At 38.6% G+C, this 57,671-nt stretch carries 58 protein-coding genes (2 of these 58 running past the window's edge); 30 read left to right on the top strand and 28 right to left on the bottom strand.

The annotated features are described in order from the left end of the window. Both BM107_RS01730 and BM107_RS01735 read left to right on the top strand, forming a co-directional pair. Positions 1-431 carry the 3' portion of an N-acetylmuramoyl-L-alanine amidase family protein gene (locus BM107_RS01730; RefSeq protein ID WP_090979616.1) on the top strand. 346 nt of this gene lie to the left of the window's left edge, so 431 of the gene's 777 nt are visible here — the last part of the coding sequence; its start codon lies beyond the left edge, outside the window; it ends in the stop codon at positions 429-431. Between the two features lie 167 nt (positions 432-598). Then, positions 599-1,552: an MlaD family protein gene (locus BM107_RS01735; RefSeq protein ID WP_090979618.1), complete on the top strand. Its 954-nt coding sequence runs from the start codon at positions 599-601 to the stop codon at positions 1,550-1,552. 464 nt (positions 1,553-2,016) lie between these two features. Here the strand turns inward: BM107_RS01735 and BM107_RS01740 are convergent, their stop codons facing one another. From BM107_RS01740 to BM107_RS01755, 4 genes are all read right to left on the bottom strand, one after another. Further along, positions 2,017-2,922, bottom strand: a complete 906-nt coding sequence (locus BM107_RS01740) for a ribonuclease Z (protein ID WP_090979620.1) — start codon at positions 2,920-2,922, stop codon at positions 2,017-2,019. Positions 2,923-2,991: 69 nt separating this feature from the next. Beyond that, a complete protein-coding gene (locus BM107_RS01745) occupies positions 2,992-3,369 on the bottom strand; it encodes an STAS domain-containing protein (protein ID WP_090979622.1) in 378 nt (125 codons plus the stop codon). Between the two features lie 45 nt (positions 3,370-3,414). Further along, positions 3,415-4,359, bottom strand: coding sequence for a phosphoribosylaminoimidazolesuccinocarboxamide synthase (locus BM107_RS01750; RefSeq protein ID WP_090979624.1), 945 nt, complete (start codon positions 4,357-4,359; stop codon positions 3,415-3,417). A gap of 149 nt (positions 4,360-4,508) precedes the next feature. Beyond that, on the bottom strand, positions 4,509-5,468 hold the full coding sequence (locus BM107_RS01755) for a PhoH family protein (protein ID WP_090979626.1): 960 nt from the start codon (positions 5,466-5,468) through the stop codon (positions 4,509-4,511). A 103-nt stretch (positions 5,469-5,571) separates the two neighbouring features. On the opposite strand from BM107_RS01755, the gene BM107_RS01760 reads away from it, so the two are divergent. From BM107_RS01760 to BM107_RS24845, 3 genes are all read left to right on the top strand, one after another. Further along, on the top strand, positions 5,572-6,351 hold the full coding sequence (locus tag BM107_RS01760) for an SAM hydrolase/SAM-dependent halogenase family protein (protein WP_090979628.1): 780 nt from the start codon (positions 5,572-5,574) through the stop codon (positions 6,349-6,351). 298 nt (positions 6,352-6,649) lie between these two features. Further along, positions 6,650-7,177: a hypothetical protein gene (locus BM107_RS01765; protein ID WP_090979629.1), complete on the top strand. Its 528-nt coding sequence runs from the start codon at positions 6,650-6,652 to the stop codon at positions 7,175-7,177. Continuing rightward, a complete protein-coding gene (locus BM107_RS24845; protein ID WP_166672295.1) occupies positions 7,158-7,304 on the top strand; it encodes a hypothetical protein in 147 nt (48 codons plus the stop codon). The genes BM107_RS01765 and BM107_RS24845 overlap by 20 nt, the downstream gene beginning before the upstream one ends. A gap of 124 nt (positions 7,305-7,428) precedes the next feature. Here BM107_RS24845 and BM107_RS01770 read toward each other — a convergent pair whose 3' ends face one another. From BM107_RS01770 to rpsO, 8 genes are all read right to left on the bottom strand, one after another. Continuing rightward, positions 7,429-8,379, bottom strand: coding sequence for a D-2-hydroxyacid dehydrogenase (locus BM107_RS01770; RefSeq protein WP_186462395.1), 951 nt, complete (start codon positions 8,377-8,379; stop codon positions 7,429-7,431). 77 nt (positions 8,380-8,456) lie between these two features. Next, positions 8,457-9,530: a 3-phosphoserine/phosphohydroxythreonine transaminase gene (gene serC, locus BM107_RS01775; RefSeq protein ID WP_090979631.1), complete on the bottom strand. Its 1,074-nt coding sequence runs from the start codon at positions 9,528-9,530 to the stop codon at positions 8,457-8,459. A 225-nt stretch (positions 9,531-9,755) separates the two neighbouring features. Beyond that, positions 9,756-12,176 carry a TonB-dependent receptor gene (locus tag BM107_RS01785; protein ID WP_090979635.1) on the bottom strand — a complete coding sequence of 807 codons (2,421 nt, stop codon included), beginning with the start codon at positions 12,174-12,176 and terminating at the stop codon, positions 9,756-9,758. Between the two features lie 163 nt (positions 12,177-12,339). Continuing rightward, positions 12,340-13,011 (bottom strand): ribulose-phosphate 3-epimerase, encoded by a 672-nt coding sequence (gene rpe / locus BM107_RS01790; protein WP_090979637.1) that lies wholly within the window; start codon positions 13,009-13,011, stop codon positions 12,340-12,342. Continuing rightward, the gene (locus BM107_RS24895) at positions 13,012-13,209 is read right to left on the bottom strand and encodes a hypothetical protein (protein ID WP_208864311.1); all 198 of its coding nucleotides are present in this window, start codon (positions 13,207-13,209) and stop codon (positions 13,012-13,014) included. A gap of 280 nt (positions 13,210-13,489) precedes the next feature. After that, positions 13,490-13,669: a hypothetical protein gene (locus tag BM107_RS01800; RefSeq protein ID WP_090979639.1), complete on the bottom strand. Its 180-nt coding sequence runs from the start codon at positions 13,667-13,669 to the stop codon at positions 13,490-13,492. Positions 13,670-13,789: 120 nt separating this feature from the next. Continuing rightward, positions 13,790-15,925: a polyribonucleotide nucleotidyltransferase gene (pnp, locus tag BM107_RS01805; protein ID WP_090979641.1), complete on the bottom strand. Its 2,136-nt coding sequence runs from the start codon at positions 15,923-15,925 to the stop codon at positions 13,790-13,792. A gap of 175 nt (positions 15,926-16,100) precedes the next feature. After that, on the bottom strand, positions 16,101-16,385 hold the full coding sequence (rpsO, locus tag BM107_RS01810; RefSeq protein ID WP_090979643.1) for a 30S ribosomal protein S15: 285 nt from the start codon (positions 16,383-16,385) through the stop codon (positions 16,101-16,103). 149 nt (positions 16,386-16,534) lie between these two features. Between rpsO and BM107_RS01815 the strand changes: the two genes are divergently transcribed. The 7 genes from BM107_RS01815 to BM107_RS01850 all read left to right on the top strand — a co-directional run bounded on the left by BM107_RS01815 (position 16,535) and on the right by BM107_RS01850 (position 23,561). Beyond that, entirely contained in the window at positions 16,535-17,089 is a 555-nt protein-coding gene (locus BM107_RS01815) for a hypothetical protein (RefSeq protein ID WP_090979645.1), read from the top strand. 286 nt (positions 17,090-17,375) lie between these two features. Next, complete coding sequence (locus tag BM107_RS01820; protein WP_090979647.1) at positions 17,376-17,795, top strand: acyl-CoA thioesterase; 420 nt, start codon at positions 17,376-17,378, stop codon at positions 17,793-17,795. Between the two features lie 298 nt (positions 17,796-18,093). Then, the gene (locus BM107_RS01825; protein ID WP_090979649.1) at positions 18,094-19,518 is read left to right on the top strand and encodes an MATE family efflux transporter; all 1,425 of its coding nucleotides are present in this window, start codon (positions 18,094-18,096) and stop codon (positions 19,516-19,518) included. A gap of 304 nt (positions 19,519-19,822) precedes the next feature. After that, entirely contained in the window at positions 19,823-21,610 is a 1,788-nt protein-coding gene (lepA, locus tag BM107_RS01835; protein ID WP_090979653.1) for a translation elongation factor 4, read from the top strand. A gap of 83 nt (positions 21,611-21,693) precedes the next feature. Further along, on the top strand, positions 21,694-22,575 hold the full coding sequence (locus BM107_RS01840) for a bifunctional 5,10-methylenetetrahydrofolate dehydrogenase/5,10-methenyltetrahydrofolate cyclohydrolase (protein ID WP_090979656.1): 882 nt from the start codon (positions 21,694-21,696) through the stop codon (positions 22,573-22,575). Positions 22,576-22,877: 302 nt separating this feature from the next. After that, a complete protein-coding gene (locus tag BM107_RS01845) occupies positions 22,878-23,138 on the top strand; it encodes a DUF6364 family protein (protein ID WP_090979658.1) in 261 nt (86 codons plus the stop codon). A 3-nt stretch (positions 23,139-23,141) separates the two neighbouring features. Then, the gene (locus BM107_RS01850; RefSeq protein ID WP_090979660.1) at positions 23,142-23,561 is read left to right on the top strand and encodes a PIN domain-containing protein; all 420 of its coding nucleotides are present in this window, start codon (positions 23,142-23,144) and stop codon (positions 23,559-23,561) included. A 216-nt stretch (positions 23,562-23,777) separates the two neighbouring features. Here BM107_RS01850 and BM107_RS01855 read toward each other — a convergent pair whose 3' ends face one another. After that, on the bottom strand, positions 23,778-24,113 hold the full coding sequence (locus BM107_RS01855; protein ID WP_090979662.1) for a Rieske (2Fe-2S) protein: 336 nt from the start codon (positions 24,111-24,113) through the stop codon (positions 23,778-23,780). Between the two features lie 106 nt (positions 24,114-24,219). Between BM107_RS01855 and BM107_RS01860 the strand changes: the two genes are divergently transcribed. From BM107_RS01860 to BM107_RS01875, 4 genes are all read left to right on the top strand, one after another. Continuing rightward, positions 24,220-24,843, top strand: a complete 624-nt coding sequence (locus BM107_RS01860; protein WP_090979664.1) for a 7-carboxy-7-deazaguanine synthase QueE — start codon at positions 24,220-24,222, stop codon at positions 24,841-24,843. Between the two features lie 37 nt (positions 24,844-24,880). Beyond that, positions 24,881-26,767 (top strand): OmpA family protein, encoded by a 1,887-nt coding sequence (locus tag BM107_RS01865; protein ID WP_090979666.1) that lies wholly within the window; start codon positions 24,881-24,883, stop codon positions 26,765-26,767. A gap of 147 nt (positions 26,768-26,914) precedes the next feature. Next, the gene (locus BM107_RS01870) at positions 26,915-27,331 is read left to right on the top strand and encodes a DUF6526 family protein (protein WP_090979668.1); all 417 of its coding nucleotides are present in this window, start codon (positions 26,915-26,917) and stop codon (positions 27,329-27,331) included. A gap of 208 nt (positions 27,332-27,539) precedes the next feature. Then, positions 27,540-28,184, top strand: coding sequence for a YceH family protein (locus tag BM107_RS01875; protein WP_090979670.1), 645 nt, complete (start codon positions 27,540-27,542; stop codon positions 28,182-28,184). A 179-nt stretch (positions 28,185-28,363) separates the two neighbouring features. On the opposite strand, the gene fabF is transcribed toward BM107_RS01875, so the two are convergent. The 3 genes from fabF to BM107_RS01890 all read right to left on the bottom strand — a co-directional run bounded on the left by fabF (position 28,364) and on the right by BM107_RS01890 (position 31,273). Further along, a complete protein-coding gene (gene fabF, locus BM107_RS01880; protein ID WP_090979672.1) occupies positions 28,364-29,614 on the bottom strand; it encodes a beta-ketoacyl-ACP synthase II in 1,251 nt (416 codons plus the stop codon). 217 nt (positions 29,615-29,831) lie between these two features. After that, on the bottom strand, positions 29,832-30,602 hold the full coding sequence (locus BM107_RS01885) for an SDR family oxidoreductase (protein ID WP_090979674.1): 771 nt from the start codon (positions 30,600-30,602) through the stop codon (positions 29,832-29,834). A gap of 83 nt (positions 30,603-30,685) precedes the next feature. Continuing rightward, the gene (locus BM107_RS01890) at positions 30,686-31,273 is read right to left on the bottom strand and encodes a TetR/AcrR family transcriptional regulator (protein WP_090979676.1); all 588 of its coding nucleotides are present in this window, start codon (positions 31,271-31,273) and stop codon (positions 30,686-30,688) included. Between the two features lie 146 nt (positions 31,274-31,419). Between BM107_RS01890 and BM107_RS01895 the strand changes: the two genes are divergently transcribed. The 3 genes from BM107_RS01895 (at position 31,420) to BM107_RS01905 (ending at position 34,593) form a co-directional block, all read left to right on the top strand. Next, positions 31,420-32,331: a helix-turn-helix domain-containing protein gene (locus BM107_RS01895; RefSeq protein WP_090979678.1), complete on the top strand. Its 912-nt coding sequence runs from the start codon at positions 31,420-31,422 to the stop codon at positions 32,329-32,331. 88 nt (positions 32,332-32,419) lie between these two features. Next, complete coding sequence (locus BM107_RS01900; RefSeq protein WP_317614789.1) at positions 32,420-33,253, top strand: SDR family NAD(P)-dependent oxidoreductase; 834 nt, start codon at positions 32,420-32,422, stop codon at positions 33,251-33,253. A 494-nt stretch (positions 33,254-33,747) separates the two neighbouring features. Next, positions 33,748-34,593 carry an SDR family oxidoreductase gene (locus BM107_RS01905; RefSeq protein WP_090979682.1) on the top strand — a complete coding sequence of 282 codons (846 nt, stop codon included), beginning with the start codon at positions 33,748-33,750 and terminating at the stop codon, positions 34,591-34,593. 167 nt (positions 34,594-34,760) lie between these two features. Here BM107_RS01905 and BM107_RS01915 read toward each other — a convergent pair whose 3' ends face one another. Then, the gene (locus tag BM107_RS01915) at positions 34,761-37,046 is read right to left on the bottom strand and encodes a GH92 family glycosyl hydrolase (RefSeq protein WP_090979686.1); all 2,286 of its coding nucleotides are present in this window, start codon (positions 37,044-37,046) and stop codon (positions 34,761-34,763) included. 318 nt (positions 37,047-37,364) lie between these two features. Here BM107_RS01915 and mnmA point away from each other — a divergent pair, with 318 nt between their 5' ends. Next, positions 37,365-38,456 (top strand): tRNA 2-thiouridine(34) synthase MnmA, encoded by a 1,092-nt coding sequence (gene mnmA / locus BM107_RS01920; RefSeq protein ID WP_090979688.1) that lies wholly within the window; start codon positions 37,365-37,367, stop codon positions 38,454-38,456. Positions 38,457-38,648: 192 nt separating this feature from the next. Here the strand turns inward: mnmA and BM107_RS01925 are convergent, their stop codons facing one another. The 3 genes from BM107_RS01925 to BM107_RS01935 all read right to left on the bottom strand — a co-directional run bounded on the left by BM107_RS01925 (position 38,649) and on the right by BM107_RS01935 (position 41,075). Beyond that, the gene (locus BM107_RS01925) at positions 38,649-38,963 is read right to left on the bottom strand and encodes a hypothetical protein (RefSeq protein ID WP_090979689.1); all 315 of its coding nucleotides are present in this window, start codon (positions 38,961-38,963) and stop codon (positions 38,649-38,651) included. 704 nt (positions 38,964-39,667) lie between these two features. Further along, positions 39,668-40,264 (bottom strand): FMN-dependent NADH-azoreductase, encoded by a 597-nt coding sequence (locus tag BM107_RS01930; protein WP_090979691.1) that lies wholly within the window; start codon positions 40,262-40,264, stop codon positions 39,668-39,670. A 121-nt stretch (positions 40,265-40,385) separates the two neighbouring features. Continuing rightward, positions 40,386-41,075 carry a DUF4142 domain-containing protein gene (locus BM107_RS01935; protein ID WP_090979693.1) on the bottom strand — a complete coding sequence of 230 codons (690 nt, stop codon included), beginning with the start codon at positions 41,073-41,075 and terminating at the stop codon, positions 40,386-40,388. Positions 41,076-41,236: 161 nt separating this feature from the next. On the opposite strand from BM107_RS01935, the gene BM107_RS01940 reads away from it, so the two are divergent. Continuing rightward, a complete protein-coding gene (locus tag BM107_RS01940; RefSeq protein WP_090979695.1) occupies positions 41,237-41,539 on the top strand; it encodes a hypothetical protein in 303 nt (100 codons plus the stop codon). A 118-nt stretch (positions 41,540-41,657) separates the two neighbouring features. Here the strand turns inward: BM107_RS01940 and BM107_RS01945 are convergent, their stop codons facing one another. After that, positions 41,658-42,509: an SDR family oxidoreductase gene (locus tag BM107_RS01945; protein ID WP_090979697.1), complete on the bottom strand. Its 852-nt coding sequence runs from the start codon at positions 42,507-42,509 to the stop codon at positions 41,658-41,660. A 182-nt stretch (positions 42,510-42,691) separates the two neighbouring features. Between BM107_RS01945 and BM107_RS01950 the strand changes: the two genes are divergently transcribed. From BM107_RS01950 to BM107_RS01960, 4 genes are all read left to right on the top strand, one after another. After that, positions 42,692-44,041, top strand: a complete 1,350-nt coding sequence (locus tag BM107_RS01950; RefSeq protein ID WP_090979699.1) for an alpha-L-fucosidase — start codon at positions 42,692-42,694, stop codon at positions 44,039-44,041. 128 nt (positions 44,042-44,169) lie between these two features. Continuing rightward, positions 44,170-44,472 carry a hypothetical protein gene (locus tag BM107_RS25000; RefSeq protein WP_244278697.1) on the top strand — a complete coding sequence of 101 codons (303 nt, stop codon included), beginning with the start codon at positions 44,170-44,172 and terminating at the stop codon, positions 44,470-44,472. A 6-nt stretch (positions 44,473-44,478) separates the two neighbouring features. Continuing rightward, positions 44,479-44,889: a DUF481 domain-containing protein gene (locus tag BM107_RS25005; RefSeq protein ID WP_244278698.1), complete on the top strand. Its 411-nt coding sequence runs from the start codon at positions 44,479-44,481 to the stop codon at positions 44,887-44,889. 335 nt (positions 44,890-45,224) lie between these two features. Further along, the gene (locus BM107_RS01960; RefSeq protein ID WP_090979701.1) at positions 45,225-45,425 is read left to right on the top strand and encodes a hypothetical protein; all 201 of its coding nucleotides are present in this window, start codon (positions 45,225-45,227) and stop codon (positions 45,423-45,425) included. Between the two features lie 209 nt (positions 45,426-45,634). Here the strand turns inward: BM107_RS01960 and BM107_RS01965 are convergent, their stop codons facing one another. Next, positions 45,635-45,850, bottom strand: a complete 216-nt coding sequence (locus tag BM107_RS01965; RefSeq protein WP_090979703.1) for a hypothetical protein — start codon at positions 45,848-45,850, stop codon at positions 45,635-45,637. Between the two features lie 248 nt (positions 45,851-46,098). Here BM107_RS01965 and BM107_RS01970 point away from each other — a divergent pair, with 248 nt between their 5' ends. Continuing rightward, entirely contained in the window at positions 46,099-46,680 is a 582-nt protein-coding gene (locus BM107_RS01970; protein WP_090979982.1) for a DUF4142 domain-containing protein, read from the top strand. A 498-nt stretch (positions 46,681-47,178) separates the two neighbouring features. Here the strand turns inward: BM107_RS01970 and BM107_RS01975 are convergent, their stop codons facing one another. After that, positions 47,179-47,853, bottom strand: coding sequence for a competence protein (locus tag BM107_RS01975; protein WP_244278699.1), 675 nt, complete (start codon positions 47,851-47,853; stop codon positions 47,179-47,181). A gap of 601 nt (positions 47,854-48,454) precedes the next feature. Here BM107_RS01975 and BM107_RS01980 point away from each other — a divergent pair. The 3 genes from BM107_RS01980 to BM107_RS01990 all read left to right on the top strand — a co-directional run bounded on the left by BM107_RS01980 (position 48,455) and on the right by BM107_RS01990 (position 52,147). Continuing rightward, positions 48,455-48,673, top strand: coding sequence for a DUF6965 family protein (locus tag BM107_RS01980; protein ID WP_090979705.1), 219 nt, complete (start codon positions 48,455-48,457; stop codon positions 48,671-48,673). A gap of 187 nt (positions 48,674-48,860) precedes the next feature. Next, positions 48,861-50,948: a phosphate acetyltransferase gene (gene pta, locus BM107_RS01985; protein WP_090979707.1), complete on the top strand. Its 2,088-nt coding sequence runs from the start codon at positions 48,861-48,863 to the stop codon at positions 50,946-50,948. 2 nt (positions 50,949-50,950) lie between these two features. Next, positions 50,951-52,147, top strand: a complete 1,197-nt coding sequence (locus tag BM107_RS01990) for an acetate/propionate family kinase (RefSeq protein ID WP_090979709.1) — start codon at positions 50,951-50,953, stop codon at positions 52,145-52,147. A gap of 65 nt (positions 52,148-52,212) precedes the next feature. Here BM107_RS01990 and BM107_RS01995 read toward each other — a convergent pair whose 3' ends face one another. Together BM107_RS01995 and BM107_RS02000 are read right to left on the bottom strand one after the other, a co-directional pair. Further along, a complete protein-coding gene (locus tag BM107_RS01995) occupies positions 52,213-52,596 on the bottom strand; it encodes a VOC family protein (RefSeq protein WP_090979711.1) in 384 nt (127 codons plus the stop codon). 91 nt (positions 52,597-52,687) lie between these two features. Continuing rightward, positions 52,688-53,200, bottom strand: a complete 513-nt coding sequence (locus BM107_RS02000) for a DinB family protein (protein WP_244278700.1) — start codon at positions 53,198-53,200, stop codon at positions 52,688-52,690. A gap of 76 nt (positions 53,201-53,276) precedes the next feature. Here BM107_RS02000 and BM107_RS02005 point away from each other — a divergent pair, with 76 nt between their 5' ends. Beyond that, on the top strand, positions 53,277-54,350 hold the full coding sequence (locus BM107_RS02005) for an aminotransferase class V-fold PLP-dependent enzyme (RefSeq protein WP_090979715.1): 1,074 nt from the start codon (positions 53,277-53,279) through the stop codon (positions 54,348-54,350). On the opposite strand, the gene BM107_RS02010 is transcribed toward BM107_RS02005, so the two are convergent. The 3 genes in view from BM107_RS02010 to BM107_RS02020 are tightly spaced (at most 7 nt apart) and all read right to left on the bottom strand, a layout consistent with a single transcriptional unit that may run on beyond the window. Further along, entirely contained in the window at positions 54,347-55,321 is a 975-nt protein-coding gene (locus BM107_RS02010) for an L-histidine N(alpha)-methyltransferase (protein WP_090979717.1), read from the bottom strand. The two genes, BM107_RS02005 and BM107_RS02010, sit on opposite strands and share 4 nt — an antisense overlap. A gap of 7 nt (positions 55,322-55,328) precedes the next feature. Next, the gene (egtB, locus tag BM107_RS02015) at positions 55,329-56,477 is read right to left on the bottom strand and encodes an ergothioneine biosynthesis protein EgtB (protein WP_090979719.1); all 1,149 of its coding nucleotides are present in this window, start codon (positions 56,475-56,477) and stop codon (positions 55,329-55,331) included. Further along, positions 56,477-57,671, bottom strand: the 3' portion of a protein-coding gene (locus BM107_RS02020; protein ID WP_090979721.1) for an ABC transporter permease/substrate-binding protein. Its footprint extends 377 nt past the window's final position; only the last 1,195 of its 1,572 coding nucleotides appear in the window; its start codon lies beyond the right edge, outside the window — the gene reads right to left on this strand; its stop codon occupies positions 56,477-56,479. The genes egtB and BM107_RS02020 overlap by 1 nt, the downstream gene beginning before the upstream one ends.

A 57,671-nucleotide genomic window follows, 5' to 3' on the forward strand; every position in this document is an offset into this window, starting at 1 on the left:
TCAAAGGGGTAGAAACACTTGTGGCGGGCTCTCACCGGTTAAAGGAACAAGATGCAGCCATCAGGGAAAATGCCGATATTAAATTGGAGAAGAATTACAAAAGTAAGTACGATGGTTATGATCCCAGTAACCCCAGCAGTTTTATTCTTTTTTCGCTTTTAAAAAATACCTTTAGAGACAAAAGCATTAAATTTGCAAAATTAATACAGAACAGTTACATCAAAAGGGATGAACGAATGAGTCGTGGGGTTAAAGAACAGGGAGTTTTAGTATTGCAACGCTGTGGCATGCCTGCCGTTTTAACAGAAGTAGGCTTTATTTCAAATACAGAGGAAGAAAAATACATTAACTCACAAAACGGGCAGAATGAGATTGCCAGTTCTATTTTGGAAGCCATAAAAACATACAAAAAAAATATTGAGGTTAAATAACTGGCATTATAAGTGATAGTTATCTTAACTTTGGAAAAATATAAAACAGATACCAAACAAATAGTGCCACCTTTGTGTATTTATAGGGTTTGGTACAATAAAACATTTACGCTCTTGCAAGTGAAGAAGTGATACTTCAACACTTGTAACCATTAAATAAAACACTCATGAAGATTAAGAACGAAACCAAAGTAGGTATTTTAGCTGCATTTGCCATTGCTTTATTGATAATTGGATATAACTTTTTAAAAGGAAATTCAATTTTCTCAAATGAAACCACATTATTTGCAAAATACACAAGGGTTGATGGTTTAACGGTATCAAAACCCGTACTTATTAATGGTTATCAGATTGGCCGGGTAGCTAAACTGGAACTACAGGGAGATGGTAGCATTATTGCCACCTTAAGCATCAATAGCAAGTATGAAATTCCTGAAAATAGTATTGCCCGTTTAGAAGGTACGGATTTGTTGGGAAGCAAAGCTATTGTAATGTCGTTAGGTGACTCGAAAAAAATGGCCGAAGACGGATACACTTTAAATGCCAATGTTGAAAAAGGCCTGATGGAACAGGTTCAACCGGTTCAAAAGAAAGCGGAGTTAATTATTGGTAAGATGGACTCTATCTTAAGTAGTGTGAATTCTATCCTAAATCCTAACTTCCAAAAAAATGTTGATAGAAGCTTTAATAGCATAGCAGGTACATTAGCATCTTTAGAAACAACTTCTAAAAAAGTTGATGGTCTGGTTGGTTCGGAAAGCGCCCGTATTGAAGCCATCTTCAAAAACGTTGAAGGTATTACGGCCAACTTAAATAACAACAATCAAAAAATAAGTGATATCTTAACGAATATCAATACCGTTACTGATAAGTTTGCAGCAGCTAACTTTAAACAGACTTTAGATAATGCAAATAATGCAATTGCTGATTTACAAAGCGTAATATCGGGAATTAAAAGTGGAAAAGGCAGTTTAGGCTTGTTATTGAATGACGATAAAATGTATCAGAATTTAAATAATGCTTCAAAAAATCTTGATGAACTGATGATTGATTTAAAAGCTAACCCTAAACGTTATGTTCACTTCTCTGTATTTGGTGGTGGTAATAAAAAAGATAAGTAAATTTAATTTTATAATTCAGGAAGCCTTGCAGTGTAAATTGCGAGGCTTTTTTGTAATTGAAATTATTATAGTTTACTCTTTTTTACTACAGCGTATGCCAAGAATAAGCACAGCGTACAAGCGAAGCGGAATGCTCATCTGTTATCCTTAACGCAGTGAAGGATCTTAAAAACTGAAATGGAAGTTGATATATATAGTTACTATTTTTTTACCACAGAGCACATTGAGAATAAACACAGCGTAAACTGAGAGGTATTGAAATAGTGTATTTTTTAACCTCAAAGCGCGCAAAGATAAGTCGCAAAGACCGCAACTTTAAAATGATGGCAGCACATAAGAATCTATAAATTTATGAATCTGGATAGTCCAGCCGGGAAGTTCATGATAAATTTAGCATGACAGCCCCGATATAACCTCTGCGTTACCCGGTGCCTCCCTCTTTGTAAGCTGTGGTTGAAAAATGCTTACAGCTGAAAAGTCCTGCCCTCAACAGCTAGTTCTGTATTTTCAAAAACAGATTGCGCTTCTTCAAAAAGCATTTGCAAAGTTTTATAACGTGAAGAAAAATGCCCGATGAGTAATTTCTTAGCTCCTGTAATTTTAGCAACCTCTCCTGCCTGTAAAGCAGTTGTGTGATGCGTTTCTTTAGCCCTTTCCAATAAATCGTGCATAAAAGTAGCTTCATGATACAAGGTATCGCAATCTTTTATGGTAGCAAAATAACTTTCATCAAATAAGGTGTCTGAACAGTAAGCATAGCAACGTGGTGCATCCGCTTCTGTCGTATAATCTTCACTACGTAAGATATCGCCATTTGGCAGTTCAACATCCATTCCTTTTTTTAAGGCCGTATAATAAGCCATCGGCACCTGATCACTCTTCTCTTTTATCAACTTACGCTGACGCTTCTTTTGCTGAAATATAAAACCGGTAGTTGGAATGCGGTGGTTTAAAACAATCGTTTTAACTGTCAGATCACTGTTTTCGAATATCTGAATAGATTGATCAGCTTCAATTGGAAAAAATTCAATCGGATACCTGAGTACGGTATCGGAGTATTTGAACTGGATTTCCAAAATCTCTAGTAAAGGCTTAGGACCAAATATCTTTATCGGTTTTATCCGGCCGTTTAAATGCAAACTGGATAACAGTCCGATTAAACCAAAGTAATGATCACCATGTAAGTGACTGATAAAAATGTAATCTATACGCGCCGCTTTAAGATTATATTTAGCCAGTTGTTGTTGTGTGCCTTCACCACAATCGATCAGGTAATATTTTTCATTACAATTTAAAAGCTGTGCGGAGGGATTTCTGTTAAATACCGGTGTAGCGGAACTGCTTCCTAAAATTGTAACTTCAAATTTCATCATGATAATATATAAAAAGCCCCGTAGATTTTAGAAACTACGAGGCCAGAATGTTATTTAAATATTTTGTTATCTATCTCCTCTAAACTCTTTCTCCAACTCCTCCATAAAGATAAAATCAGTAGCCTCGTCTATTGTATTAACAAACATTACAGATTGAAATATGTTTGATAATTCGACAATCGACGCCAGCTCATCGTTAATTCCAGTTACAATAAATAATCCGCCTGCCGATTTACAAAGCCTGTCGCCAGCAAGTAAACAGCTTAGATCCTGTGCATCATTACATTCGGTAACAGCACTTAAATCAACAACTATATTCTTAAATCCCTCTGCATTAAGCAAGTAGAATTCTGCCTTCAAACCCGGGGCATTATCATTTGTAAACTTATTTTCCTCTAACTTTAAGGTTACATATTTATCGTGTTTATCTACTGAAAATTTCATCGCTCTCTTCTCTTTATTTTACTAATGTATAAATTTCTTTCGGATTTAAAGTGTTTCCAAAGCCTTTAAAACATTGGCTTCAATTCGGCTTGAGATTGCATCAGCATCAGCTTTTATAAAGTGCTCTCCTACAATTTTTTCATACAGTTCGATATAACGCTCCGAAATAGAATTAACAATTTCATTCGTCATTTCCGGAACTACCTGACCATCCTTACCTTGAAATCCGTTTTCAATTAACCACTTACGTACGAATTCTTTTGAAAGCTGTTTTTGTGGCTCATTACGATCCTGACGTTCCTGATATCCTTCTGCATAGAAATAACGTGATGAATCAGGCGTATGAATTTCGTCAATCAGATAGATTACACCATCGGCCTTGCCAAATTCGTACTTCGTATCAACCAAAATCAATCCGCTTTTTGCCGCGATTTCAGTTCCACGTTGGTAAAGCGCATAGGTGTATTGTTCTAACTGCTCGTAATCTGCTAAGGAAACAATTCCTTTTGCCAATATATCTTCCTTCGAAATATCTTCATCGTGGCCAACAGCAGCTTTGGTGGTCGGGGTAATAATGGGCTGAGGCAATTTATCATTCTCTTTTAATCCATCAGGTAAAGAAACACCACAAACAGACCGTTTTCCGGCACTGTATTCACGCCAGGCATGACCAGCTAGATAACCTCTGATGACCATTTCTACCTTAAACGGCTCACAGATACGGCCAATGGTAACCATTGGATCTGGCACTGACAAAACCCAATTTGGTACAATATCCTGTGTAGCGGCCAAAAACTTGGCTGCGATCTGATTTAAAACCTGTCCTTTAAATGGGATAGCCTCTGGCAATACCACATCAAATGCCGAGATCCGGTCTGATACTACCATTACCATAAACTGATCAGCTATGGTATACACATCGCGAACCTTACCTTTGTAAAAATTGCTCTGATTTGGGAAATTAAAATGGGTTTCTTTAAGTGCTTTCATGAGGCGGTAAAAATAGGAAAAAAGTAGGAAACTCCGAAGACCGGAATAGGACGACAAAAAGTTGTAACAATAAAAAAGTCCGAAGTATTTCTAATGAAAGATTTAAACTTCGGACCTTCGACTTTCGTTCCTCTGACTTCAGGACTTAATTATTGGATATCACCGTAAGCTTTCAAAATATCTTTAACCAGTTTATGCCTTACTACGTCTTCCCCGCTTAAATAAATTATATCTATTCCTTTAATATCTTCTAAAATTCTTAAGCCATTAAACAAACCCGACATCTGTTTTTTAGGTAAGTCTACCTGGGTAACATCGCCGGTAACAATAAATTTAGCTGTTGGTCCCATACGGGTTAAAAACATCTTTAACTGCATATCGGTTGCGTTTTGCGCCTCGTCAAGTATCACAAAGCAATTATCAAGGGTACGCCCCCGCATAAATGCCAGCGGAGCAATTTCTATCGTACGGTTTTCAATGTAAAATTTCAGTTTTTCTGCCGGAATCATATCATCCAACGCATCGTAAAGGGGACGTAGATAAGGATCGATTTTCTCCTTTAAATCACCTGGTAAGAAACCAAGATTCTCCCCTGCTTCCACCGCAGGCCTGGTGAGAATAATCCGTTTAATTTCTTTATTTTTCAATGCCCTTACAGCTAAAGCTACTGCAGTATAAGTTTTTCCGGTACCCGCCGGACCAATGGCAAATAAAATATCGTTTTTAGCGATACTGTTTACCATTTTACGTTGGTTTGCTGTTCTGGCTTTTACCAACAGGCCGTTCGTACCGAAAACAATTACTTCTCCGCCCCCACCTGAAGATTGTTCTGTATCTTTTTTTGCAACGCCCGAAGCCTTTGCACCAAGTATGTTTTCTACATCATTATTGCTTAGCGAGCTGTATTTTTCGAGGTGCGCAACCAGTTGATTAAACTTCTCTTCGAAAGCCTTAAGTTCCTGTTCATCACCGAGAACCTTAACATCACTACCTCTCGCCACCAATTTTAACTTCGCGAAAGCACCTTTAATCATTTCGTAATTCTCATTGTTCGCCCCCCAAAAGTGAGCAGGATTTACGCTATCCAGGGTTAATTTTAATTCGTTCAAATTGTAGTATTTTAAAAAGTTATCGGGGTATATTAATTAAAATTTGAATATTTGCAGACGCTTAGGCCTGTACACAAGAATAAGCAATAATAATGAATTTTTAATGGGGATAATTACTTTAACAACAGATTTAGGTTCAAAAGACTTTTACCAGAGCGCCCTTAAAGGTAGTCTGTTGAGTCTGATGCCTAATGTTAATTTAGTTGATATTACCCACGAAGTACCCTCATTCAATATATCATACGCGGCCTTCGTTTTAAAAAATGCTTATCCCTACTTCCCAAAGAATACCGTACACCTGATCGGTATAGACTCAGTATATAGCGAAAACACCAAGTACATTGCCGTAAAACACCGTGATCACTTTTTTGTAGGTGCTGATAATGGAATCTTCTCACTTCTTTTTGATGAGGCTCCGGAGGATGTGGTGGAGCTGAACATCATGCAGGATTTGAAATACCTGCACTTCCCCCTGGTGGATATTTTTGTTAAGGCAGCAACGCATCTGGCCAAAGGTGGTAAACTGAAAGACATTGGTTTACCTGTAGCTGAGATTGAGCAAAAGATGCTTTTACATCCTGTTATTGAACAGAATATGATTCGTGGGAGTGTAGTTTATATTGATACTTTTTGCAATGTGATTACCAACATCACCAAAGATCTTTTTACCAAAATACAGAAAAACAGGGACTTCACTTTATACTTTAGAAAAAGTGAAACGATCACGCAGTTAAGCTGGCATTATAACGAAGTGCAGGAAGGCGAAAAACTTTGCCTGTTCGGTATTAGTAACCATTTGGAGATCGCCATCAATAAGGGCAAAGCAAGTGGCTTGTTAGGCTTACATTTAGGCGATATTGTGAGGGTTGAGTTTCATTCTTAGCAAGCCGAAAGACTAAAGCGAAAAGATTAAAGAAACAACTCAGATCAATAGACCTAAAATTATAGTCATTTCAAGCTAAGCAAAGCGAGTGACGAGAGCCAAGTAAGTGCTCAGCGAAGCTTAATTTACTACAGGAATTATTTCTAAAAAGATTTCAACCCGCTTTTACGGGCAGGCATTCGTTTCATTCCAATCGAGATGACAAATATTTTTGGCGCTTTGTATTACCAATGAGCAAATGGCTGGTGAACCATTGTACTAATCAAAACAACTTCTATCCTTTTCGCGTTTATAGCAAATGAAGAAATATGTTTACCTGCTCTCGGTTATCTTGTTTAGTCTGGAAGCTTTTGCCCAACAGGATTCTGCAGCTTATGCAGCGCAACGGGTTAAAGTAAATGCTTTGCTTCAAGAGCGAAGTACAAAATTTGGTCAATATGATGAAAGTTTAACACAACGATCAGGAATTTTTGGCTGGCAAACGAAGAAAGATATTAAAAATTCAAATGAAATTCTTCGACAAGTGGTATTGACCGATAATAATATTTTTAAGGAGTTAAAAATATTAATGGATTATAAAGACCTGCAGAATCAGCAAAAAGTGGCCGTCGCAGATCATTCTCAAGAGCGGATCGAGGCTTACCTGCATACCATTAAAAAATTGCAGGATCAGAATGCACAGCTTAAAGAAGATTTAGCGAAAAATAGTAAAGGTAGTCTATCAACCTACATCATTGCATTCCTGATTTTGGTAACGGCAGGCGGCTTTTATTTCTTCAACAAGAAACTACAGCGATATAAAAGGTATGAAAAAAGCACTGTTTAAAGCCCTTGTCAAAATCAACAATGCCATTTTGCCAGGTTTTTATAAAAAAGATCCAAATAAGTTAAGCAAATGGCAAAAGGCTATTCTCGGTTATCGTTATTGGGTGTTAACAAAAGCGTTAGATTAAAAAAGACCAATCCGAGATTGGTCTTTTTATAAGTTCGTCATGCTGATAAAGATAGCTACCGGATTCATTTCAGCATCTGTTCTGAAAAGCCCCTAAACCAAGTTCAGGGTGACGGCAAAAAGCTTTATTTCTTAAAATGTTCAATAATCAAAGTAGCCAGTTCTGTACCAATACGTTCCTGGGCTTCGTTTGTAGAGGCACCGATGTGCGGTGTTAACGAAATTTTTGGATGGGTTAGAATTTCAGCTAACGGCGTAGGTTCGTTATCAAAAACGTCTAAACCAGCAAAAGAAACCTGACCAGCATTAAGCGCTTCAATTAAAGCCGGCTCATCAATTGTTCCACCTCGGGAACAGTTTACAATACCAACGCCTTTTTTCATTTTAGCAAATTCTTCAGCACCTAAAATAGGCTTGTCAGCAAATGGCGTGTGCAAACTCAGGAAATCACTTCCGGTGATTACTTCCTCTAAAGAAACCGTCTTAATCGGGATACTTACTGACTTTCCACCTTGAAATTCTAATGTGATTTCTGATTCTGAAGGATATAAATCATAAGCCAGAACATTCATCCCCAGGCCTAAAGCTACTTTTGCAGTGGCACGGCCAATACGGCCAAAACCGATAATACCTATGGTTTTACCGCTTAACTCCGTTCCTTTAGCGTAAGCTTTTTTAAGGTTGTTAAACTGTGTTGCGCCTTCAACAGGCATTTTACGGTTGGCATCCTGTAAAAATCTGATACCGGTAAATAAGTGTGAGAATACTAATTCAGCAACTGACAAAGAAGAAGCAGCTGGCGTATTTACTACTGCAACACCTTTACTGCGTGCATATTCTACATCAATATTATCCATACCAACGCCACCTCTGCCAATTAATTTAATATTGGGTACGGCATCAATCAGTTCTTTTCTAACTTTTGTCGCACTGCGCACCGTAATGGCATCATAGTTTTTTAAAGCTTCAGCTAATTGATCTTGCGCAATGGTTTCCGTATCAACCTGAAAACCTGCCTTTTCTAATAATTCTTTTCCGATCGGATCAATTCCGTCGTTTGCTAATATTTTAATCATTTTATATATGATGGCACAGATTAAAACGATTACACCGATTGAATAATCATGGTAATCTTCTGCAGTTAAAATTTAAATTAATTTGCTTTTGCTTGTTTTTCTTCAAATGATTGCATGGCATCAATTAAAGCGTGTACACTTGTAATTGGTAAGGCGTTATACATTGATGCACGGAAACCACCCACACTTCTGTGGCCTTTGATACCCACAATTCCTTGCTCCTCTGCATACTTTAAAAATGGTTTCTCCAGCTCCGGATTTTCCATCACGAAACAAATATTCATTCTAGAGCGGTCTTCAACAGCACAAGTTCCTTTAAATAAGGAATTGCGGTCGATCTCCCTGTAAAGTGCTTCTGCTTTTTGTTTATTTTCTTTCTCAATTTCAGCTACACCACCTTTGGATTTTAACCAGCGTAAGTTTAATAAAGCCACGTAAATAGAAAAAACCGGAGGCGTATTGTACATCGAATCATTATCAATATGTGATTGATAATTCAACATCGAAGGAATTTTACGATCGATTTTACCTAAAACCTCATTTTTTACTATAGCAATGGTTAAGCCTGCCGGACCTACATTTTTTTGAGCACCTGCATAAATTAAATCAAATTTAGAAACATCGATTACGCGGCTCATGATATCAGAAGACATATCGCAAACCACAGGAATGTCTGTTTTAGGTACTTCAAAAAGTTCAGTTCCGTAAATGGTATTGTTTGAGGTATAGTGGAAGTAAGCACTATCAGCAGGGATTTCAAAATCCTTTGGAATAAAGGTATAATTTGCATCCTTAGATGATGCCACTACATTTACATTACCGATAAATTTAGCTTCTTTCAATGCTTTTGTTGCCCAAACACCAGTATCTAAATAACTTGCTGTTTGTCCATCGCCCAATAAGTTCATCGGTACCATGGCAAACTGTAAACTTGCACCACCCTGTAAAAATAAAACGGAATAACCCGATGGCACATTTAATAATTCTTTTACCAACTTATCAGCTTCTGCAACAACTGCCTCAAATTCGGTTGTTCTGTGCGAAATCTCTAAAATCGATAATCCATCGTTAAAATCTAAAACAGCCTGAGCGGCTTGTTTAAACACTTCTTGAGGTAAAATACAAGGGCCTGCGCCAAAATTATGCTTCATCTTATTATATAATGTTTTATGGGCGTAAATGTAAAATTTTTAAAGCAGTTATGCTTATAAAATCGTTACCTAAAAAATTAAATTTTGTTAAAAAAAGCCTTCAAAACGATAGGTTTATTGCAGTTTTTACAATTAAACCGATTTATCTAAATTTTGCATATTTAGAGACGTTTGACAGGAAAAATGTATCTCCGGCTTATAGAATTGAACTTGTAATTTCCCTGGCTAATTTTTTAATTTTACAATCAGCTTCAGGTTAAACTGCCTGCCTGTTAAATAATTTGGAATTGCGTATTGAACATTATCTACATCTTTTAACCAAAGATACGATACTGTATTGTTAATATTCAGCATGTTAAAAACCTCGAAAAACAGAATTACGGCATTAAAATTTCTATCCAGAAATTTGGGTTTATGCAAGGCTGCATCATCTAAAAAGTCTTTAGAAAAACCGATGTCTACCCGCTTGTAAGCAGGAACATAAAATTTATCCAAATACCTTGGTGTTTGCGACGGGCCTATTGGTAAACGTGAACCATAAACTGCATTGAGGTGAACTTTATAGGTCGGACTGTTCAAGAGCCTATCCTGAAAAAATATGGAGAAATTGAGGCGTTGATCTGTTGGCCGTTTTAGATAACCTGGATAAATCTTACTTCCATTCTGAATATAACTATCGCCGATAATATCTTCGTTGGCATGCATTACGGACATTCTGAAATAAGAAACCAGGTCTTTAACGAATTCGCCTCCAACGCTAAAATCAGCACCGTAAGCATAACCATGCGAAACTTCATTTGCCAGGTATTTAATCCTTAAGTTATCTATTTTATATGGGATTAGCCGGTCAGAATATTTAAAATAAAACTCTGAAGTAAATTTCAATCGGGTTCCAAAACCGTCAAAAGCATAATCATAACCTATTGATGTATTATAAGAACGCTGCGCCTTTTGATTTATATTTAATATACCCGAAAAATCGCGGATGGTCCGGTACGATGGGGGCTGATGATAAATACCTGCAGTAAATCGTAATATTTTGTTGTTGGAATTTGGACGGTATGCAATTAACATTCTCGGACTGATCAGCAATTGTTTGCTTAAAGAGTTATAAGTAGCCCTGGCGCCCAATTGTAATTCCGCTAAACTGGAAAGGGAATAACTGTCCTGAATGTAAGTGCTGTAATTTTTTATATCAATATTGTTTCTAACGTTAATGACATTCTGTAAAGTAATATCTTTCGAATGATTAGGCAAAATATATCCTGCAGAATCCGTATAGTTATACTCATTTAACTGATCGCCGTACCTAGACTGGTCAAATTTCAGCCCCCATGAAAAAACATGATTGTTAAAATTCTGGTCAACTTTTATTTCTGAAGCAAAAACCTGAGTATTTAAACTGTTTCGGCCATAATTGTAGTAAGTGCCTATACCTCTGCTTTTGCTGACCTGTCCAAAGTTTTCACCATTAAAATTCTTATCTACCTCAGCAAAAACATAGCTTCCATTAATATCGAAACGCTCGCGTTCAATGGTATTAAAATAACTGTTTATAAATTTAACCACTAAATTGGGTTTGGGCGAATAAGCAGCTGTAATGGCATTTCCAAAAGTTTGGTAGTCATCTATTTCCTGCCCGGTATAATCAACATCCAATTTCAGCGTTGTACTTAGCGTACCAAACTGTGTTTCGCGATTGGTAGGCAATAACTTAAACTGACCAATATTGAAATTGCTTAAAAAGCTGATGCTGAATTCATGGGAAAAATCGTATTGATAAAGCACCTGTGCATCGGCATAATTAGGATTATAGCTTCCCTTTTCATCCTGCCTAATTAAAACACTAGTGTTATTCTTGTACCGCAAACCCGCCAATAGAAAACTGCGTTTAAATACCCGCTTAGTACTTAATGACGTATTTAATAAACTTGTACTCAATATGGTTTGATTGCTATCTGGCTTCTCATACCTGATATCCAGAACAGAGGAAAGTTTGTCTCCATATTTTGCTTCGAAACCACCTGCTGAAAATCTCGCTTTACTCACCAGATCAGCATTGATAAAGCTTAAACCTTCCTGCTGCCCGTTACGGATCAATACAGGTCGGTTAATTTCCACATCATTAATGTAAATCAAATTTTCATCAAAATTACCTCCGCGAACACTGTACTGAGCACTTAATTCATTATTTGTAGATACACCGGGCAGGGTTTTAAGCATGGTTTCAAAATTTCCGGAAACCAATGGAATGGAAGAGACATCGCCTATATTGATTGTAGTGGTATTGCTTAACTGGTTCTGCTTATTGGCAATATTAACCTGCTCCAATTCATTAATATTGGCAATTAAGTTAACCTGTCTGGTAATTCGCGCACCGGAGCGTTCACTAAATTCAATTATTTGAGGCTGGTAGCCCAAGAGCGAATATTTGATACTAAATGTTTTCGATTTTGAATAAATCGTATAAACGCCAAATTCATCTGTAACGGTAGATTGTGCTTGCCCCACCACCGTTACAGTAACTTGTGCCAGGGGCAACTTTTCGTCACTATAAACTATTCCTGATACCCTAACCAAAGGTTGGGCTACAACAAAACTGCAACCGGTAACTAAAAGGAATAGAATAAGCCGAAATTTGAGCATTTTTAGTATCAAGCGGTAAGCGTATCAAGATAGAAGTATGACGTATCAGGATAAAAGTATCAAGACAAAAGTATCAAGTATCGAGATAAAAGTATTAAGTGTCGAGATAAGGGTATTAAGTATCAAGATAACTAAACCTCTTATCATTTGAACAATTTAGCAATTAAATGTTTATGCTAGTAATTAACTGTTGTTTCATTTTAGCAATCGTTTCTGTCGGATCATCTGTTGCAAAAATTGCATTTCCAGCTACAAAAGCATTGGCACCTGCCGATACCAGTGCAGCAATATTCTGTAAACCCACGCCACCATCAACCTCTATAATCAAGTTTTCATTTACACCCTGGATTAAAGTTTTTAAGTCCTTTATCTTTTTATAGGTGTTGTGAATGAAGGCCTGTCCGCCAAATCCCGGATTAACCGACATAATTAACACCAGATCAAGATCTTCAATTACATCCTGAAGTAGTGTAACCGGTGTGTGCGGATTTAAAGCTACACCTGCTTTACAACCTGAAGACCTAATTAACTGTATGGTTCTATGTAAATGCGTGCAGGCCTCATAATGCACCGTAATTCTATCTGCACCTGCCTTGGCAAATTCCTCAATGTATTTATCCGGCTCTACAATCATTAAATGTACATCCAATGGTTTAATGGCATGTTTTTTTACAGCCGCCATTACCGGAAAACCGAAAGAGATATTCGGAACGAAAACACCGTCCATTACATCAACATGAAACCAATCGGCATCACTTTGATTAATCATTTCAATGTCGCGCTGCAAATTGCCAAAATCGGCAGAAAGTATGGATGGGGCTATGATGTATTTCATTTAATCGTTTCTTAATTTTTTAATATTTTCTAATTCAATTATATCAATATGGTCTTTCGGGCGATTTGCAGCTTTCTTCGAGTCAATTAATTGATTAATATGCAGAAAAGGAATTTCCATTTCATAAATTGTTGCTATAGATGCATATTCTAAACACTTATCAAAACCAAATTCCTCCGAACCTTTAACAGTAGTCATGATATCCATCCGTAAACTATTATCCAAATAAAAATCCGTTCAACCTGGAATAAAAACTAAAATTTCTAAATTTTTGAAATCTCCCAAACCATACTCTTTAAATGCAGCTCGTAAATTCTGTCTGTTCTAAAGATTATCTTTAATCCAAATATCTATACGTCTGTTGTTCTATGGAAGCCATGCAAATTTGTTGCAACACCACCAATCATAATAAAACGAACATTATTATTCAGCAATGAACGCCACAATTTTAAAATCTCATCATCAAAACATCCATTTATTATTCGATTTTTTTATGAGTAATTTTTGCAGATTTTAATATCATATTTAGCTTCATCAATCTTGCCATGGTGTGAAAACGCTCTGTATAAGTACTTGATAAGCCTTTTTTCAGTAAATCTTCTTCAGCCTTTTTATAATCAGCAATAGGCTCTTCAACGATGTGAATATCTTTTTTCATCTGTAATGCAAGTTACAAAATCATTGTTAAACAAAATAGACATCAACAAAAAACCCTTTCAGTAACCTGAAAGGGCTTGTATTTGAGATGCTGAAACAAGTTCAGCAAGCCGATTACCAATTAAACTTTTGGCGCAGCTGGTTTTTCTGGTCTTGGCAATAAAACTTTACGTGAAAGTTTCATTTTACCCTGTTTATCGATGTCTAACAATTTAACTTCGATTTTATCACCTTCTTTTAATACACCGTCCATAGTTTCTAACCGCTCCCATGAAATTTCGGAGATGTGTAATAAACCATCTTTACCTGGCATTACTTCAACAAATGCACCAAACGGCATAATTGATTTTACTTTACCCTGGTAAATTTCACCTATTTCCGGTTTGGCAACAATATTACGGATACGGGTAACTGCTGCATCAATTGCCGCTTTGTTATCGGCAAATACTTCAACGATACCTTTACCGTCAACTTCTTCAATTGAGATGGTAGCTCCTGTTTCGCGTTGCATTTCCTGGATAATTTTACCTCCAGGGCCAATAATAGCACCAATGAATTCCTTATCAATAGTTAAAGAAACAATACGAGGTGCATGCGGTTTGTAATCCTCATTAGGCTGACTGATGGTTTTCTTCATCTCGTTTAAGATGTGTAGACGGCCTTCTTTAGCCTGTAATAACGCTTTGGTTAATACTTCGTAAGATAAACCATTGATTTTTAAATCCATCTGGCAGGCAACAATACCATTTTCGGTACCGGTTACTTTAAAATCCATATCACCTAAGTGATCTTCATCACCTAAAATATCAGAAAGGATAGCATATTTACCCGTTTTTTCATCGGTAATCAAACCCATCGCGATACCAGAAACCGGTGCTTTAATTTTAATACCTGCATCCATCAGTGCCAATGTACCTGCACAAACAGTTGCCATTGATGATGAACCATTAGATTCTAAAATATCAGATACGACACGGATGGTGTAAGGATTTGCCTCGCCTTGAGGTAATACCTTTTTCAACGAACGCTGAGCCAGGTTACCGTGACCAATCTCGCGACGGCCAGCGCCTCTGTTTGGTCTAACTTCGCCAGTAGAAAAACCCGGGAAATTATAATGTAACAAGAACTTCTGGTAACCATTAAAGAAAGCACCATCAATCATTTGCTCATCATCTTTACCACCCAAAGTAACCGAAGTTAACGATTGGGTTTCTCCCCGCGTAAATACAGCTGAACCGTGTGCAGCAGGCAAATAACCCACTTCACTCCAAATCGGACGGATTTCAGTGGTCTTACGGCCATCTAAACGGATGCCTTCATCCAACAACAGGTTTCTGATCGCATCATACTGAACATCATGGTAATAATGTTTAGCCAATGCTTTGGTCAAATCGGCAGTATCTTCAGGCATGGCCTCAAAGAATTCGTTGATGATCGCTGTGAAACCTTCTTTACGCACATCCTTATTACCGCCAGCTTTAGCCACGGCATAAACTTTATCATAAGTATCAGCGTAAACCTTTGCTTTTAAATCGGCATCATGTTCTTCATGATTGTATTCACGTTTAACGGTTTTACCGGTTGCTTCGGTTAATTCAACCTGAATAGCGCATTGAACTTTAATCGCATCGTGTGCAAATTTTAAAGCTTCCACCATTTCATCCTCCTGAATTTCGTCGCATTCGCCTTCCACCATACAGATGTCGTTGGCAGAACCTGCAACCATAAATTCAAGTGTTGCACGCTCTAAATCGCTGGCAAATGGATTGATTACCAGTTTACCATCAATTTTAGCCACACGTACTTCAGAAATTGGCCCGTTGAAAGGAATATCAGAAACGGATAATGCAGCCGATGCGGCTAAACCCGCCAAACAATCTGGCATGATATTTTTATCAGCAGAGATTAAAGAAATCATTACCTGTGTATCGGCATGATAATCTGAAGGGAACTGTGGACGTAAAGCCCTGTCTACCAAACGGGAAATTAACACCTCATAATCAGATAATCTTGCCTCACGACGTAAAAAGCCACCTGGAATACGGCCGGTTGCCGCATATTTTTCCTGATAATCAACCGATAATGGTAAAAAATCAGTACCTGGTTTAGCACCAACAGTAGATACAACTGTTGCCAGTAACATGGTATCGCCCATTTTTACTACAACCGAACCATCTGCCTGTTTAGCCAGTTTACCTGTTTCAATTTCTACAATTCTACCATCGCCCAAATCGAACGATTTTTTTATTACATTCATTTAATTAGAATTATGGTGCGTTTTCCTCTTTCTACACACCGTTGTTTATATATGTTTTTGTTTTTGCAAACGAAGATAGGATTAAAAAGGCCTATCATAACAAATCCTGTTAAAAAAATTAACAGGAAATTAAAAAGCCACTCCCTTAAGAATGGCTTTCGTTGATAAAATTCGCTTATTTTTGTTTAATGATATCACGAAGCGATAAAGCTTTGATGATAGCACGATAGCGCTCAATATCTTTTTTGTACAGGTAAGCCAAAATACCGCGGCGTTTACCTACCAATTTTTGAAGTGACAACTGTGTAGAGAAATCTTTGCGATTTTTCTTTAAGTGTTCTGTTAGGTGCGCAATACGGTATGTAAATAACGCTACCTGACCTTCTGCAGAACCAGTATTGGTTTCTACTTCGCCGTGTTGTTTAAAGATTTCGGCTTTCTTTTCTGAACTTAAATACATTCTTGAATAATATTAAAGCAATAAATTAATTAATTGTGGCGCAAAGATAATGCTATTTTTAATGATAAGCAAGCGTGTTATGCCAGAAATATTTATCTTTCTAAAATCCTTTTTTTTATTTTAGATCGAATTTTAAAAACAGCTTAGCGATGCATAAACCTAAAACCCAAAATAATAATAAAATTTCACTTGATACAATTGTTGGTTTGTGCGCTATCGTAACCAGTATTTGTGCCATTATTATCACTTTATACCAAACAAGACTGCAAAAGGTGCAACAATATGCATCGGTAAAGCCTCTGCTCATGAATTATTCGCAGAGTTTTTCAGGTGGTGATGGTAAAAATGGCAAATCCTATCATTATGAATTTATAATCGTAAACCAAGGCTTGGGTCCGGCAATAGTTTCAAACTATTCTTACTCTTACAACTCCAAACGTTTTGAAAACATAGCAGAAATCCTACACCAAATTAAAAAAGAAAACCGATTGGATTCTACAAAGTCGGTGGCATTGGCAAATATCTGGAAGAATGAAATTTTACCTGTTGGTGAGAAGTTAAGCTTAATCAATATAGACGATGACCGTTTAGCTCCACTGGTAGAAAAGGCCGATATTAAAATTATGATTGAGTATAAATCGCTCTACGGTCAAGAATGGAGGTTTATCAGTAACGATAAATCCGAACCTCAGGAAATTGACTAGCATCTTTTTTGGCAATATCCAATTTTATCAACTGTTCTGCTTCCACGTTCCAACTCTAAAACATCATTCATGGCAACTGAAATGTGATTGAGTTTCAGAACGCAAAAAAAAACGCTGTTCAGGAGTATTGGCTCAAATAAATAGCCTTACGCTCCTCTATGATGGTTCGCGTGGAATATTAATATCATAAACTTAAGCTTTTCCCATTCTTCTGAAATATACAAAAAGCAAGTAATACTTGACATTGCAAATATTAAATCCCTTAATTTGCACAAAACTTCAACCTTTGGAAAAGAATCAATACAGTATATTTGAAAGCGAATTACGTGTCCGTCCGGATGATATAGACATGTTTAACCATGTACATAACAGCAAATACCTGGATTATGTACTGGCTGCCCGTTATGAGCAGATGGAAAAGTTTTACGGCATGCCCTGGGAGCATTTTACCCAGCAAGGTTTGGGCTGGGTGGTCAGCCATGTGGATATCAATTTCAAGCGCCCCTTATTAATGAACGATTTAATGTTGATCCGGACAGGCATTTTAATGATGCACGATAAAGGCTGCTCGGTTCAATTCGAAATCATCAACAAAAAAACTGGCAAGGTAGCTTCGGATGGGATTTTTGATTATGTACTTATCGATTTAAATACAGGCAGAGGAACCAAAGTTAGCGAAGAAATGATTGTAGCATATAGCATATAACTTTATTAAGCCGTCCCTTCAAGCTAAGCCGGAAAATCTTTATTCGGGACTGCGCTTCAGTCGAAAGGATAAAATTCGCGAGTTCTGTGTTTCTAGTGCAAGAATCTGAAAATCAATGCTCAAAATTTGATAATAAAAATTTTTACTTATCTTTGCCACATCAAAACGACCAGAACCATGATAGTATCTGCAATCCGTTTGAGGTTCTAAGCAACCGAGGATTCCCTCCCATTTTAATTTAGATATGTACGCTTAATGGCGTATCATTGGTTTATACACTATTCATTATTATAATTATATGTCACAGTCTACAAAGACACAGGGCAAACTATCGGCTTTTTTCGATATTCTCGTTCAGTCTTTAAAAGGTCATGAGGTTGACTTAACTTCAATCAGTATTAAACGCGCCATTATTTTACTGGCCATTCCAATGATGTTGGAAATGGCTATGGAATCGGTTTTTGCTTTGGTTGATCTTTATTTTGTTGGCCACCTGGAAAACAGTAGTCATGCTATCCAAACAGTGGGATTAACAGAATCGGTTTTAACCATTATCTATTCATTAGCCATTGGTTTAAGTATGGCTGCAACTGCGGTAGTTGCACGGAGAATCGGCGAGAAGAATCCGGAAGCGGCATCGAAAGCTGGTATTCAGACCATTTTAATAGCCATTTTTGTCAACATTATCATCAGTATCCTTGGTTTAATTTACGCCAAAGATATCCTGTTGCTTATGGGAGCTTCAACAGAAACAGCCGGGCAAGGTGTTGCATTCGTTCGTATTATGATGGGTGGAAGCATTATTATCGTCCTGCTATTCTTAATTAACGGGATTTTCCGTGGCGCAGGTAATGCGGCTATTGCTATGCGCAGTTTATGGATCGCCAACATTGCTAACATTGCCCTCTGCCCTGTTTTGATCAATGGTTTAGGCCCGATACCTGCATTGGGTTTAACAGGCGCAGCCATTGCCACTACCATTGGCCGTGGTTTAGGTGTTACCTATCAGGTATATCATCTGTTTAATGGTAAAAATGCTTTAAAAATCCGCCTTAGCCACTTTATTCCTGATTTGGAACAGGTTAAAGCCATTATAAAAATTGCTGCTCCAGCTATTTTTCAATTCGTTATTGCCAGCTGCAGCTGGGTATTTCTGGCCGAACTGGTTGCTACCACAGGTGGAGATACCGGCTCGGCAGGTTATCAAACTGCACTGCGCCTGATGATGTTTTTTATGCTACCGGCATGGGGTTTAAGTAATGCCGCTGCCACTTTGGTTGGGCAGAATTTAGGTGCGGGCCACGTAGACCGCGCAGAAAAATCGGTATTTCAGACCTTAAAATACATCGTGATTTTTATGGGTGTGGTAACTGTATTGTTCTTAACCTGCGGACATTTGTTCGCAGCATTTTTTACTGCAGATGAAAATGTGATTGCCGTTGCAGGTGAGGCTTTGAAAATTTTAAGTATCGGCTTTGTGATTTATGGATCCGCAATGGTATTTAATAGCGCATTTAACGGTGCCGGAGATACCTGGACGCCTACCAAAATTAATGTATTCGCCTTTTGGCTCTTCCAGATTCCATTGGCATATTTTCTAGCAAAGTATTTAGAAATGGGTCCAACAGGCGTTTTCATTGCCATCCCTGCAGCCGAAGCAGGTATTGCGGTAGCTGCATTTATTTTGTTTAAAAAAGGAAAGTGGAAGAAAACGGTTGTGTAGACAGTGAAAGAGTATTCGGAGATCAGATTTTGTTTTCGCAGGGAAACCGACCTAAGAACCACTGCCTGCTGTTTAATAAACCTGACTACAGCGACATCCTTTTTGGCCAGGCAATTTTGATAACTTTGATCTCATTTTACCAAAAAGATACAGCGAAAGGCAGGACTGACTGATGCGAAAAGCAGCTGCCATTGTTTTTCGGATCAAACAAAAACATCTCCGCTTTAAACCGTATAAAAATTCAGGAATATCACTTTCAGTAACAACTTACAATTTCCATTAAAAAACATATCTTTGCGCAAAGATGAAGCATATACGTAATTTTTGCATTATTGCACATATTGACCATGGTAAAAGTACCCTGGCTGATAGGTTATTAGAATATACAGCGACGATTTCGCAGCGTGAAGCGCAGGCGCAATTGCTCGATAATATGGATTTGGAGCGCGAGCGGGGCATTACCATTAAAAGTCATGCCATACAAATGAACTATAAAGTTGGTGGTGAAGAATATGTTTTTAACTTAATTGACACTCCTGGACACGTAGATTTTTCGTACGAGGTTTCGCGATCAATTGCAGCCTGCGAGGGTGCTTTACTCATTGTAGATGCTTCGCAAGGTATTCAGGCACAAACCATTTCGAATTTATACCTGGCTTTAGAACACGACCTGGAGATTATCCCGATCCTGAATAAAATGGACCTGCCAGGCGCCATGCCGGAGGAAGTTAAAGACCAGATTATTGATTTAATCGGCTGTGACCGTGACGATATTATTCCCGCTTCAGGTAAAACAGGAATGGGCATACCCGATATTTTACAGGCGATTGTTGATCGGGTTCCGGCTCCGGTTGGCGACACCGAAGCGCCATTACAGGCATTGATTTTCGACTCAGTTTTTAATTCATTCAGGGGCATTATTGCTTATTTCAAAGTGGTAAATGGCGAAATTAAAAAGGGAGACAAAGTAAAATTCATCAATACCGGCAAGGAATACCTGGCTGACGAAGTTGGTATTTTAAAACTGGATATGGCTCCGCGCAACGTGGTTAAAACCGGTGATGTAGGCTATATTATTTCAGGAATTAAGGAAGCACGCGAGGTAAAGGTTGGTGATACCATCACAACCGTTGGCAGGCCGGCAGACAGTGCAATTCAAGGTTTTGAAGAGGTTAAGCCAATGGTATTTGCCGGTATTTACCCGGTTGATACAGAGGATTTCGAAGAATTACGCGAAGCCATGCACAAGTTGCAGTTAAATGATGCCTCTATCGTTTTTGAACCAGAAAGTTCTGCTGCTTTAGGCTTCGGTTTCCGTTGCGGTTTCCTGGGCATGTTGCACATGGAAATTATTCAGGAGCGTTTGGAACGCGAATTCGACATGACTGTAATTACGACGGTACCCAACGTATCGTATGTTGCACACACCACCAAAGGTGTCGAAATTACGGTAAACAATCCGTCTGATTTACCAGATCCAAGTAAACTGGATTCGGTTGAAGAGCCTTTTATCAAAGCCAATATTATTACCAAAGCAGAATTTGTTGGTCCGGTAATGTCACTTTGTATTCAAAAAAGGGGAATTATTGTCAATCAATCCTATCTGACCTCTGATCGGGTTGAACTGGTTTTTGAAATGCCAATGGGCGAAATTGTATTTGATTTTTATGATAAATTAAAAACCATTTCTAAAGGTTATGCCTCTTTCGATTACCATCAGGTTGGTTACCGTAAATCGGATTTGGTTCGTTTAGATATGCTTATTAATGAAGAACCTGTTGATGCCTTATCTTCATTGATTCACCGCAGTAACGCTTACGATTTCGGCAAGAAAATTTGCGAGAAGTTAAAAGAACTGATCCCGCGTCAGCAATTTGAAATAAAAATTCAGGCTTCGATCGGTGCTAAAGTTATTGCCCGCGAAACATTGAGTGCCCTACGTAAAGATGTAACCGCTAAATGTTATGGTGGTGATATTTCCCGTAAACGTAAGTTGTTGGAGAAACAGAAAAAAGGTAAAAAACGCATGCGCCAGGTGGGTAACGTAGAAATTCCACAATCTGCATTTATGGCGGTTTTGAAATTAGATTAATATAGATTTGAGATGTTAGATTTGAGATTTGAGACAAAACCGTTAATCTCAGATCTAACATCTCGTATCTCACATCTCATAATATGAAATTATTAGACGGTAAATACGTATCAGAAAAAGTTAAAGTTCAGATTGCTGAAGAGGCAGCTGAGTTTTTGAATAAAACCGGTCGCAAACCACACCTTGTAGCCATTTTGGTTGGTAACGATGGTGGCAGTGAAACTTATGTGGCCAGTAAGATGAAAAACTGCGAAAAAGTTGGTTTTAAGTCTTCACTACACCGTTATGATAACTCGGTTACCGAGGCCGAATTACTGGCGAAAATAGAGGAAATTAATCAGGATGCTGATGTAGATGGTTTAATTGTACAATTGCCGTTACCTAAACACATTGATCCCGAAAAAGTGACCGAAAAGATTGATTATCGCAAGGACGTAGATGGTTTCCATCCGGTAAACCTGGGAAGGATGATGCGTAACCTGCCTTGCTTTATTCCCGCAACTCCTTACGGCATCTTGCTAATGTTGCAGGAATACAATATCGATACGACAGGAAAACATTGTGTGGTAGTAGGCCGAAGTAATATTGTGGGTAGTCCGATGAGTATTTTAATGGCTCGTAATGCCAATCCGGGCAACTGTACGGTAACACTCACCCACTCACGCACAAAAGATTTAAAAGAACAGGTTTTGCAGGGAGATATTGTAATAGCAGCAATTGGTAAAAAGAACTTTGTTACCGCTGATATGGTTAAACCTGGTGCCATTATCATTGATGTAGGCATTAACCGTGAAAATTCTACCGAAACCAAATCGGGTTTTAAATTGTATGGAGATGTAGATTTTGAAAATGTTGCACCAATATCATCGTACATTACTCCGGTACCAGGTGGTGTGGGTTTAATGACGATAGTTGGTTTATTGAAGAATACACTGGCTTCTGCAAGGAAAGAAATATACGCTTAAAGGTAGAGGGTGGTACGGCGAAGGTAGAAAGGCGGAAGGTTAAAGGTAAACCCCACAACTGAAAATTATAGAAAGCAATTCCTTTTTGGATTGCTTTTTTATTTCAAGACATAAAGGGTAGAAGGTAGGAAGGCGGAAGGTTAAGTAAATACCACAACTGAAAAATATAGTCAAACGTAGGGCGCTTTAAGATTAGATCAGCAAATTGGTACTGTTATTCAATGCATTAGCTTGCTTTTATTAAGTATAAAATTTAAAATTTACACGTAAATATGTAATTTTGTTTTTATAACGATAAGATAATGGATGCGAAACTCACCTTAAGCTTTAATCAGGATGTTGTTGCCAAAGCGAAAAAGTATGCAGCAGACAATAACATTAGTTTATCACGTTTAGTAGAACACCTGTTAACTCAGGTTACCGCTAAAAAATATAAATCTTTAGAAGATTTCCCGGTTGCTGATTGGGTAAGCATGGTGGCTGAAGGTGAGGTAACATATAAAAAAACTTCAAAAAAAACGGCTAAGCAATCCAAAGAAGAATTTTTTAATGCTCAGAAATAATTAATGAGGGTATTTTTGGATGCAAATGTGTTGGTTTCTGTATTAAATAAGGAATATCCTGTTTTCACTTACTCTTCGAGGATTTTAAGCCTGGCAACACATCCAAAATTTGAAATTTATACTTCACCAATGTGTCTGGCAATAGCTTTTTATTTTGCTGAGAAAAAACATAAAACACAGTTGGCCAAACAAAAAATCGATTTGCTTTGCCAATATCTGAAGATCGCCGGCAATTCATCAGAAGGTGTATTGGATACATTATCGAATGAGAAAATACACGACTTAGAAGATGGTCTGGAATACTATGCTGCACAATCTGTTGATTGTAAATGCATCATTACACAAGATGTGGAAGATTTTTATTTCTCTGACATTGAGGTATTAAGCTGTCAGGAGTTTTTTAAAAGACATTTGCTTAGTTAATATAATCATAAGTATTTACCAGAATTGTCATCCTGAATGCAATGAAGGATCTTTATAGATGATAGATTTCTCTCCCGAACGTTCGGGACTGCGCTTCAGTCGAAAGGACGAGTTTTCTTTCTCCATAAAAGTACGAAGGCACAAAATTTATTTTTACATCTGCTAAGAAGACCTAATTTCCCTGTATACCGATGACAAATGAACTGATGAACCTAACTATCCCCATAATTTACTCCACCAGCTTTCCTCAAAGCCAATATACAGGCCATCTTCACGTAATGCTGTTGGATAGATATTGATATAATCGCCCTGCCCTTCTGCTCCCCTTCCTGTTTTCAAATTGTATTCGTAACGATGAATCGGGCAAACCAGGTTTCCGTTTTTACACCAGCCACCACTAAAGTGGCCACCCGCGTGCGGACAATGTGACTGCGTAGCGATAATTTTATCCTCATGATGAAGTACACAAATCTGTTTGCCATTAACGAAAATGGTTTTAATGTCACCAGGATTTGGAATTTGATTGTTGTTCAAGGCTTTAAACCACTTCATACAGCTAAATAAGGGAAACAAATATCAGTATTATTTCATCTTTCTGCTAAATTTAGAAATAGAAACTGCTTCCCCATATTTTTTTAGGATATTTGCATCCTCAAAAATGAAACAGGCAATACCAGAAGACGGCACATTACTTCCTTTGATGGAAGAATTTTACACCATACAGGGGGAAGGATTTAACACAGGTAAAGCAGCCTATTTTATCCGCTTGGGCGGTTGCGATGTGGGTTGCCACTGGTGTGATGTTAAAGAAAGCTGGGATGCCGAAATGCATCCGCTTACTGCTTCGGATGTTATTGTGGAAAATGCGAGTCAATTTCCTGGTAAGGCTGTTGTAATTACCGGTGGTGAACCTTTAATTTATAACCTTGATTACCTGACCAATAAACTTAAAGAAAGAGGAATACTCACGTTTATTGAAACATCAGGTGCCTACCCCCTTTCAGGCAACTGGGATTGGATCTGCCTATCACCTAAAAAGTTTAAAGCACCAAGGCCTGATATCACGCCTTTCGCTAACGAGTTAAAAGTAATTGTTTTTAATAAAAGTGATTTTAAGTGGGCTGAGGAATATGCGGCAATGGTATCTCCAAATTGTAAACTATATCTTCAACCTGAATGGTCCAAATCAAAAGAAATTACACCGTTGATTATTGAGTATGTAATGGCTAACCCTAAATGGGAGATTTCTTTACAAACACACAAATTTTTAAATATTCCTTAAATTAGTTTACATTAGCTTTGATACCAATGTTAATGTAATGAAATTTTGTTTAATCCTCTCCTTTAGCATACTAAGCTTTTATTGTTTTGGACAAAGTTCTCCAAATAAAAAAGCGCAGGTCTATTTTGAAAAAGCAGGTCCGTTTATTGATAAATTTGATTACTCCTCTGCTGAGCAGCTATTAAAGAATGCGGTAGAATCAGACCCGCTATTCCAGAACGCCTATATCTTACTTGCTGGTGTTTATAGAGCTCAAAAAAAATACCAGGAAGCCAGAATGGCTTACGAAAAGGCGATATTAATTAATAAAACGGTTGCTCCCGACGTAATTTATGGACTCGCAGAAACTGTATTTGCTACGCAGGATTATATAAAAGCAAAACAACATTTTACTGAGTTTTTGGTACTGGATTCTTCATCTGAAAAAGCGAGAAGAGCAAAGAAATACCTCCTGGATTGCGATTTTGCCTATTTGGCAATAAAGAAGCCTGTAAAGTATAACCCCATAAATTTAGGTGAAGGCGTGAATACGCCTGATGCTGAATACTTTCCTGCAATAACTGCTGATGGTGAGACATTGGTTTTTACCCGCCAGGTAAATGGTAATGAAGACTTTTGGACAGCCCAGTTTAAAAATAACGCGTGGGGCCTTGCTATACCATTATCCAACAAGATAAATACAGAAAAATATAATGAAGGTGCACAAACCATTTCTCCTGATGGAAAGTATTTGTTTTTTACCGGATGTAACCGACCTGATGGCTTAGGCAGATGTGATATTTATGTTTCTCACCGTGAAGGAAAAGATTGGGGTGAACCCTATAATGTTGGTCAGCCCGTTAATTCGGAGTTCTGGGAATCGCAGCCGGCTATAAGTCCTGATGGGCGTACATTGTATTTTATCAGCAACAGACCTGGCGGGTTCGGGGGGTATGATATCTGGAAAAGCACCATTACCGATGATGCAAAATGGGGACCAGCCATTAATCTGGGACCTGAGATCAACACCCCTTTTGATGAAAATACTCCTTTTCTGCATGTAGATGGTAAAACACTATATTTTTCATCAAATGGCTGGCCAGGGTTTGGGAATAAAGATATTTATTTTAGCAGACTGGGTAATGATGGCCAATGGCAAAGGCCAGTCAATATTGGCTATCCGATCAATTCTTTTGAAGATGAAAGCGGCTTAATAGTAAGTGCTGATGGAAATTTGGGACTGTTCTCTTCAAATTTAAAAGGTGGTTACGGCATGCAGGACATTTATAGCTTTGGCATTCCAGAAACGGCCAGACCTTTAAGGGTTTCTTACGTAAAAGGAATTGTAAGAGACCGTGATACCAAAAAAACAATCGAAAGCAATGTGCAGGTAATAGATCTGAAAACCAATAAAACTGTTTTTGATGATTACACCGATCCCGAAACCGGTCAATTTTTGGCAGTAATGCCCATAGGAAGTAACTATCTGTTTAATGTAAATGCCGAAGGTTATTTATTTTACTCGGAAAACTTCGAACTTAAAAGTGGCGATATTAATAAACCTTACCAAATTGAAGTCTACATTGAAAAAATAAAACAAGGCGGAAACGTAACCTTAAAAAATATTTTCTTCGACACCAATAAATTTAATCTTTTACCTGCTTCCATCCGCGAACTCGACCTGCTTATCGACTTTTTGCATCAAAATGAACACGTACAGATTGAGATTCAAGGCCATACAGATAATGTCGGCGATGATCAGTTGAATGAAAAATTATCTTTTAATCGGGCCAATGCTGTTTACGAATACCTGGTTAAAAACAGTATAGATTCAAAACGGCTTACTTTTAAAGGCTTTGGAGCCAGTAAACCCATTGCAGATAATAAAACTGAAGCAGGGAGAAAGATCAACAGAAGAACATCATTTGTAATTACGAAAATATAGCGTACTGTAAAAGGCTATTAAATTAAATGCAGGTGACCAGTAAGTAAACCGGTGTGAAAATATTCAAAGTGCAGCAGTTGCAAGGAACTTTAAAAATGGGCTTAATTTCAAAAAACAAAAAGAAGTAATAAAATTTAATCATTAAATATGTCTCAAAACTACGAAAACCATAAAAGATTTTATCCGCCGTTCCATTTCTTCGCGGTACCGCTAACAGTTATAGGACTGTGTTTTTCCATATATTCCTGTATTGCCATCCCTAATATCATTACGGGCTTGTTGGTACTTGCATTTTTCCTGATTGCGATTATAGCCGTAATGGCCAGGATGTTTGCACTTAAAGCCCAGGACAGAGCAGCAAGGGCTGAAGAGAATCTGCGTTATTATATGCTGGCCGGCAGTGCACTTCCAAATGAACTAAGCATCAGCCAGATCCTCGCTTTACGTTTTGCAGGAGATGAAGAATTTTTACCTTTGGTTGATCAAGCTGTGAACAATAAATTATCTCCAACTGAGATCAAAAAAAGCATAAAAAACTGGCGGGGTGATTTTCACCGGATATAATTACCCACCTGCGATCATTAACTACCGAAACTTCGCTTCTGATACCTTCGATATCTGATAAAAACTGCTTTTGGATTAGCTTACTGAAATCTTATTTCAATAGGTGATTTTACTCCTCTACATCAACATTTTTTACCATTAAAAGCATGGCAAACAGCTTCTTACAAAATAATTTTCAAAATGTTCCGCCAATTGATACTTTTATAATATGGATAATGTAAAACCCCTACCCGATTTATCAGCAGAAGAACAACGAGTTTTAGGCGCCCTAATAGAAAAAAGCCGCACAACACCTGATTATTACCCAATGACATTGAATAGTTTAACTGCAGCGTGCAACCAAAAAAGTTCAAGAAATCCGGTAGTAAATTACGATGAGGAAACCGTAACCTTAACATTAAACCAACTTAAAATTAAAGGTTTAATCGCTACAGCTACAGGCGGATCAAGCCGGGCAACTAAATACAAACATAATTTAGCAATCGTTTATCCGCTATTGCCTTCAGAGTTAGCAATAATCTGCCTTTTGCTGCTACGCGGCCCTTTAACGCCCGGGGAAATTAACAGCAATTCAGGAAGGTTATATGAATTTGAAAGTATAGAAGAGGTTTTAGAACAACTCCAAAAACTATCGAATGATGAACCTGCCTTTGTAAAACAATTGACAAAGAAAGCAGGTCAGAAAGAGGCCCGTTTTATCCATCTTTTAGGCGAACAGGCTGAAATCACCGTCGAAACTGAAACATTTACAGCACCACAAATCGATACCACTGCATTGGAAAATCGCATTGAAAAGCTGGAGTTGGAAGTGGAAGAACTTAAAGAACTGGTAAATTTGTTGATGGACAAGTAGATTAGCCTGTTCATTTGCATTAGTTTAATGGTTTTCGACCATTAGCTTTAACTAAAGTGCTTGCAGATCTTCGCGTAATCGAAGAACCTAAAAATTAATTTTCCGTGCTTCTATATTTCTTTGGCAAAAATTAGGTCTTAGCGAGACGCTAAGACCAGCATCAGATTTTTTTGAGACAATTAAGCTTCGTACTTTTTAAAAATAGTACTCGCCGTGTGACCACCGAAACCAAAAGTATTGTTTAATACATAATTGATTTCCTTTTTAATCGGCTCACCCAAAACAATATTTAATCCCTTTGGAATATTTTCGTCCAGATTTTTGGTATTAATGGTAGGTGGAATGATATTATCTCTGATCGCAAGGATACTGATTACACTTTCAATTGCACCTGCCGCCCCCAATAAATGCCCGGTCATCGATTTGGTAGCCCCAATAATTACGGGCAAACCATTAAAAACAGTATGAATACCCTGCAACTCACTTAAATCACCTAATCCGGTTGAAGTAGCGTGTGCATTAATATAATCAATTTTATCCGCAGCTATTCCGGCATCTTTCAATGCTTTCGTCATACCTAAGGCCGCACCAATCCCATCGGGAGGTGTTCCGGTAAGGTGATAGGCATCTGCAGCCATTCCACCACCAACAATTTCCGCATAAATATTTGCGCCGCGCGCTAAAGCATGTTCCAACTCTTCCAAAACCAAAGCACCTGCGCCTTCGCTCATCACAAAACCATCCCTATCTTTATCAAAAGGTCTAGATGCACCCTTAGGATCATCGTTGTTTTTTGATAAAGCCTGAGCGGCATTAAATCCGCCGACAGATGACTTTGTTAGCGCTGCTTCTGAACCGCCTGCTATCATGATGTTTGCTTTGCCTAAACGGATGGTATCAAAAGCATTTACGATTGCCGTATTGGACGACGCACAGGCCGAAACCGTACAGTAATTTGGCCCACGCAACTTATGACGGATGGAAATGGCACCGGCAGCAATATCAACAATCATTTTTGGAATAAAATAAGGGTTAAATCTCGGCGTTCCGTCGCCGGCATGAAACTCTTCCAACTGTGCTTCGAAAGTGCCAATACCACCATTTCCAGTTGCCCAGATAACGCCGACTTCTGCCAATTCCACATCATTCATTGTTGTGAAATTCAATTCTGCATCTTTTATCGCCTGATCGCTCGAAGCAATAGCATACTGCGTAAAAAAGTCGTATTTTTTTATTTCCTTTTTCTCCAGGTATTCTTCCGGATTAAAATCTTTTACTTCACCTGCAAACTGCGTTTTAAATTTACCGGAATCAAATTTGGTAATGGGTCCAATTCCACTTTTTCCGGCCAATATCTGTTGCCAAAACTGTTCAACCGTATTACCAAGAGGGGTTATCGCACCTAAACCAGTTACTACTACTCTTTTCATTTTTAATATTTTTTAGTCAATTCCCTTGGATAAATCAACTGTTAATTATCCAAGAGATATTTAATATAGCTGGAAGAGCTAAACACAACCTATCGTTTTATTAAAGTTGATGTAAACCCAGGATTTACACTTAATGCCGCGAAAGTAACAATTCCAACATGGAAATCTGTCATCTAAATGGAAACAACAAGTTCTTTTGTTTTTCAACTATATCATTTTAGTGCTCAACAGCATCTATCCAGGCTTTTCGATTGGCGTTCATTACGTTTAAAGCATCAACTGGCGACTGTCTGAACAATTCGTAAATCTTGGCGGTATCACCTACCCTGATTTCAAACTCATCATTGGCTAAAGCCGCCAGGAGCTCATCGGCCACAACTGATGGTTTAATTCCATTATGGCCACCGATTTCTTTAGAAAATTCAGTATCAACCAATGGAGGCATTAATTCAAAAACCTTAACAGCAGTTTCTTCCAGACTCAATCTTAACGATGTGCTGTATGAGTGTAATGCTGCCTTACTAGCTGCGTAAGTAGGCAATGTAATACCTGGAACATAAGCTACTATAGATGAAACGTTTACGATAGCTGATGTTTCCTGTTGTTTTAACACAGGCAATAACTTTTGATTAATCCTGACGATAGACAGGTAATTGGTCAGCATTTCATCTGCTGCATTTGTAAATGCATCATGGTTTGGATCGGCTAAATTATAAAGCAATGCTCTTCCAGCGTTGTTGATCACCATGTTTAATTCAGGAAACTCTGATTTAATTTTCTCTACCAAAAGATCTACATCATCAGCCTTACTCACGTCAGACACCACAGCGGTTACATTAGGTAATGATGCAGCTGCTGCATTTAGCCTTTCCTCGTTCCTACCTGTAATAATTACGTGGTTATCCAAAGCGGTTAACTGTTTTGCGATTTCTAAACCGATACCAGCTGTTCCGCCGATCAATAAAACGGTATTTTTTGAAGTTTTCATTTTTTATATTATTTAAATTTTAAGATTAACAATCGCTATCTAACCTGATAAATACCGATCGGTATATTTTAGCTCAAAAATTTTTAGCCGAGGCTATTGACGTATTTTTTTAATGAATCCATGATTAAATTCCAATATGCAGGTTTCGCAGTCAATCTGGAGATCATAATTCCTCCCTCTATCATGGCAATAATGGTAAGTGCAATCTGCTCCGGATTGTGGTCTGTGTTAATTTCTTTGGAAGCAATACCAGCTTCAACCAGCTGCATAATCCTGTTCTTCCAACCAGACACCGCTTTCAGCGCCCGTGCCTTCAATTCAGGGTGGGTGTCATCCGCATCAATGGCCGTATTTAAAATCGGACACCCCCCTTCTGCTACCACACCGCTAAGAAGATGTTGGTAAATATTAACGTAAACCAATAATTTACCCTTTACCTCTTTTTGTCTGTTTATTTCCTTTTCTACTCTGGAAACAATATTATGTAGGTTATAATCGAAAGCAGCTAATGCTACTTCATCTTTATTGGAAAAGTTGCCATAAATACTGCCTTTGGTTAAACCTGTAGCGGCAGTAATATCATTTAAAGAAGTACCTGCATAACCCTTCATATTGAAAATGGGTGCTGTTTTCTCTAAGATAAAATTTCTTGTCTTCTCTGCCTTGGTCATACGCTTTAAATTGCCGATACAAATATATACCAATCGGTATATTAATGACAAATATTTTTATCATAGCAATCTCCTTTTAATTTTTCAGAAGCTTTCCTTCAGTTTTCATTAATTTGCTTTAAGTTTGAATTTTGTAACTTTGACTTATGAACAAGCCAGAAACCATTGAAGATTTTTACCAAAACAAATTCAAGTTCCTACCCGATAACCTCCAGAATGGCGTAGGCCATTTTAACGTTTTCAAACTGGAAGATTGTTTAAGGGATGATCACAAACCAATGAGTTACAACCGCAGGGATTATTACAAAATCTGCCTGACGCGTGGCCATAACGTTTACCACTATGCGGACAGGAGTATTGAGATTAATGGTACGGCTTTAATCTTTTTTAATCCGCTCGTACCTTATACCTGGGAACTGGGCAGTGGCAAGCAAAATGAGGTAACGGGTTATTTTTGCATTTTTACGGAAGCCTTTTTTACCGAAAAGATTCGTGGAAACATTGGCGATCTACCTATGTTTACCCATGGAGGAAAACCAGCATATATTTTAAATGAACAGCAAGACAGGCATATCGAAGCTATTTTTGCTAAAATGTTTGAAGAAATCAATTCAGATTATGTTTACAAATATGATCTACTTCGCAATTACATTACAGAAATTACTCATTTCGCTTTGAAAACCGAGCCTTCCGAAAATTTATTCAAGCATACGGATGCCAATGCCAGGATTACTGCTGTTTTTACGGAGTTATTAGAGCGGCAGTTTCCCATTGAAACCACTACCCAAAGGTTTACCATGCGCTCCGCAAAAGACTATGCATCACAACTTTCGGTACATGTAAACCATTTAAACCGTGCGATAAAGGAAACTACGGGTAAAACCACCACCCACTACATTACAGAGCGTTTATTGAGAGAAGCTAAAGCTTTATTAAAACATACAGACTGGAATATCTCAGAAATTGGTTATTGCCTGGGATTTGAAGAACCTACCCATTTCAACAATTTTTTTAAAAAATTAACCAACCATACCCCAACTTCTTACCGGATTGTTTGAATTTCGTAATAATCAGTTTGATTAACGTAACAGCTTAAATTCATTTGCATCGTAATTTTGTCTTAACAAAAAAGATAAAACTATGGGCATGAAAAAAGTTTGGTTTATTACCGGAGCCTCAAAGGGCCTGGGATTAAGTTTAGTTCATCAACTATTGAAAGCTGGCCAATCCGTTGCGGCCACTTCACGAAATATAAATGAACTTAAAAAAGCAGTAAATAACAATACGGAAAAATTTCTTCCACTGGCCGTTAATCTGGCCGATGAAAAAAGTGTGGAGGATGCGATACAAGCAACGATTGCAAAATTTGAAAGAGTTGATGTGGTGATCAATAATGCTGGTTATGGAATTGGGGGCAGCATAGAGGAACTGACTGATGCGGAAACAAGAAACAGTTTTGACGTAAATGTTTTCGGAACAATAAATGTCATCAGAGCCGTTTCACCTCATTTAAGAGCTCAACGGGCTGGCCACATCATCAATATCGCATCAATTGCAGGCATTGCCGGCGCAACTGGCTGGGCGGTATATTCAGCAGCAAAAGCGGCAGTGATTGCGTTGTCTGAGGTTTCGGCAGACGACCTTAAGGAATTCGGGGTAAAGGTGACCGTGGTTGCTCCTGGTGCATTCAGAACAAGTTTTTTAACCCCCGATTCATTGATTTTGGCAACCAATCCAATTGCCGAATATGAAGAAGTGCGGGCAATACACCAAAAATATCTTAAAATGGACGGTCAGCAGATCGGCGACCCTGAAAAGGCCGCAGCAGCCATGATCTCATTGGCCAGTATGCCCAATCCACCTGTTCATTTACTCCTGGGAAAAGATGCTTTTCAAAGAGCCAACAGCAAAATTGACGCATTAACAAAAGAGTTTAACGACTGGAAAGCCATTACGATTTCTACAGATCTCGACAATTAATCAAATGTTAATGGCGAATTAGCAATTCAAAAAGAGGCTGTATGATAACAAAATTTCTCTAGAATTTGTCACGTTGAGCCTGTCGAAATGCCTTAAAAAATCTTACGGATGGTCATTCGACAGGCTACCATTGACGTTATTTTATAATTGATTATTAATGAGCAGATTGTAGCATCATGCATTTCCGTATAGCTAGGCCATAGCACCGTATTACCGTTCTACTTAAAACCGGCCTAATAAATTTTTCGGACTGCACTGTTCTAGCCATAACACTGCCTTTGAAAGAAAAATTTTCAGCCGGCATTTTTTGTTACTTTTTGATGCCAAAAAGTAAGAGCCCTTCGGTGGCGGCGAGCCGAGGCAAGACTGGGCTGTATGACAAAGGAAATCTGTTACGTCATTTATACTGATTTTTATACAATAAATTATCCCTCAGGATGACAATGTTATCATAATAAAACCCAATTAATTTATTTCATTCTAAAAACAATATCATGGAAAATCAAAAAGTTTGGTTTGTAACAGGCGCGTCCAAGGGTCTGGGATTAACCTTAGTAAAAACATTATTAAACAACGGCCTTAATGTTGCCGCCACTTCAAGAAATTTAAGCGATTTAACAAAAGCCGTAGGTGAACGCGAGAACTTTTTGCCTTTGGCAGTTAACCTGACCGACGAAAGCAGTGTGGAAACTGCAGTTAGCCAAACAATCAGCAAATTTGGCCGGGTAGATGTTGTGGTAAACAATGCAGGCTATGGGATGCTCGGCGCACTGGAAGAGTTAAGCGATAAGGAGTCGCGCCAAAACTTCGATGTGAATGTTTTTGGTTCTTTAAATGTGATCAGAAAGGTACTGCCACAGTTGCGGAAACAACAATCGGGACATATTTTTAATATTTCTTCCATAGGGGGTTTTTCTGGTAACTTCCCGGGCTTTGGGATTTATTGTGCCACCAAATTTGCAGTAGTCGGCTTTACCGAATCATTGGCTGCAGAAGTAAAATCGATGGGCATAAAAGCAACAGTTATAGAACCGGGCTATTTTAGAACTGAATTTCTTACCACAGGTTCTTTAGCAGTACCAGGTTCTCCTATCGATGCCTATAAAGAGGTACGTGATTCGCAAGCGGCACACCAGAACGACATCAACAACCAACAGCCAGGGGATCCGGCCAAGGCAGTTGAGGTAATTATTGAAGCTTCGAAAAGCGAAAATCCACCACTTCATTTGTTCTTAGGTCCTGATGCTTATCAAATAGCTGATGCAAAAATCGCAGATGTACAGAGGGATATGGCCAACTGGAAATACTTAGCCACAGCTACCAATTTTGATCAGGAATGATTGAGAGTAGCACCTCACTGAAACAAACCTCACCTAGGATCGTCAATCCTGAACCTGTCGAAGCATCCCTTTGGAAAGTCCCAAGGGCGTTTCGACAGGCTCATCTTGACACTGGAGATGAAAGACAGCCTATGCTACAGACCGTCTTTATACCGGATGATAAAAAATTATTTTTTAGGTTTTGAGCTCATGTAAAAAGTAAGCTTTCCACCGTTGGTAATATCAGCATGTTTAATCTTATGATCGGTAATCTCTTTACCGTTCAATAAAACTTTTTCTACGTATACATTTTTCTCACTTTGTTTAATGGCCTCAACCGTAAAGCTTTTACCATTCTCCAGATTGATTACCGCCTGGTTTACCAATGGACTACCTAAGGAATATACATCGGAACCTGGTGCTACCGGGTAAAAGCCTAGCGAAGAAAACATGTACCAGGCGCTCATCTGCCCGCAATCATCATTTCCACCTAAACCATCAGCAGTGGGTTTGTATTGCATATTCAGGATGTGACGAACCTGTGCCTGTGTTTTCCATGGCTGATCGGCCCAGTTATAAAGGTATACAATATGATGCGCCGGCTCGTTTCCGTGCACATAGCCTCCAATAATACCCTCGCGGGTAATATCTTCTGTGTGTGCAAAGAACTCATCAGGCAGATGCATGGTAAACAAAGTATCTAAACGGGTAGCAAATTTCTTTTTACCGCCCATCATTTCAATTAATGTAGCAGGATCCTGTGGCACAAAAAAGCTATAGTTCCAGCTATTGCCTTCAATAAAACCTTGTCCTTCGGTATCTTTTGGATCAAATTCTTTCTTAAAGGTTCCATCGGCCAATTTCGGACGCATAAAACCCGTTGCACTATCGTAATTATTTTTCCAGTTGTTAGAACGTTTGATAAACTCATTATAAACATCCATTCTATTCAATTTTTTAGCCAATTGTGCAATCGACCAGTCATCGTAAGAATACTCTAAATTATTGGAAACCGAAATGCCGGATTTTTCTGCCGGGATATAACCTTTATCCATATAATAGCCAATCCCTTCATAATCGCGGTGTTTCGCTGTGGCCACACAGGCATCTAAAGCTTTGTTTGCATCTCCGCTGTAAGTACCTTTAATAATGGCATCAGCAATTACCGAAACACTATGGTAACCACTCATACACCAGTTATCATTGGCATAATGCGACCAGATCGGCAACATATGTAAACTGCTCTGATCGTAATGTGCCAACATCGATTTTACCATATCGTTACTTCGCGCAGGCTGGGTAATATTAAAAAATGGATGTAAAGCACGGTATGTATCCCAAAGAGAAAAGGTGGTATAATTGGTGAACCCATCTGCTTTGTGCACGCCCTGATCTAAACCTTTATATTCTCCATTTATATCAGTATAAGTGGTCGGGTTGATATAAGCATGATACAAAGCAGTATAGAAGTTAATTTTATTGTCGCTGGATGTATTTACCTGGATTTTGTTTAGCTCCTTATTCCAGGCGGCTTGTGCCTGTGCTTTTACTTTTTCAAAATCCCAGCCCGAAATTTCTGCACGCATATTTTGCAGGGCATTTTCCTGACTAACCGGTGATAAAGCGAATTTAATTTTAATCTTCTCTCCTTCCCTGGTATCGAAATCGAAAAACATTTTTAACTTTTTGCCTGCAATTTCAGGGAAATTTTGTTCCTGGTTGAACTTGCCCCAGAACCCCCTGTAAGCCTGTTTAGCATCATAACTTTTACGTCCGTAACTTTTAAAAGGCTTAGAAAAGCTCATGGCAAAATAAACAGTCCTGGTTCTGGCCCACCCATTGGTTTGACGGTAACCGGTAACCAGCGTATCGTTTACCACACGAACATAGGTCCACACCGTTTTTTCATCATAATTATAAATACCAGCCATCAGATCCAAAATAATATGCGATTGATCCGATTTTGGAAAAGTATACTGGTGCATCCCTACCCTGGTGGTTGAGGTGAGTTCTGCCATAATGTTATCATCATCGAGTTTTACTTTGTAGTAACCCGCTTCAGCGACCTCATTATTATGTGAATAGGCAGAACGGTAACCACCTTTAGGATTTGAAGCCACACCCGGGTTTAACTGCAGCTTCCCTTGTGTAGGCATAATGAGAAAATCGCCCAGATCAGAGTGACCGGTACCGCTAAAATGGGTATGACTAAATCCCGTGATGGTTTTATCTTCATACTTGTAGCCTGCACAATATTTGTACACATCGCCATTGTATTTTCCGTTTACTTCATAGGATAGGGTATCTGTTTCAGGACTTAACTGCACCGCTCCAAAGGGAACAGTTGCCCCGGGATACGTATGTCCCATTTTTGAAGTGCCTATAATGGGTTTAACATACTGCACCAGGTTCTGCTGTGCCGATGCCATCATTGATGAAAGCAAGAAACAAGACAGGATAACGCTTTTAGTCATATCTTTTTAAGATTAGCTTGTTGATTAAAATTCTAAGGTATAAATTTATCTCCAAATATGCATAAAGCAGACACTAAAACGTTTAAGTAAATAAAAAAATACAATCTAAGCCGAGGAAATAACCTATCCTGGCCTTAAACATGATATCCGTAAGTTGCGCAGGTTTAATGTTGAGCGAGCAGACGCTATATATAAAAGTGATAAAAGGGAAAGCACGTGGCGAGGAAATGTTTAGTCGCCGCTTTTTACAAGTAACTGACTTCCTCTAAATAATTTCAGCTAAATAAACCTTATTTTTGCATCCTTATATTTTTTAAGATGAGTAAACACGGTAGAATTCTGGTGGCCATGAGTGGCGGGGTTGATAGTTCGGTAGCAGCTGTGATGTTGCATGAACAGGGTTATGAGGTTATTGGATTAACCATGAAGACCTGGGATTATGCCACCTCTGGCGGGAGCAGCAAGGAAACTGGTTGTTGTTCATTAGATAGTATTAATGATGCCCGTACGCTTGCCGTAAATTATGGATTCCCACATTATATTCTGGATATAAGGGATGAATTTGGCGATTATGTGATTGATAACTTTGTGGACGAATATCTTGCCGGAAGAACCCCAAATCCTTGCGTTTTATGTAATACGCATATTAAATGGGAAGCACTTTTAAAACGCGCTAACAAACTGGATTGTGAATTTATTGCAACGGGGCATTACGCCAATATCCGCCAGCAGGATAGTGGTCGTTATGTGATTTCGAAAGGTAAAGACGAAAATAAAGATCAATCTTATGTACTCTGGGGGGTGTCTCAAGAGAACCTTTCGCGTACTAAATTCCCATTGGGCAGTTTTGCAAAGTCTGAAATCAGGCAGATGGCGCTGGATATGGGACAGGAAGAACTGGCCAAAAAATCAGAAAGTTATGAAATCTGTTTCGTACCCGATAACGATTATCGATCTTTCTTAAGGCATAAAGTAGCCGATTTAGAAGACCGGGTGGCTGGCGGTAATTTCATTTTAAGTAATGGAATGGTTGTTGGCCAACATAAAGGTTATCCTTTTTATACTATTGGTCAGCGTAAGGGATTAGGGGTTGCCTTTGGAGAGCCTATGTTTGTAACACAGATCCTGCCGGAAAGCAATACAGTGGTTTTAGGTAAAGCCCATGAGCTTGAACGTGGTGAAGCTATGGTACGCAATATTAATTTAATTAAATATGCAAGCATTGAAGAACCAATGAGTGATGTGATTACCAAAATCCGTTACAAAGATGCGGGCATGTTGAGTACAATTGTTCAGGAAAAAGACAAAATGCGTGTCGTGTTCGATCATCATGTGTCGGCAATTGCCCCTGGTCAATCTGCTGTATTTTATGAAGGCAATGACTTATTGGGTGGAGGTTTTTTAGTTTAATAGGTTGTCAGTTCTTCTTATTGAGCATTAATATAATAAAGTTACTCCACATCTAAACGGTCGTCATTTCGAGCGGAGTGCAACGTAGTCGAAAACCCGAAGGCTCAGTGAAGCTAAATCTGCCTAAATAGATCTCTTTATTCCGCTGCGCTTCAGTCGAGATGACGATCTTTTCTATAAAGTATTTCATCACTATTCACTTCCCTTAAAAATATTAATCGATGCAGTTTTCCAGTGAATGTAACCTAAATTTCCACAGGTTTGGGCTACAAAGTTTTCTACGTCTTCCGGCACGTCATTAACTACACGCCACCTGATTTTATATTTTGGATTATAACTGATATAAACCACTAAATCATCACTGCGTTGCCCAACGGTATGCAAAGGTTGTAAATGAATATCCTGCAGATCTGCAGCAGCATTCCTCAGTCTTTCATTCATAATTCTACCTAATGAAAGATCCGGTTTAAAATCTGTTTCGAGTATGGCTAAAACGGTAACGGTCATAGAAAAAATAAATATATCAGCAAACTAACCAAGAAAGAAGCCTTTTGTTTAAAATCATCCATTATACATCGAATAATTTCGATGATTTTCTCTTTATTGTGTCTCTCCAAAAGCAAATCTATACTAAAAAAATTAGTATCAAAATTTATTTTTAACTTTTTTTTAGCCAATATAATAATTATAGAAACTCATGACATGAATTAAATCGCGGTTAGTCAGTCATAGACTGCATAAAACGACTTAAACACCTGACAACTAGAGTTCTTACCACATACCAAGATTAAGTACATAAAAATTGCATCTATGCAACGGGAAGACCTGATCAAATAGAAGAGAATTCATAGCGTTTTATTTAATTGAAGACTCTTGCCTAACTTGCTGCATTTCCTGACGGAAACGTGCTCGGAATCTTTAATGCGTTAAAACGAAATATTAAAACATGTCTGTCAATGCTGATATTGGCTAATAGTGCGATGCGGAAGGTTTCATTACCAAACCTGCTGACCTGAACGCTTTCGCCAGCAGGTAATTAGATATCTGGCAGCTCAGTTCAATAAAAAGTCATTAGTCCACAAATTAGTCTTAAGTCCTAAAATATACAGCCCCAAGTTAAAGTTTTCATTAGCATGAAAGACTTCTATTTAATGGCGGTGAAAGTAGTGGCAATAGACCAATGATCAGTGAACTAATGACTAATGCACTATCTAAATGGCTATACTTTCAATTGCTTTATCTAAAGCTAAATCCTTTAGACCGGGAACGCTTACGCCTTCTGCACGATATACGGTTACATCAGTCATACCCATAAAACCCAGAACCGCCCTAAGATAAGATTCTGTAAAATCATAAGGTTTCATCGGTCCTTCTGAATAAACACCACCAGAAGAAATAGCCAAATACACTTTTTTGTTTTTCACCAAGCCTTTAGGGCCATTTTCGGAGTATCTGAATGTTTTACCAGCACGTGCAATATGATCGATCCATGCTTTTAGCGTTGATGCAATACCAAAATTATACATTGGGACACCGATTACAATCACATCTGAATCTTCAAGTTCGGCAATAGCCTCGTCAGAATGTTTTATAGCTGCTGTTAATTCTGCAGTATGATTTTCTTTAGGTGTAAAAAAAGAATTGATGTGCACCTCTTCCAAATGTGGAAACGGGGTATTGGTAAGATCGTGTACGGTTAAAGTGTTTCCGGGATTTGCTTCCTGTAACTTTTCTACAATGGCATTTCCCAATTTAATACTGAAAGATGCTTCGCCCCTGGGGCTGGATATTAGATGTAATATTTTCATTTTTTTTGCCTTTTAAATGTCTGGCAAAATTATAGATACACCGTATCAAAAAGCTATTACTATACTAAAGGATAGTGCTATCCTTTAGTATAGCTGCTTATTTTTTTTTAGAAAATAAAACCTATTTACCCAGTTTACCAGATAAGGCATTGACCTGCTTTAAATGTTTTTTAAGGATGGGTAAATACTTTCCTGCATATTTTTTAACATCAATATCAGATGATTGAGCAGCTCTTTCAAACAATGCAACAGCTTGTTGATGATCGGAAACCATCATCTCTGCATAAGCTTTATCAAATGCACCTCCACTCAGGCTGTTCAACCGGCTGATCGCATGGGTCACTCCCGCTTCCGCGTTACCTGTTTTTGGGGCTAAGCCTGTGTTACCTGCTTCGCCTCCGGCGTTCCTGGTACGGGAAGTGTCTTTCAAGTTTTCAGGAGCAGAGTCAACTCTGCCATCAGGTCTTAAACCACCTTCCGGAGTGCTCATCGGCAAGGTTACTTTTTTAAGTTTCGCCAATGCCCTCAATTCCTCATTGGCCTGGTTATGGTCATCAACCATCATCTGTCCAAATGCCTTAATTTTTTTGTCAGTTGCTTTATCTGCAGCAAGCTTGCCGGTTAAAACTTCCTTCATTCCTGCAATTGCAGCCTGCTGCAAAAATTGCTCGGTAGAAATGGTGTCTTGCTGACGACTGTAGCCAGTTGCAGCTGCGTAATGCCAATTGGCATTTGCAATTGCATTAAATGAAGTAGCTGAAATGATCATTCCCACTACGGCAATTTCCCGGGTTTTAAAACGTTTTTTCATAATAGATCAGTTAAGGTATAACGCACTAATAGAACCATACCGGTAATTAAAAAGTTTGAACAACCTATCATTTAAAACCCTACAACAATATGGTTTAAGATTTTAAATTTCTACTAAACTTAATCCATTTTTATCCTGTTCTATTATAAAAAACATAAACTATGGAAAATCAAGAAAACAACCAACCCGAAGAAGAAATTCAAAATATCGAGCAGTTCCAGATTAACCGTTCGCAGGGAAATGCATCTGAAGGACATGCTACGCCCCAGCCAGATGGCGATAATGACTACACAGAAGATGAGATACCATTTGCGGATGGTGAAGGGACACAATTAGATGAAGAAATTGAGGATCCCGAAGATGATGAAGGGCTGGAAGAAAAGGATGACTACAATGAATCTGACATAGAAGAATTGGATAACGATCCTAATGCCTATGATGAGGAAGATAGCGAAATGCTATAACACGTTATTATTCTAAAAAAATGCCAGACTTGCAATAGCCTGGCATTTTTTTATTTAACTATACGGCAAAATACCTATTTCATAGGGGATTAATATGATGACCGTTATGTTCAAATAATTATCCATTCACCACTTCTCCGCCATTAACATGAATCACCTGTCCGGTAATAAATGAGGCATCATCTGAAGCCAGGAATACGTAAGACGGACCAAGCTCCGACGGCTGCCCTGCTCTTTCCATTGCGGTTTCAGACCCGAATGACTTAATCTTTTCCTCATCAAAGGTAGATACAATGAGCGGTGTCCAAACCGGGCCAGGTGCCACGGCATTTACACGGATACCGGTTTTGGCTAAATTTGTTGCCAGTGAACGGGTAAAAGATGTTATTGCTCCTTTCGTTGATGAATAATCGATCAGGTTTGGAGAAGAACGGTAGGCGGTCACCGAGGTCGTATTGATAATGGTATCACCCGCCTTCAAATGGTTCAATGCTTCGTGGGCGAAATAGAAATAACCAAATATATTGGTCCGGAAAGTATCTTCTAATTGCTTGTCATCAATCCCTTTCGGATCTTTCTGCGGAACCTGCATTCCAGCATTATTTACTAAAACATTAATCTTTCCAAATTTTTTAACTGTTGTTTCCACAGCTTTTTTACAAAAAGCAGGTTTTTTGACATCGCCTTTAATCAACAGGCAGACTTTCCCTTCAGCTTCAACCATTTTCCGGGTTTCTTTTGCATCTATATCTTCATCCAGGTAAACAATGGCTACATCGGCTCCTTCTCTGGCAAAATGAACAGCCACTGAACGACCGATTCCACTATCTCCACCGGTAATCAATGCAACCTTATCGGCTAGTTTGCCCGATCCTTTATAATTTGCTTTAATCACTTCCGGCCTCGGATCCATTTCTGCCTCGATACCAGGCTGCTTGTTTTGTTTAGCAGGTGTTTTCTGTGTTTTCATCGCTTCTTATCTGATTAAATTTCACTTTAACCATTAAACAAGAACATCTTCTGCAAAGTTTTGAGAAACTCTCCCCTGGCATTAAAACTAATTTAACTTAATATATTGCTCATATTGAACTATTTTTAAAGGATATACTGCAGTAAATTGGCGTATTAAATACTAACCAAAAGAAACCGAAAATGAGAAAAACTATTTTATCAGCGCTATTTATACTATGCTTAATCTTTCCTGGCCTTGCCCAAAAAAGACTGGGCAACGAAACGGCTGCCCAAAAGACAAAAAGAATGGAATGGTGGACGGATGCACGTTTCGGCATGTTTATCCACTGGGGCTTATACGCACTGCCTGCCCGCCACGAATGGGTTAAAAGCTATGAACACATCACCAACGAAAACTACCAGAAGTACTTTGATCAATTTAACCCTGATTTATTTGATCCTAAAAAATGGGCCATGGAAGCTAAGGCCGCAGGAATGAAATACGCTGTACTCACCACTAAACATCACGAAGGGTTTACCTTGTTTGACAGTAAATACACCAATTATAAAGCAACAAATACGCAGGCAAAAAGAGATTTAGTAAAAGAATTTGTTGATGCTTTTCGCGCAGAGGGCATTAAAGTAGGCTTTTATTATTCACTTATTGATTGGCACCATCCCGATTTTACAGTGGATAGGTATCATCCCTTAAAACCCAAAAATGACAACGAAGCTGAATACGCAGGGTTAAACAAAAACAGGGATATGACCAGGTATCGTAAATATTTATACGACCAGGTAACAGAACTGTTAACCAAATACGGCAAAATTGATATTCTCTGGGCAGACTTCTCCTATCCTGGCAAAAATGGCAAAGGTCGCGACGACTGGGGTTCGGTAGCTTTACTTAAGCAGATTAGAAAACTGCAGCCAGAAATTATCGTAGATAACCGTTTGGACCTGAACGATTATGAAGACGGAACCGACTTTGAAACACCTGAACAGGTTAGTGCGAAAGAATTGGAAAAATACCATGGTAAAGTTTGGGAAACATGCCAAACCTTTTCAGGATCATGGGGATACCATCGGGATGAAAACACCTGGAAGAATAACAGAACATTATTGGATCTTTTAATTACTTCGGTAGCCAACGGAGGAAATCTACTATTAAATGTTGGCCCTACCGCACGAGGTGAGTTTGACAACAGGGCAAATGTTGCGTTAGACAGCCTTGCCATTTGGATGCATGCCAATTCAAAATCTATATACCATTGTACATTTGCACCTGAAGAATTTAAAGCAGCTCAAGGAACAAAACTGACCTACAATAAAGATGCTAAAAAATTGTATATGCATCTTTTCGAGTATCCAAATACCGGATATATTACGTTGGATGGCTATAAAGATAGGGTGAAGTACATACAATTTTTACATGACAACTCTGAAATACTGATTGATACAGAAAAATCTACCGGAAACACACTTGTATTAAAACTACCTAAGAAAAAACCTGATTACGAAGTTCCTGTAATTGAATTGGCATTAAAATAATGTTATCTTCAATCATCAGCAAGTGCCTGCGAGTTAACTACTGCAGGCATTTTGTTGAAACAGTTTTTATAGTCACCCTTAATTAAATACCAGCTAAACATAATGATGGCCTGAAATGTTAAGCTCATATGAAGTTTATTGCATTACCCTTTTGTTTTTTCCTTTGCTATCTCAAATCATATGCTCAATATACCGACAGCGTAAATTACCACGTATTGCTTACTTCAACCGGATCCATTAACAGAACAAATGAAGACCGAGCCTACCTATTAAATAATGCACTTAATTTTGGACTAAAAAAGAAGAATTTTGTATTAAATTCCACTTCCGCGTGGCTTTACGGAAAACAAAACAGCAATTTAACCAACAATGATTTTTCGACCACGTTAAACTTTAACCTCTATAAAACCTTTCCGCATTTTTATTATTAGGGTTTAGTGAATTATAATACCAGTTATTCCTTAAAGTTAAAAAATCAATTGCTTGCCGGCGGCGGCATTGCCTACAGCATATTAGACAAACCAAACGCATACATCAACCTGAGCGACGGCGTATTATTTGACCAAAGTAGCCTGATTGTGGGCGATAGCTATCATACTTATCGGAATTCGCTCAGAATGCAGTATCATTTTGCTATAAAAGAACTCATTACGATTGACGGAAATCATTTCCTGCAGAACTCGTTTGACAGAAACGGGGATTATATTATCCGCTCTACCACCACACTCGGCTTGAAATTACGCAAATGGATTAGCCTCACCACCGCTTTGAATTATAACAGACTCAATATTACCCGCAGCGAAAACCTGAACCTGACCTACGGGTTAACGTTAGACAAGTATTTTTAAATCGCTTTCAGTGGAGCAGCCAGTAATAAATCTTGATTCTTAGTTTTTAATTATTCTCTTTTATTGTCATCCTTGGATGCAAGGAGGATCTTTATCTATTCGTAAAACTGCTTTAGCAAGCACATCAAATCATCAATTAATAGGCCTGGGGTTGAGTGTTTACCGTGTTAATTAACAGCTAAATTAAATGTAGGCATAACAAATTCTTAGATACTTAACCATTGTTGATAATTTTATAAAAATAAAACCCACTGAAATAGAACACTTAGCATTTTTTATGGTTAGAAGCGACAAAATAAGTTCGAAGATATGCCATCAAATGATAATTTTGTGTTATGGCAAATATGAACGTTAGAAAATCGATCCAAAATAAAATCGAATCATTAGCTAAGGAAATTGAAACCTTACAGGCAGAACTAAAAAGGTGGGAAAAAATTGCAGCCGATTATGAGATCAATTCAGAGAGTATTGATTTGATTTTATCGATCCAATTACCTGAAAAACCTGAACCCAAAACTAAAAAGGTAAAATCTTAGAACATTTAGATCATTGACTGTATCGTAATTGGTAATTTCACCAAATAATTCGTCGGTTTAAGCAACCTGCTAAGCTTGAAGAAGTATCAAAACGATCCTGTCACAGAAATGATTTTGGAGATTTTTGGCAGAATAATATTTCGAGAGGGAGTCATTCCCTTGAAAACGGGTATCTTAATGCGATAGAAAGGCAACTAAATAAGTCCATATCAAAGCATTAAGATGCCCATCGATAGATCAAGTTGCGCATGACAAACGTCGCCAAATTTAATGTTCTCGCCATTACTGAATCTGTTATTTTGAGACAGACTTTCTTCAATAAACTCAGCATAACAAGTGCTGCTTAATATATTCCCTGAATTTCGGTTCCTTCGCTCACGGTTTGTTTCGATAGCTATCAAAACGATATTGAAAAATTTCAGCATGATGGTTAAAAAAGATATTGCATTACCACCTCTTCTACCCTTTCAACGGAATTCTGGCATATGGTTTAAAATTACTCCATCGCTTTTCAGTTAAAACAGTTACTTTCTTCGCTGTTCCATCGTAAACTTCCCGACTTAAGAAAGATAGTTTTCTAAACAGCTGCTTGTTATACGATTTAGTTATTCTCAAAAGCTCAAAACCCTTTCCTGCCGGATCGTGTTATGCATATACAACAAAAACAATGTATATGAAAAAGTTTATTTATGTTATGGCTATTTCCGCCCTCGCCTTTCAGGCCTGTAATGGCGGGAACAAAGATGCCAAAGAAAGTGCTGATAGTTTAAATATGGCAAAAGACACGACTACCAATGCTGCCGCTACCGGAGGAATTGCAGTAGAAGAAGCTGATGCCAAATTTACCACAGAGGCAGCTGTTGGCGGAATGGCAGAAGTAGAATTGGGAAAAATGGCCCTCGAAAAAAGCAGTAATCCGCAAGTTAAAGAATTTGCAACAATGATGGTTAAAGATCATGGTATGGCAAATACAGAGTTAATGGCGATTGCAAAACAAAAAAACATTACCCTTCCTAGTACTGTAGATGATGAGCATAAGAAAAAAATGGAAGACCTGAGCAAAAAGACAGGTACTGATTTTGATAAAGCTTATGTAAGCGCCATGGTTGATGGACACAAGTCTACCTTAAAATTAATGGAAGATGAATCAAAAGATGGTAAAGACGCAGATCTTAAAGCTTTTGCAACTAAGACCGCACCAATTGTTCAAAGCCACTTACAAATGATCAATAAAATTAATGATAGCATGAAATAACATGCTTTAAAAGTTATCATGGGAGAAGGAACGGTATATCGCACCTTCTCTGCATGATGATTTCTTTGAAAAGCCTTCTAAACCGGCTGTAGTAAATTACTTAAAACCAATACTCTATCCCCCAACTCATTTCTAATTTTCGTTACATCTTTCCAGTTTTATTAAAATTATTAATAGCCTGAGTTCGATCCATAATGTGCTTTAATTTGGGTTCATTGGTACTTTGTATGAACGTTCGTCACCCTGAACTTGTTTCAGGGTCTTTATAGCAAGGCGTTTTAACGGAAAAGATGCTGAAATAAATTCAGCACGACGAAACGGCTAGCAATTTGTTCTAATAAAGCTTATTAATTTTTAAATATTAATCGAACTTAGGTTAATAGGCCCATTTGTACGCTATTCTAATTTAGAAGATTTCTCGACTTCACTTCGTTTCGCTCGAAATGACGTCCTTTACATCCTTGAAAAGAATAATTTCACCACTACATCTACAAATTTCTAAAGCTCTGGTGGCGTATGCCAATCAATAAACGATTTTCTGCTCATCATTTTCAAATAAGGATAATCTCCATTCAATTGTTTTCGCTGTTTGAGCTCATATAAAAAATGTCCACCTAAATCAACAATGATTCTCGCAGTAGCAGCATACCATACACTATGAGGCTGTTTCCAACAAAAAGAATATAAATCGGAAGTGAGTTTAATTCCTTTCAGTTCGGGATGATAAAAGTTAAGTATTTTTGGATTGGCTAATCCCTGCATAACCTCCACTTTCCGAACCATTGAAAGGTGATCGGAATGACAAAACTCATATTCTGATAACTTGGGATCATCCACATCAGGAAGGTGCTTCAATATTTTAAAGCCCTTAAATTTCTTACCATTCAATACCCATATCAAATTTGGATAAAAAGACTCCCTGCTGTTCAGTTCTGCAAGTGTTAGCGGCGAATTTTGAAACTCGATGGTATAACCAGATGGAGTAAATATATCTGCCCGGTGAAGATCGGAATTGGCAGCATCATAAAAGGCAACTTCTCTAAATGATGGTGGAAAAGCCAGCTTCCAATCGCGGTGCCAGGCCGTTTCCTTTCTGTAATGTTCCTTTTTAATTAATGGAATACCCGGAACTACTTCATCACCAGAAACATCTCTTCTGACTGCATTATCCATTCTCTGCATTTACAATAAAAAATCAATTAGGGAAACACAAAGCTAAACTAAAATTTTTAGTACAACAAGCCTCATTTACGCTTTATTAAACCACAACTTACAACGCGTAAGGGACCAAGCACACAGGCTTGAGCATTCGGAATCTGTCTTTTGTTAAACCGCGAAGTACGCAAAGTAATACGCCGAGCGCACAAAGAGTTGGATGCATATCTTTAAAAACTTTGATCTTCGGACCTCCGGCATCAGACTTCGGACTTTCACTAACCACAAAGGACACAAAGTAAAGGCACAAAGCACACAAAGTTAGGTGCCTATTATCTGAAACCCTTTCTTCTGACCTCCGACACTCGACTTCGGACTTTTATCAACTACAAAGGACACACAGTAAGGGCACCGAGCACACAAAGTTGGGCGACTATTATCTAAAACCCTATCTTCGGACCTCCGACACCAGACTTCGGACTTTTATTAACCACAAAGAATACAAAGTAAAGGCACCGAGCACGCAAAGTTGGGCAGCCATTATCTGAAACCCTATCCCCGGACCTCCGGCATCGGACTTCTGACTTTTAGACTCCAAACTATTCGTTAACTTTGCAGTATGACTATCCAAGAAATACAGCAGTTAGAAGATTTTTTTGCCCAGGCCGGTAAACAGCAGGTTCCAATTTATCTTAATGAGGCCACAGTAATTACCGATTATGATCATTTTTTGGAAAGCCATCTTATGCCGCTAAAGCTCAATCCTGATGCAAAAGTAAACCAACCGCTTATTCACAGACTGAAAATGCTAAAGTTGCTGATTGAATCAAATGTTTAGGGTAGTAAAACTAAAGTAAATCACTCAACAGAATTGTTAATCCTAATCCGCTTTTGGAACCTGTAACGGACGCCCGGCAGTCCAACGCATACGGAACAATAAATAACTTCACCTACTTAGTTTTTAAATAAATATTTCCAACTATATTGGGCATAATTCGTTATTGATATGCATTTGCGCCTTTATTATGACTAAAAATATATTCATTGCTTCAGCCGAACCCTATACAGGCAAATCAGTAATTGCTTTCGGCATGATTAACATGTTGCTGGCTAAAACCCAAAAAGTGGGTTATTTTAAACCCATTATTGCCCAGGATGATCCTAATAAAAAGGACGAGCATGTAAAAGCCATGTTAGATTATTTTTCACTCCCGGTAAACTATGAAGATGCTTTTGCTTTTACCCGCCAGGAAATGCTCCACCAAGCAGAAGACAGTGGAGGAATTATCAATACCATCATCAGTAAATATAAAAAGCTTGAAGATAATTACGATTTTACCGTAATTGAAGGAAGCGACTTTTTAGGTGAAGGTATGGCTTTTGAGTTTGAATCGAATGCGTTAATGGCCAAAAACTTAGGTGCGCCTGTTTTAATAGTCGTGTCTGGTAAAAATAAAACGGCAAGTCAACTTTTTAAATCAGCCATCAATATCTACCGTAACTTTTTATTGCGCGATGTGCAGGTATTAGGCGTCGTGGCGAATATGGTAAATCCCGAAGAGGCTGACCGTATTAAGCAAGCTTTAAGCAATCAATTACCGGCTGAATTATTGATTGCAGTAATTCCAACCGAAACAGGCCTGCAAAGTCCGACCATGAATGAAATTACAGCTGCATTAGGTGGCGAGGTACTTTTCGGCACAGAACTGCTGGATAATCAGGTTGATAATTTTGTGACCGGTGCCATGATGTTACCTAATTTTTTACGGCATATTAAAGACAATTTGCTTATTGTGACGCCTGGTGATCGTGGTGATATCATTATCGGGGCACTTCAGGCGAATTTGTCAGCCAATTACCCTAAAATTGCCGGTATTGTGCTAACCGCAGGAAGTTTGCCGGATGAACCAATTATTAAACTCATTGAAGGTTTACAGACCATTATCCCCATTATAGCCGTACAAAAAGGAACTTTTGAAACCACGACCACTATTGGGGGAATCCATTCAAAAATTACTATTGAAAACAAGAAAAAAATTGCGCTGGCCATAGAGCTTTTTGAAAAATATGTAGATATCAAAGCATTAGATGATAAAATCATCACTTTTAGCTACCACGGCATCACCCCACACATGTTTCAATATCAACTCGTTAAATGGGCCAAACGCGATAAAAAACACATCGTTTTACCCGAAGGTAACGATGATCGGATTTTAAAAGCCGTAGAAAAACTCATCACGCAGGATATTGTAGACATTATCCTTTTAGGGGATCCTGTCGAAATAACCAACAACATCAAAAGGCTTGGATTAAACCTTGACATCAATAGCTTAAAGATACATAACCCTGCCCATTCAGTTCATTATGCCGATTATGTAAATACCTTACATGAATTGCGTAAAAACAAAAATGTAAATCTGGAAATGGCCAGAGACATGATGACCGATGTTTCTTATTTCGGAACCATGATGGTATACAAAGGTGATGCGGATGGAATGGTCTCCGGTGCCGTTCATACCACTCAGCATACCATCAGGCCCGCTTTACAATTTGTTAAAACAAAGCCAGGTGTATCCGTAGTTTCTTCTATTTTCTTTATGTGCCTGCCAGAACGCGTAGCCATATTCGGTGATTGCGCGGTTAATCCCAATCCTTCAGCGCAACAACTGGCAGAGATAGCCATCTCATCAGCAGAAAGCAGTGCCAAATTCGGTATTGAGCCACGTATTGCCATGTTATCTTATTCTTCAGGCACATCGGGCGAAGGTGAAGATGTAGAACGCGTAAGAGAAGCTACCGCTATAGTTAAAGCGAGGCATCCTGAATTAAAAATTGAAGGGCCAATACAATATGATGCTGCTGTAGACCCGCTTGTGGGTAAACAAAAACTCCCTGGATCTGAAGTAGCAGGCAGAGCCAGTGTATTGATTTTCCCTGATTTAAACACAGGGAATAATACCTATAAAGCCGTGCAACGCGAAACCGGCGCATTGGCCATAGGCCCAATGTTACAGGGCTTAAACAAACCGATAAACGATCTGAGTCGCGGTTGTACCGTAGACGATATCTTTAATACTGTTGTGATTACAGCAATTCAATGTCAAGACATTTAAATATGAACATTTTAGTCATCAACTCAGGAAGTAGTTCCTTAAAATACCAGCTCTTTAAAATGCCTGAAAAAGCGCCCGTTTGCAGTGGGCTGGCAGAACGTATTGGCATTGAGGGTTCTTTTATCAAACATACCGTTTACAACAAAGGCGAAAAACAAAGCATCGAAGCGCCTGGTTTTGTTGCTGATCATGGCGAAGCCTTAAAGCAGGTTTTAGCTTTATTAACCGAGGGAGATTATGCCGTAATTGCAAGTCCTGATGATATTGCAGCTGTGGGCCACCGGGTAGTACATGGCGGTGAACATTTTTCCGGCCCGACAATAATTACAGAAGAGGTAAAGCATCAGATCAAAAAACTTTTTTCCCTTGCGCCATTGCACAACCCTGTGAACTATAAATGTATTGAAGTAGCAGAACAGACTTTTGTAAACGCAAAACAGATCGCGGTATTTGATACAGCTTTTCACCAAACTATACCCGAACAAGCCTACCGTTACGCCATTCCGGAATCGTATTACAAAGAAGATGGCATTAGGGTATATGGGTTTCATGGCACGAGCCATAAATATGTAAGTGAGCAGGCGGTTAATTGGCTGGGGCAAAAAGAAAGTAAAATCATCAGTGTTCATTTAGGTAATGGTTGCAGCATCACAGCTATTAAAAATGGCAAATCAGTAGACACCAGTATGGGTTTTGGCCCTTTAAGCGGGTTAATGATGGGTACGCGGTCCGGAGATATTGATCCATCTGTTATTTTCCATTTAATGGAACATTCGGGATATACATTGTCACAATTGAGTACGCTGGTCAACAAACAGTCTGGCCTTCTGGGCGTGGGCGGCTCAAGCGATATGCGCGACATTAGAAAAATGGTAAATGAAGGCGAAAAAGCTGCTGTTTTAGCCATCAAACTATATGCCTACCGGATTAAGAAATTTATCGGGGCTTATGCTGCTGTATTGAATGGCATAGATGCTATCGTATTTACTGCAGGTGTTGGTGAAAATGACAGCCAGATGCGGGAAGCGGTATGCTCGGAACTCGAATATTTGGGCATTGAATTAGATCAGGAACTTAATGCCACTTATAAAGGCGAATTAAAAGAGATTAGCGCCGTAACCGCCAAGGTAAAGATATTGGTAATTCCAACTAATGAAGAATATGAAATTGCCCATCAATGTTTTGGGCTCGCGGGCTAAATACAAGACTTCCGAAGCTTATGCAATCGTTTTACGCTTTGCCAAACTTCGGAAGTCTGGCTAACTCAGGCGTTTTGCAAAACAGACAAGATGTTACCTGACGGATCTCTGAACCAGGCAATAGCCGGGCCGCCATTTCCACGAGAAATACCTTTTTGATCGGTTTTGATCGATTCCTGATGGTAAATCTCAAACTTAACTCCTTTGGCAATCAATTCGTCAACAGCCTGATCTATATTTTCGACCGGAAAGTTGAGTACTGTAAAAGTTGCCGGAACATGATTCGGTTTTGGATAAAGCAAGATATTTGAGGAACCGGAAACCACCACTTCAATCACTCCCATTGGGTTATCTTTAACTTCAAGGCCCAATACGTCCTGATAAAATTCTTTTGCTTTCTGTATATCATCTACAGAAAAGGAACTGAATGCTTTTGAGTTTTGTAACATAACTTAATTGTTTAATTATTTGAAGAACGGACGGATTATTTTGTCAGATTAGCATATTCATATCAACTGATATAGCATACATTTCACTATATTAATTTTTCCATGCTCCCAACAGGCGCCTGATGATGACGATTTCAGCAATATGGTAAGCATTATGATCAGCAATCTGCAAAGCTTCAGTCAAAATACGCTGCCCATCACCATGTGGTATATGGCTGTATAGGTCTGACGAATCCAAAAGCGCTATAAATGCCTGCAGATCATCATCTATTTGACTTAATGCGTTACTCCAGGTTGCTTCATCTTTTGGCGCAAGTTCTTTTGGCCAATATCCATCAGGCCATTTTGGCGATTGATGGCTTCCGTCTCTGCTAAATTCCAGCATATCCCACTGGGCAATTCTAATATGTTCTACCAATTGCCAGATGCTGTATGGCAAATGATCGGGCTTTTCACCTAAAAGATCAAAAGGCAGACCGGCTACAGCATCCTTAAACCCTACATGCGCTCCGCCCCCTTGTAAAAGTTTTTTTAATTCAGTAATCAATATTGCGGTTTCATTTTCCATCATAATGTACTTCTTTAGAAAAAGAACAATTCTCATTCTCATAGGTTTGTATAAAAATTGATTTTGGATAACAGCATTTACTTTTTAATGCATAATTCCTTTAATTTGGGTCATGAAGCGATCATTCCCCATTTTACAAAAGTACACTTATCTGAACACCGCCAATTCTGGTATTTTATCGGAAAGCTTAGCAGAATGGCGGGTAAAGCACGACGAAGCATTTATGGCTGATGGGAGCATTTTCAGAATGAAAAATCTTACTCTTATCGCTAACCTCAAAAATAACATCGCTACACTTTTTGGATCAAAGCCCGAAAACACCTATCTCGTTCAAAATTTTTCAATAGGCTTCAATATTTTATTGAATGGGTTGGATAGCCATCATCGTTTTTTACTGTTAGCGGAAGAATATCCCTCGGTGAGTTTCCCCATAATGAGTATGGGTTTTGATTATCATCAGGTAACCATTAATGAAAAATTAGAAGGGAATATCGTAAATGCCATTGAAAAATTTAAACCAACCATTCTGGCTTTTAGCATGGTACAATACATCAGCGGTTTAAGAATGGATGAAGACTTTATCAAAAAAATAAAAACTGCCTATCCTGATCTGTTATTGGTCGGAGATGGTACTCAGTTTTTAGGCACTACTGCCTTCAACTTTGAGAAATCGGGTTTAGATGCGTTGATTGGCAGTGGATACAAATGGCTTCTGGCCGGATATGGAAATGGTTATGTCATGTTATCCGATCAGATGAAAGATGTAATCTATATAAAAAATAAGGCAGTTAGCATACCCTCAATGCCGTTTTTAAATGAAAAAGATCCTTTATCAATGTATTTTGAGCCTGGACACCTGGATACCTTAAACTTCGGCTCCTTAAATGAGAGTTTAAATGACCTGGGTGCAGTGGGTTTCGACGCCATTGAAAAGAATACGCAAGCGCTCAGTAATCAGGCAAGATTAGCATTAAATTCCAGAGGCTTAGTTCCCGATTGGATGCTTGACCGAAAGTATCAGTCTGCTATCATGAGTATGCCCCTGGATCAGGAAGTGGTAGATAAATTGATGTCAGCTAAAATCATTTGCTCTGCAAGGGGCGCCGGCACCAGAATTTCTTTCCATTATTATAATACGGAAGAAGATTTAAACCGGCTGCTTGAGGTTTTAGATGACTGGCGTTAATCTACCCTCCAAATGGCATCCACAAAATAATGCTTCTGATCAAAAAAGCTTTGAAGCGGCTTAAAACCCGTTTTTGCTGCCAATTTATTAATGTCTTCCAAGGAATACTTTTGTGAAATTTCCATATGTATGTATTCATTTTCCGAAAAATGAATCACCTGCCGACCTATATTCACGATCTGATTTTGCAAACTGATCAGATAACTTTTACAGGCTCCTGATGCCGGATCGTAACTGGCGTAATGCTCGAATTGATCGATGTTAAAATCACCATCGAGTTCTTTATTGATGCGACGAAGCAGATTAAGATTGAAAGACCTGGTAATTCCACCTTTATCATTATAGGCCGCAAGGATCTGCTGTGGATTTTTTTTAAGGTCAAAGCCGATAATGACGAGGTCGTTTGGAGAAAGCAATTGCTTTAGCGAAAGACAGAAACTTTCAGCATCAGCAACAGTCATATTACCAATATTTGCCCCCATAAACAATACTACTTTTCTACGATGGGAAAGTTCGGCGGCCTTTTGCAGCATGTCAAAATAATCGCCATTTAATCCCGTGATATCCAACGAAGGCAGTTTTTTGGGTAGGTTTTCTTCCAGATCAGAAATAACGTGTTCAGAAATATCAATAGGAAAATAGCTAAATTCCATTTTGGCATCCAACAGGGACTTTAATAGATGAATAGACTTGGTAGCATCGCCGGCGCCCAATTCGATCAGATCGAAAGCCGTCCCGTCTGCAGATATGGCCTGTGAAAGCTGTGCAGACTGATTTTGGAGAATCTCCATTTCGGCATTGGTTAGATAATACTCTTCCATTTCCATAATCTGCTGAAATATGCGGTCTCCGGTAGCATCATAAAAATACTTGGAAAGCATGAATTTAGGTTCAGATTGTAGCCCCGCCAGGGTTTCATGAAGAAATTGCGTTTTGTTGCTGGTTGATATTTCAATGGTAGTTGTGCTCATAACATTTTTATTTTACCAGGCGTATGCCTGTATATTGCCATCTTAAATGGGGATGAAAAAAGTTTCTATACGTAATGCGTGAATGATTTTGAGGTGTAGCGATGGAAGCGCCACGAAGTACTTTTTGATTGACCATAAACTTGCCATTATATTCACCAATGGCACCTGGCGCCTTGCTGAAACCAGGATAAGCGAGGTAAGCGCTTTCGGTCCATTCCCACCTTTCACCCCAATTAAAATGTTTCGCCGCCACTTCCCAATCAAATTCGGTGGGCAAACGCATGCCTTTCCAACTGGCATAAGCATAAGACTCATAATAGCTGATATGGCTAACCGGCGCATTTAAATCAACGGGCAAAAGTCCGCCTAGCGTATAATTAAACCATTCGCCATCCATCAGATGCCAATACATGGGTGAGGCGATGTGGTTACTTTTCACCCAATCCCAACCCTCTGAATGCCAATAGTTAAAATTTTCATAACCACCTGCATGGATAAATTCCAAAAATTCTGCATTGGTTACCAATGTTTTACTGATGGCAAAATCGTGCAGATAAACCTGATGCCTGTTTAATTCATTATCGAAACTGAAACCTGTCCCATCATAACCGATTTCGTAAACCCCTGCCGGAATGTCAATCCAGCCCGGCTCATTTTGGATCACTGAAACTTCTTTTTTATCTTTAACATAAACCGGGAATAAAGGATTATTGCCCAAAATATATTTAATATCGGTTAACAGTAATTCCTGGTGCTGTTGCTCATGATTAAAACCTAAAACCAATAATTCTCTAACCTCGTCATTTAACGCGTTAGCTAGAAAATTTACCATGGCTTCATCTACATAAGCCCGGTATTGATAAATTTCATTCACACCAGGGCGGCTTAAATTGCCACGATCGGTACGGATTACCCTATTGCCAACGGTTTCATAATAACTGTTGAAAACAAAATTATAATCATCATTATATACCTGATAATTAGACGAAAACGGTTTTAATATAAAGGTTTCGAAGAACCAGGTAGTGTGACCTAAATGCCATTTTGGCGGACTCACATCTACAACAGGTTGTACTACATAATCTTCAGTTTGTAAGGGTTCACAAACCTGTTCGGAATATTTCCTAATCTGTAAGTATTCTTCTACTAGTGTCATTAATTTTTATCCAGGTAGTTTTTAAGGTCTGTGATGGTATTAACATTCAGCGCTGTGGATTGTTTTCTCCGCATCATTAAAGCGTAAGAATTATTGAAACCAATGGGCTTGAGCCATTTGATTTTAAACCTTTTTTCAAATTCTGCACTTACATAACGGTAAGTTTTCTCTTTATCACGGGCCATTTCCTTTGCAATTATCGGATCTGGCTGCAATAACACCAACAAGCCTGTACCGGTGTATTCTGGATAAAAATCGATTTGATTATTCACAAGTGCGTCGAAACAGATCTTCGTTCCGCCCAGACCGGTTTTGGTGGAAACATTGTAATCCGTATAGCCTTTAATCAGCATGCTGTATATTTCAGCAAGAATATATTGCTCACCGAAAATCTTCGAACCGATCCGCACAGTGCCCCTATTTCCATTTTTAGATGTTTTATATAAGCCCTTGCTGATCAGGAAGTCTTTAGCTACCTGCTCAGGCTGTTGATGAAGATAATCAGTTCTATAGTTCAGATCGGTCATGACCGAATCGGTAATTTTACCGGAGAGCAGATTCAAAGTTTTTTCCAGTTCCGGAAATTGTTTTAACGCTTCATTCCTGACAATGGGCGCAGCAAAATAAGGCGGAAAAATGTTTTTGTCATCCTTTAAGATCCTCAGGTCAAATGCCTTTAAACGTCCGTCAGTAGAATAACCGCTGATGACATCCAGTTCTTTCGCGTAAGCCGCCTTATACATCACGGCATCGCTGATCACAATGGTATGGATTTTTAAGCCATAAGTTGATTTCAATCCGAGGTCTCCATCCTGCCTGCCCATAAATTCGGGTGTAAACCCAGCTGTTAAAGTTGATCCATAAGCTGAGGGTAACGCATAAAATGCGCCTAATGCCAAAATCACCACAGGAAAAATGTACAAAGCTTTTCTCAATTTTCTGACATCCATTTTTTGAACAAGCGAAAGTAAAGCATCAAGTACAATCGCCAATAGGGCGGCCGGAATGGCTCCGCCCAAAATCATGTTCGTGTTATTGAGTGAGATGCCGCCAAAAATAAATTCACCCAGGCCTCCTGCAGCAATAAATGAAGCCAATGTAGCCACTCCTACATTAATTACAGTCGCGGTACGGATGCCTGCTAAAATAACGGGCATGGCGAGGGGTAACTCCACTTTTAACAAAACCTGGCTT

The sequence above is a fragment of the Pedobacter suwonensis genome (assembly GCF_900111825.1).
GTDB lineage: Bacteria > Bacteroidota > Bacteroidia > Sphingobacteriales > Sphingobacteriaceae > Pedobacter > Pedobacter suwonensis.

Bases quoted from the DNA above. Each gene is read 5' to 3' on its own strand.
- egtB (WP_090979719.1), bottom strand. From the start codon at position 56,477: ATGACACTAGTAGAAGAATACTTACAGATTAGGAAATATTCCGAACAG.
- BM107_RS01740 (WP_090979620.1), bottom strand. From the start codon at position 2,922: ATGAAATTTGAAGTTACAATTTTAGGAAGCAGTTCCGCTACACCGGTA.
- BM107_RS01890 (WP_090979676.1), bottom strand. From the start codon at position 31,273: ATGACCAAGGCAGAGAAGACAAGAAATTTTATCTTAGAGAAAACAGCA.
- BM107_RS01850 (WP_090979660.1), top strand. From the start codon at position 23,142: ATGAGGGTATTTTTGGATGCAAATGTGTTGGTTTCTGTATTAAATAAG.
- BM107_RS01970 (WP_090979982.1), top strand. From the start codon at position 46,099: ATGAAAAAGTTTATTTATGTTATGGCTATTTCCGCCCTCGCCTTTCAG.
- BM107_RS01965 (WP_090979703.1), bottom strand. From the start codon at position 45,850: ATGCTGAAATTTTTCAATATCGTTTTGATAGCTATCGAAACAAACCGT.
- BM107_RS01900 (WP_317614789.1), top strand. From the start codon at position 32,420: ATGAAAAAAGTTTGGTTTATTACCGGAGCCTCAAAGGGCCTGGGATTA.
- BM107_RS01815 (WP_090979645.1), top strand. From the start codon at position 16,535: ATGCATAAACCTAAAACCCAAAATAATAATAAAATTTCACTTGATACA.
- BM107_RS01975 (WP_244278699.1), bottom strand. From the start codon at position 47,853: ATGGATAATGCAGTCAGAAGAGATGTTTCTGGTGATGAAGTAGTTCCG.
- serC (WP_090979631.1), bottom strand. From the start codon at position 9,530: ATGAAGCATAATTTTGGCGCAGGCCCTTGTATTTTACCTCAAGAAGTG.
- BM107_RS01870 (WP_090979668.1), top strand. From the start codon at position 26,915: ATGTCTCAAAACTACGAAAACCATAAAAGATTTTATCCGCCGTTCCAT.
- BM107_RS01785 (WP_090979635.1), bottom strand. From the start codon at position 12,176: ATGCTCAAATTTCGGCTTATTCTATTCCTTTTAGTTACCGGTTGCAGT.
- mnmA (WP_090979688.1), top strand. From the start codon at position 37,365: ATGAGTAAACACGGTAGAATTCTGGTGGCCATGAGTGGCGGGGTTGAT.
- BM107_RS01800 (WP_090979639.1), bottom strand. From the start codon at position 13,669: ATGAAAAAAGATATTCACATCGTTGAAGAGCCTATTGCTGATTATAAA.
- pnp (WP_090979641.1), bottom strand. From the start codon at position 15,925: ATGAATGTAATAAAAAAATCGTTCGATTTGGGCGATGGTAGAATTGTA.
- BM107_RS01840 (WP_090979656.1), top strand. From the start codon at position 21,694: ATGAAATTATTAGACGGTAAATACGTATCAGAAAAAGTTAAAGTTCAG.
- BM107_RS24895 (WP_208864311.1), bottom strand. From the start codon at position 13,209: ATGACTACTGTTAAAGGTTCGGAGGAATTTGGTTTTGATAAGTGTTTA.
- lepA (WP_090979653.1), top strand. From the start codon at position 19,823: ATGAAGCATATACGTAATTTTTGCATTATTGCACATATTGACCATGGT.
- BM107_RS01750 (WP_090979624.1), bottom strand. From the start codon at position 4,359: ATGAAAGCACTTAAAGAAACCCATTTTAATTTCCCAAATCAGAGCAAT.
- fabF (WP_090979672.1), bottom strand. From the start codon at position 29,614: ATGAAAAGAGTAGTAGTAACTGGTTTAGGTGCGATAACCCCTCTTGGT.
- pta (WP_090979707.1), top strand. From the start codon at position 48,861: ATGACTAAAAATATATTCATTGCTTCAGCCGAACCCTATACAGGCAAA.
- rpsO (WP_090979643.1), bottom strand. From the start codon at position 16,385: ATGTATTTAAGTTCAGAAAAGAAAGCCGAAATCTTTAAACAACACGGC.
- BM107_RS25000 (WP_244278697.1), top strand. From the start codon at position 44,170: ATGAAGTTTATTGCATTACCCTTTTGTTTTTTCCTTTGCTATCTCAAA.
- BM107_RS01855 (WP_090979662.1), bottom strand. From the start codon at position 24,113: ATGAAGTGGTTTAAAGCCTTGAACAACAATCAAATTCCAAATCCTGGT.
- BM107_RS01935 (WP_090979693.1), bottom strand. From the start codon at position 41,075: ATGAAAAAACGTTTTAAAACCCGGGAAATTGCCGTAGTGGGAATGATC.
- BM107_RS01845 (WP_090979658.1), top strand. From the start codon at position 22,878: ATGGATGCGAAACTCACCTTAAGCTTTAATCAGGATGTTGTTGCCAAA.
- BM107_RS01940 (WP_090979695.1), top strand. From the start codon at position 41,237: ATGGAAAATCAAGAAAACAACCAACCCGAAGAAGAAATTCAAAATATC.
- rpe (WP_090979637.1), bottom strand. From the start codon at position 13,011: ATGAAATACATCATAGCCCCATCCATACTTTCTGCCGATTTTGGCAAT.
- BM107_RS01875 (WP_090979670.1), top strand. From the start codon at position 27,540: ATGGATAATGTAAAACCCCTACCCGATTTATCAGCAGAAGAACAACGA.
- BM107_RS24845 (WP_166672295.1), top strand. From the start codon at position 7,158: ATGAAAAAAGCACTGTTTAAAGCCCTTGTCAAAATCAACAATGCCATT.
- BM107_RS01930 (WP_090979691.1), bottom strand. From the start codon at position 40,264: ATGAAAATATTACATCTAATATCCAGCCCCAGGGGCGAAGCATCTTTC.
- BM107_RS02005 (WP_090979715.1), top strand. From the start codon at position 53,277: ATGAAGCGATCATTCCCCATTTTACAAAAGTACACTTATCTGAACACC.
- BM107_RS01860 (WP_090979664.1), top strand. From the start codon at position 24,220: ATGAAACAGGCAATACCAGAAGACGGCACATTACTTCCTTTGATGGAA.
- BM107_RS01770 (WP_186462395.1), bottom strand. From the start codon at position 8,379: ATGATTAAAATATTAGCAAACGACGGAATTGATCCGATCGGAAAAGAA.
- BM107_RS02000 (WP_244278700.1), bottom strand. From the start codon at position 53,200: ATGAGAATTGTTCTTTTTCTAAAGAAGTACATTATGATGGAAAATGAA.
- BM107_RS01865 (WP_090979666.1), top strand. From the start codon at position 24,881: ATGAAATTTTGTTTAATCCTCTCCTTTAGCATACTAAGCTTTTATTGT.
- BM107_RS01765 (WP_090979629.1), top strand. From the start codon at position 6,650: ATGAAGAAATATGTTTACCTGCTCTCGGTTATCTTGTTTAGTCTGGAA.
- BM107_RS01745 (WP_090979622.1), bottom strand. From the start codon at position 3,369: ATGAAATTTTCAGTAGATAAACACGATAAATATGTAACCTTAAAGTTA.
- BM107_RS01885 (WP_090979674.1), bottom strand. From the start codon at position 30,602: ATGAAAACTTCAAAAAATACCGTTTTATTGATCGGCGGAACAGCTGGT.
- BM107_RS01905 (WP_090979682.1), top strand. From the start codon at position 33,748: ATGGAAAATCAAAAAGTTTGGTTTGTAACAGGCGCGTCCAAGGGTCTG.
- BM107_RS01760 (WP_090979628.1), top strand. From the start codon at position 5,572: ATGGGGATAATTACTTTAACAACAGATTTAGGTTCAAAAGACTTTTAC.
- BM107_RS01980 (WP_090979705.1), top strand. From the start codon at position 48,455: ATGACTATCCAAGAAATACAGCAGTTAGAAGATTTTTTTGCCCAGGCC.
- BM107_RS01950 (WP_090979699.1), top strand. From the start codon at position 42,692: ATGAGAAAAACTATTTTATCAGCGCTATTTATACTATGCTTAATCTTT.
- BM107_RS01735 (WP_090979618.1), top strand. From the start codon at position 599: ATGAAGATTAAGAACGAAACCAAAGTAGGTATTTTAGCTGCATTTGCC.
- BM107_RS01960 (WP_090979701.1), top strand. From the start codon at position 45,225: ATGGCAAATATGAACGTTAGAAAATCGATCCAAAATAAAATCGAATCA.
- BM107_RS01925 (WP_090979689.1), bottom strand. From the start codon at position 38,963: ATGACCGTTACCGTTTTAGCCATACTCGAAACAGATTTTAAACCGGAT.
- BM107_RS01945 (WP_090979697.1), bottom strand. From the start codon at position 42,509: ATGAAAACACAGAAAACACCTGCTAAACAAAACAAGCAGCCTGGTATC.
- BM107_RS01915 (WP_090979686.1), bottom strand. From the start codon at position 37,046: ATGACTAAAAGCGTTATCCTGTCTTGTTTCTTGCTTTCATCAATGATG.
- BM107_RS01825 (WP_090979649.1), top strand. From the start codon at position 18,094: ATGTCACAGTCTACAAAGACACAGGGCAAACTATCGGCTTTTTTCGAT.
- BM107_RS01990 (WP_090979709.1), top strand. From the start codon at position 50,951: ATGAACATTTTAGTCATCAACTCAGGAAGTAGTTCCTTAAAATACCAG.
- BM107_RS01995 (WP_090979711.1), bottom strand. From the start codon at position 52,596: ATGTTACAAAACTCAAAAGCATTCAGTTCCTTTTCTGTAGATGATATA.
- BM107_RS01895 (WP_090979678.1), top strand. From the start codon at position 31,420: ATGAACAAGCCAGAAACCATTGAAGATTTTTACCAAAACAAATTCAAG.
- BM107_RS02010 (WP_090979717.1), bottom strand. From the start codon at position 55,321: ATGAGCACAACTACCATTGAAATATCAACCAGCAACAAAACGCAATTT.